At 58.3% G+C, this 56,797-nt stretch carries 51 protein-coding genes, 2 rRNA genes and 1 pseudogene (1 of these 54 cut by a window edge); 16 read left to right on the top strand and 38 right to left on the bottom strand.

All coding sequences use genetic code 11. The features are described from left to right. Both Q0Z94_RS01080 and leuB read left to right on the top strand, forming a co-directional pair. A protein-coding gene (locus tag Q0Z94_RS01080) for a 3-isopropylmalate dehydratase small subunit (protein ID WP_298066236.1) crosses the window boundary here: on the top strand, positions 1 to 283 show its 3' portion. Its footprint begins 215 nt before the window's first position; the window shows 283 of its 498 coding nt (coding positions 216-498); the start codon falls outside the window, past its left edge; it ends in the stop codon at positions 281 to 283. Between the two features lie 56 nt (positions 284 to 339). Continuing rightward, the gene (leuB, locus tag Q0Z94_RS01075; protein WP_298066228.1) at positions 340 to 1,476 is read left to right on the top strand and encodes a 3-isopropylmalate dehydrogenase; all 1,137 of its coding nucleotides are present in this window, start codon (positions 340 to 342) and stop codon (positions 1,474 to 1,476) included. Positions 1,477 to 1,634: 158 nt separating this feature from the next. Here the strand turns inward: leuB and Q0Z94_RS01070 are convergent, their stop codons facing one another. Then, entirely contained in the window at positions 1,635 to 2,756 is a 1,122-nt protein-coding gene (locus Q0Z94_RS01070) for a glycosyltransferase family 8 protein (protein WP_298066221.1), read from the bottom strand. A gap of 85 nt (positions 2,757 to 2,841) precedes the next feature. On the opposite strand from Q0Z94_RS01070, the gene Q0Z94_RS01065 reads away from it, so the two are divergent. The 6 genes from Q0Z94_RS01065 to Q0Z94_RS01040 all read left to right on the top strand — a co-directional run bounded on the left by Q0Z94_RS01065 (position 2,842) and on the right by Q0Z94_RS01040 (position 8,889). Next, a complete protein-coding gene (locus Q0Z94_RS01065; RefSeq protein WP_298066212.1) occupies positions 2,842 to 3,261 on the top strand; it encodes a hypothetical protein in 420 nt (139 codons plus the stop codon). Positions 3,262 to 3,286: 25 nt separating this feature from the next. Beyond that, positions 3,287 to 4,210, top strand: a complete 924-nt coding sequence (cysK, locus tag Q0Z94_RS01060) for a cysteine synthase A (RefSeq protein ID WP_298066205.1) — start codon at positions 3,287 to 3,289, stop codon at positions 4,208 to 4,210. Positions 4,211 to 4,212: 2 nt separating this feature from the next. After that, positions 4,213 to 5,187, top strand: a complete 975-nt coding sequence (gene epsC, locus Q0Z94_RS01055) for a serine O-acetyltransferase EpsC (RefSeq protein WP_298066195.1) — start codon at positions 4,213 to 4,215, stop codon at positions 5,185 to 5,187. Between the two features lie 35 nt (positions 5,188 to 5,222). Beyond that, entirely contained in the window at positions 5,223 to 6,722 is a 1,500-nt protein-coding gene (locus Q0Z94_RS01050; RefSeq protein ID WP_298066175.1) for a helicase HerA-like domain-containing protein, read from the top strand. Positions 6,723 to 6,746: 24 nt separating this feature from the next. After that, positions 6,747 to 7,826, top strand: a complete 1,080-nt coding sequence (locus Q0Z94_RS01045) for a Xaa-Pro peptidase family protein (RefSeq protein WP_298066167.1) — start codon at positions 6,747 to 6,749, stop codon at positions 7,824 to 7,826. A 148-nt stretch (positions 7,827 to 7,974) separates the two neighbouring features. After that, complete coding sequence (locus Q0Z94_RS01040) at positions 7,975 to 8,889, top strand: DUF2333 family protein (protein WP_298066161.1); 915 nt, start codon at positions 7,975 to 7,977, stop codon at positions 8,887 to 8,889. A gap of 103 nt (positions 8,890 to 8,992) precedes the next feature. On the opposite strand, the gene Q0Z94_RS01035 is transcribed toward Q0Z94_RS01040, so the two are convergent. The 4 genes from Q0Z94_RS01035 to Q0Z94_RS01020 all read right to left on the bottom strand — a co-directional run bounded on the left by Q0Z94_RS01035 (position 8,993) and on the right by Q0Z94_RS01020 (position 12,137). Next, on the bottom strand, positions 8,993 to 9,916 hold the full coding sequence (locus Q0Z94_RS01035; RefSeq protein ID WP_298066155.1) for a glycosyltransferase family 8 protein: 924 nt from the start codon (positions 9,914 to 9,916) through the stop codon (positions 8,993 to 8,995). Between the two features lie 10 nt (positions 9,917 to 9,926). After that, on the bottom strand, positions 9,927 to 10,790 hold the full coding sequence (locus Q0Z94_RS01030; RefSeq protein ID WP_298066147.1) for a glycosyltransferase family A protein: 864 nt from the start codon (positions 10,788 to 10,790) through the stop codon (positions 9,927 to 9,929). Between the two features lie 148 nt (positions 10,791 to 10,938). Continuing rightward, positions 10,939 to 11,601 (bottom strand): hypothetical protein, encoded by a 663-nt coding sequence (locus Q0Z94_RS01025; RefSeq protein WP_298066128.1) that lies wholly within the window; start codon positions 11,599 to 11,601, stop codon positions 10,939 to 10,941. Then, positions 11,586 to 12,137, bottom strand: a complete 552-nt coding sequence (locus tag Q0Z94_RS01020; protein WP_298066120.1) for a hypothetical protein — start codon at positions 12,135 to 12,137, stop codon at positions 11,586 to 11,588. Before Q0Z94_RS01020 ends, Q0Z94_RS01025 begins: the two co-directional genes overlap by 16 nt. A gap of 532 nt (positions 12,138 to 12,669) precedes the next feature. Between Q0Z94_RS01020 and tatB the strand changes: the two genes are divergently transcribed. From tatB to hisA, 5 genes are read left to right on the top strand one after another with little or no spacing between them, the layout of a single operon-like run. Then, a complete protein-coding gene (gene tatB, locus Q0Z94_RS01015; RefSeq protein WP_366517552.1) occupies positions 12,670 to 13,023 on the top strand; it encodes a Sec-independent protein translocase protein TatB in 354 nt (117 codons plus the stop codon). Between the two features lie 5 nt (positions 13,024 to 13,028). Then, positions 13,029 to 14,237 (top strand): twin-arginine translocase subunit TatC, encoded by a 1,209-nt coding sequence (gene tatC, locus Q0Z94_RS01010; RefSeq protein ID WP_298066109.1) that lies wholly within the window; start codon positions 13,029 to 13,031, stop codon positions 14,235 to 14,237. Continuing rightward, the gene (gene hisB / locus Q0Z94_RS01005) at positions 14,234 to 14,827 is read left to right on the top strand and encodes an imidazoleglycerol-phosphate dehydratase HisB (RefSeq protein WP_298066087.1); all 594 of its coding nucleotides are present in this window, start codon (positions 14,234 to 14,236) and stop codon (positions 14,825 to 14,827) included. The genes tatC and hisB overlap by 4 nt, the downstream gene beginning before the upstream one ends. Further along, positions 14,827 to 15,462, top strand: a complete 636-nt coding sequence (locus Q0Z94_RS01000; RefSeq protein WP_298066079.1) for a nucleoid-structuring protein H-NS — start codon at positions 14,827 to 14,829, stop codon at positions 15,460 to 15,462. Before hisB ends, Q0Z94_RS01000 begins: the two co-directional genes overlap by 1 nt. Beyond that, positions 15,459 to 16,193 (top strand): 1-(5-phosphoribosyl)-5-[(5-phosphoribosylamino)methylideneamino]imidazole-4-carboxamide isomerase, encoded by a 735-nt coding sequence (hisA, locus tag Q0Z94_RS00995; RefSeq protein ID WP_298066070.1) that lies wholly within the window; start codon positions 15,459 to 15,461, stop codon positions 16,191 to 16,193. Before Q0Z94_RS01000 ends, hisA begins: the two co-directional genes overlap by 4 nt. Before the next feature lie 61 nt (positions 16,194 to 16,254). On the opposite strand, the gene Q0Z94_RS00990 is transcribed toward hisA, so the two are convergent. The 3 genes from Q0Z94_RS00990 to der all read right to left on the bottom strand — a co-directional run bounded on the left by Q0Z94_RS00990 (position 16,255) and on the right by der (position 19,329). After that, positions 16,255 to 17,127: an EamA family transporter gene (locus Q0Z94_RS00990; RefSeq protein ID WP_298066061.1), complete on the bottom strand. Its 873-nt coding sequence runs from the start codon at positions 17,125 to 17,127 to the stop codon at positions 16,255 to 16,257. Continuing rightward, positions 17,124 to 17,792, bottom strand: coding sequence for a phenylalanine--tRNA ligase beta subunit-related protein (locus Q0Z94_RS00985; RefSeq protein WP_298066053.1), 669 nt, complete (start codon positions 17,790 to 17,792; stop codon positions 17,124 to 17,126). Before Q0Z94_RS00985 ends, Q0Z94_RS00990 begins: the two co-directional genes overlap by 4 nt. A gap of 115 nt (positions 17,793 to 17,907) precedes the next feature. Then, positions 17,908 to 19,329 (bottom strand): ribosome biogenesis GTPase Der, encoded by a 1,422-nt coding sequence (gene der, locus Q0Z94_RS00980; RefSeq protein ID WP_298066297.1) that lies wholly within the window; start codon positions 19,327 to 19,329, stop codon positions 17,908 to 17,910. A gap of 283 nt (positions 19,330 to 19,612) precedes the next feature. On the opposite strand from der, the gene Q0Z94_RS00975 reads away from it, so the two are divergent. Beyond that, positions 19,613 to 20,878: an AMP-binding protein gene (locus Q0Z94_RS00975; RefSeq protein ID WP_298066050.1), complete on the top strand. Its 1,266-nt coding sequence runs from the start codon at positions 19,613 to 19,615 to the stop codon at positions 20,876 to 20,878. Positions 20,879 to 20,958: 80 nt separating this feature from the next. Here the strand turns inward: Q0Z94_RS00975 and coaE are convergent, their stop codons facing one another. Together coaE and Q0Z94_RS00965 are read right to left on the bottom strand one after the other, a co-directional pair. Further along, positions 20,959 to 22,581, bottom strand: a complete 1,623-nt coding sequence (gene coaE, locus Q0Z94_RS00970) for a dephospho-CoA kinase (RefSeq protein ID WP_298066047.1) — start codon at positions 22,579 to 22,581, stop codon at positions 20,959 to 20,961. Beyond that, entirely contained in the window at positions 22,574 to 22,978 is a 405-nt protein-coding gene (locus Q0Z94_RS00965) for a PaaI family thioesterase (RefSeq protein ID WP_298066046.1), read from the bottom strand. The genes coaE and Q0Z94_RS00965 overlap by 8 nt, the downstream gene beginning before the upstream one ends. Positions 22,979 to 23,422: 444 nt before the next feature. On the opposite strand from Q0Z94_RS00965, the gene purB reads away from it, so the two are divergent. Next, the gene (gene purB, locus Q0Z94_RS00960) at positions 23,423 to 24,721 is read left to right on the top strand and encodes an adenylosuccinate lyase (protein WP_298066045.1); all 1,299 of its coding nucleotides are present in this window, start codon (positions 23,423 to 23,425) and stop codon (positions 24,719 to 24,721) included. Between the two features lie 78 nt (positions 24,722 to 24,799). Here the strand turns inward: purB and Q0Z94_RS00955 are convergent, their stop codons facing one another. From Q0Z94_RS00955 to Q0Z94_RS00945, 3 genes are all read right to left on the bottom strand, one after another. Next, positions 24,800 to 28,177 carry a DEAD/DEAH box helicase family protein gene (locus Q0Z94_RS00955; protein ID WP_298066043.1) on the bottom strand — a complete coding sequence of 1,126 codons (3,378 nt, stop codon included), beginning with the start codon at positions 28,175 to 28,177 and terminating at the stop codon, positions 24,800 to 24,802. A 1-nt stretch (position 28,178) separates the two neighbouring features. Then, the gene (locus Q0Z94_RS00950; RefSeq protein WP_298066041.1) at positions 28,179 to 30,110 is read right to left on the bottom strand and encodes an Eco57I restriction-modification methylase domain-containing protein; all 1,932 of its coding nucleotides are present in this window, start codon (positions 30,108 to 30,110) and stop codon (positions 28,179 to 28,181) included. Between the two features lie 479 nt (positions 30,111 to 30,589). Next, positions 30,590 to 31,318, bottom strand: a complete 729-nt coding sequence (locus Q0Z94_RS00945) for a sulfite exporter TauE/SafE family protein (protein WP_298066040.1) — start codon at positions 31,316 to 31,318, stop codon at positions 30,590 to 30,592. A 367-nt stretch (positions 31,319 to 31,685) separates the two neighbouring features. Here Q0Z94_RS00945 and Q0Z94_RS00940 point away from each other — a divergent pair, with 367 nt between their 5' ends. Next, on the top strand, positions 31,686 to 32,567 hold the full coding sequence (locus Q0Z94_RS00940; protein WP_298066039.1) for a DMT family transporter: 882 nt from the start codon (positions 31,686 to 31,688) through the stop codon (positions 32,565 to 32,567). Between the two features lie 6 nt (positions 32,568 to 32,573). On the opposite strand, the gene Q0Z94_RS00935 is transcribed toward Q0Z94_RS00940, so the two are convergent. From Q0Z94_RS00935 to Q0Z94_RS00815, 25 genes and pseudogenes are all read right to left on the bottom strand, one after another. Beyond that, on the bottom strand, positions 32,574 to 33,974 hold the full coding sequence (locus tag Q0Z94_RS00935) for a sigma 54-interacting transcriptional regulator (RefSeq protein WP_298066038.1): 1,401 nt from the start codon (positions 33,972 to 33,974) through the stop codon (positions 32,574 to 32,576). A gap of 1 nt (position 33,975) precedes the next feature. Continuing rightward, positions 33,976 to 34,677, bottom strand: a complete 702-nt coding sequence (locus Q0Z94_RS00930; RefSeq protein ID WP_298066037.1) for a hypothetical protein — start codon at positions 34,675 to 34,677, stop codon at positions 33,976 to 33,978. A gap of 64 nt (positions 34,678 to 34,741) precedes the next feature. Further along, positions 34,742 to 36,058, bottom strand: a complete 1,317-nt coding sequence (locus Q0Z94_RS00925; RefSeq protein WP_298066035.1) for a TRAP transporter large permease subunit — start codon at positions 36,056 to 36,058, stop codon at positions 34,742 to 34,744. A 10-nt stretch (positions 36,059 to 36,068) separates the two neighbouring features. Further along, positions 36,069 to 36,686, bottom strand: coding sequence for a TRAP transporter small permease subunit (locus tag Q0Z94_RS00920; protein WP_298066033.1), 618 nt, complete (start codon positions 36,684 to 36,686; stop codon positions 36,069 to 36,071). A 63-nt stretch (positions 36,687 to 36,749) separates the two neighbouring features. Further along, entirely contained in the window at positions 36,750 to 37,874 is a 1,125-nt protein-coding gene (locus Q0Z94_RS00915) for a TRAP transporter substrate-binding protein (RefSeq protein WP_298066031.1), read from the bottom strand. Continuing rightward, a complete protein-coding gene (locus Q0Z94_RS00910) occupies positions 37,871 to 38,206 on the bottom strand; it encodes a hypothetical protein (RefSeq protein WP_298066029.1) in 336 nt (111 codons plus the stop codon). The genes Q0Z94_RS00915 and Q0Z94_RS00910 overlap by 4 nt, the downstream gene beginning before the upstream one ends. Before the next feature lie 165 nt (positions 38,207 to 38,371). Further along, positions 38,372 to 38,719, bottom strand: a complete 348-nt coding sequence (locus Q0Z94_RS00905; protein ID WP_298066290.1) for a BMC domain-containing protein — start codon at positions 38,717 to 38,719, stop codon at positions 38,372 to 38,374. Positions 38,720 to 38,836: 117 nt separating this feature from the next. Then, on the bottom strand, positions 38,837 to 39,397 hold the full coding sequence (locus Q0Z94_RS00900; RefSeq protein WP_298066028.1) for a BMC domain-containing protein: 561 nt from the start codon (positions 39,395 to 39,397) through the stop codon (positions 38,837 to 38,839). Between the two features lie 51 nt (positions 39,398 to 39,448). Beyond that, entirely contained in the window at positions 39,449 to 40,774 is a 1,326-nt protein-coding gene (locus tag Q0Z94_RS00895; protein WP_298066023.1) for a 4Fe-4S dicluster domain-containing protein, read from the bottom strand. Between the two features lie 69 nt (positions 40,775 to 40,843). Then, positions 40,844 to 41,128: a BMC domain-containing protein gene (locus tag Q0Z94_RS00890; protein ID WP_298066019.1), complete on the bottom strand. Its 285-nt coding sequence runs from the start codon at positions 41,126 to 41,128 to the stop codon at positions 40,844 to 40,846. Between the two features lie 141 nt (positions 41,129 to 41,269). Continuing rightward, the gene (locus Q0Z94_RS00885; protein ID WP_298066016.1) at positions 41,270 to 41,596 is read right to left on the bottom strand and encodes a hypothetical protein; all 327 of its coding nucleotides are present in this window, start codon (positions 41,594 to 41,596) and stop codon (positions 41,270 to 41,272) included. 75 nt (positions 41,597 to 41,671) lie between these two features. Then, on the bottom strand, positions 41,672 to 41,950 hold the full coding sequence (locus Q0Z94_RS00880; RefSeq protein ID WP_298066013.1) for a EutN/CcmL family microcompartment protein: 279 nt from the start codon (positions 41,948 to 41,950) through the stop codon (positions 41,672 to 41,674). Between the two features lie 3 nt (positions 41,951 to 41,953). Beyond that, on the bottom strand, positions 41,954 to 42,583 hold the full coding sequence (locus Q0Z94_RS00875; protein ID WP_298066011.1) for a hypothetical protein: 630 nt from the start codon (positions 42,581 to 42,583) through the stop codon (positions 41,954 to 41,956). Next, positions 42,580 to 43,404 (bottom strand): ethanolamine utilization protein EutJ, encoded by an 825-nt coding sequence (eutJ, locus tag Q0Z94_RS00870; RefSeq protein ID WP_298066009.1) that lies wholly within the window; start codon positions 43,402 to 43,404, stop codon positions 42,580 to 42,582. The genes Q0Z94_RS00875 and eutJ overlap by 4 nt, the downstream gene beginning before the upstream one ends. Before the next feature lies 1 nt (position 43,405). Continuing rightward, positions 43,406 to 44,059, bottom strand: coding sequence for a phosphate propanoyltransferase (locus tag Q0Z94_RS00865; RefSeq protein ID WP_298066007.1), 654 nt, complete (start codon positions 44,057 to 44,059; stop codon positions 43,406 to 43,408). Positions 44,060 to 44,077: 18 nt separating this feature from the next. Next, positions 44,078 to 44,365 (bottom strand): ethanolamine utilization microcompartment protein EutM, encoded by a 288-nt coding sequence (gene eutM, locus Q0Z94_RS00860; protein WP_298066005.1) that lies wholly within the window; start codon positions 44,363 to 44,365, stop codon positions 44,078 to 44,080. A gap of 81 nt (positions 44,366 to 44,446) precedes the next feature. Further along, positions 44,447 to 45,871, bottom strand: a complete 1,425-nt coding sequence (locus Q0Z94_RS00855; protein WP_298066003.1) for an acetaldehyde dehydrogenase (acetylating) — start codon at positions 45,869 to 45,871, stop codon at positions 44,447 to 44,449. Between the two features lie 15 nt (positions 45,872 to 45,886). Next, positions 45,887 to 46,516: a BMC domain-containing protein gene (locus Q0Z94_RS00850; protein WP_298066002.1), complete on the bottom strand. Its 630-nt coding sequence runs from the start codon at positions 46,514 to 46,516 to the stop codon at positions 45,887 to 45,889. A gap of 157 nt (positions 46,517 to 46,673) precedes the next feature. Then, on the bottom strand, positions 46,674 to 46,955 hold the full coding sequence (locus Q0Z94_RS00845; RefSeq protein WP_298066000.1) for a BMC domain-containing protein: 282 nt from the start codon (positions 46,953 to 46,955) through the stop codon (positions 46,674 to 46,676). Between the two features lie 241 nt (positions 46,956 to 47,196). Next, a pseudogene (locus Q0Z94_RS00840) lies at positions 47,197 to 48,024 on the bottom strand (amidohydrolase family protein); the annotation flags it as partial. A 161-nt stretch (positions 48,025 to 48,185) separates the two neighbouring features. Beyond that, a complete protein-coding gene (locus Q0Z94_RS00835) occupies positions 48,186 to 49,118 on the bottom strand; it encodes a glycyl-radical enzyme activating protein (RefSeq protein ID WP_298065999.1) in 933 nt (310 codons plus the stop codon). Between the two features lie 127 nt (positions 49,119 to 49,245). Then, on the bottom strand, positions 49,246 to 51,759 hold the full coding sequence (locus tag Q0Z94_RS00830) for a glycyl radical protein (RefSeq protein ID WP_298065998.1): 2,514 nt from the start codon (positions 51,757 to 51,759) through the stop codon (positions 49,246 to 49,248). Positions 51,760 to 52,376: 617 nt separating this feature from the next. Further along, the gene (locus Q0Z94_RS00825) at positions 52,377 to 52,517 is read right to left on the bottom strand and encodes a hypothetical protein (RefSeq protein WP_298065996.1); all 141 of its coding nucleotides are present in this window, start codon (positions 52,515 to 52,517) and stop codon (positions 52,377 to 52,379) included. Between the two features lie 1,001 nt (positions 52,518 to 53,518). After that, a 5S ribosomal RNA gene (rrf, locus tag Q0Z94_RS00820) occupies positions 53,519 to 53,633 on the bottom strand. Positions 53,634 to 53,683: 50 nt separating this feature from the next. Continuing rightward, positions 53,684 to 56,590: ribosomal RNA gene (locus tag Q0Z94_RS00815) — 23S ribosomal RNA — on the bottom strand. Positions 56,591 to 56,797: the final 207 nt, after the last annotated feature.

Raw genomic sequence — 56,797 nt, 5'->3', positions numbered from 1 at the left:
CCTGTCCATCAAGTATCTGGGCATATCCTGCGTCATCGCGTCCACCTTCGCCCGCATCTTTTTCCGCAACGCCCTGAATATCGGCCTGCCCATTCTGGAATGCGACGAGGCAGCCCGCGGCATACGTCCGGGCGATGAAGTGGAGGTGGACTTCGATTCCGGGCGCATCACCAACGTGACCTTGGGGCAGACCTTTCAGGCCGCGCCCCTTCCTCCCTTCATGCAGAACCTCATCGCCAGCGGCGGACTGGTCAGCTACGCCAGAAAGAACATGGGCAAATAGCCGCAGTTCCGCAAAAACGGCGTTTTCCAACCAACAGCTTTTCAGGAGTAAAAAACATGGGTACCTATCGCATCGCCGTCATTCCGGGCGATGGCATCGGCTCGGAAATCGTGGCGGAAGCGCTCAAGGTCCTGGACAAAGTGGGCCAGACCTTCGGCCACAGCTTTACCTATACGCAGCTTCTCATGGGCGGCGCGGCCTATGACGCCGTGGGAACCTGCTTCCCGGAAGACACCGTGCCCGTGTGCCGCGAACACGACGCCGTACTGCTGGGCGCTGTGGGCGGCCCCAGGTGGGATCATCTGTCCGGAGCCGAACGCCCGGAAAAGGCACTGCTGAAAATCCGTGAAGGCCTGGGACTGTATGCCAACCTGCGCCCGGCGCTCATGCACCGCGCCCTGAGCGCCGCCTGCCCCATCAAGCAGGAGCATGTGGGCGACAGCATGGATCTGCTCATCGTGCGCGAACTCACCGGCGGCATCTACTTCGGGGAACACGGGTGGCGCGAGGGCAGGTACGGACAGGAAGCCTACGACGTGGAACGCTACAGCGAAATGGAAATACGCCGCATCGCCAAAGTCGCCTTTGAAGCCGCCATGACCCGCCGTAAGAACCTGGTGAGCGTTGACAAGGCCAACGTCCTCGAAACCTCCCGCTTCTGGCGGCGCGTGGTCACGGAAATGAGTGCCGGCTACCCGGAAGTGACGCTTTCCCACATGTATGTGGATAACGCCGCCATGCAGCTCGTGCACCGGCCCAGTCAGTTCGACGTCATCCTGACCTCCAACATGTTCGGCGACATCCTCTCCGACGAAGCCAGCATGATCACCGGCTCGCTGGGCATGCTTCCCTCCGCCAGCCTCGCCGATGGCTCCTTCGGACTCTACGAGCCAAGTCACGGTTCCGCGCCCGACATCGCGGGCAAGGGCATTGCCAACCCGCTGGCCACCATCCTTTCCGCGTCCATGCTGCTGCGCTATTCCCTCGGCCTGAACGCCGAAGCGGACGCCGTGGATGCCGCTGTCACCGCCGTGCTCGATGCCGGAATCCGCACCTGCGACATTGCCGAACCCGGCAAGCCCTCCGTAGGTACTGCGGACATGGGCAAAGCCGTCTGCGAACGCATCTGCCCCCCCCCTTCTGACACAAAGTGCGCTTCCCTGCACGGGGAGGCGCGCTTTTGCTTGGCATGAGGGGGAATGATGGAGGGGAGAGGATGGAAGAAAAAGGGGAACATAGAGGAAGGAAAAAGCGGAGAAAACGTGCGTCAGCCTGCCCCAAAGCGCAGCGTTCGGTGCGCCGTCCGACCTGCGGGCCAGTTCAGCGCCCTGTGTCACAATGAAGGCAGGCTTCAGACTTCGTCCTTGTCCAAAAGATTCCGTATAACCGCGATCAGTTCTCTCATCGCCCCGGCCTTCTCCTGATAATGACGGCGCGTCCGGCCGAAGGTGACGGCGGCAAGTATCCGGCAGCGCAGATACTTCCTGCGGAGAGAGGAATATCCGGCCACAGCCCCGCGGCAGTCCTCGTCATGAAGGCGGTGTATCTCCGCCGCCAGGGGACAGCGTTCCGCATACTTCCAGAAAAAGTCCGCCGCCGTATGCCCGGAACCATAAAGTGTCCAGGGTTTTCCGCCGCCGGTATAGTGGATGACGGCGGGGTGTTCCAGTGCCTCGCGTCCACCCGGCATGGGCAGGTACAGCTCTTTATCAAGCCACATCATGTTATAACGCAGCGGTAGAAAGACGACACGACCGTAAAACAGGCTGTTCAAGACATCCTGATCACGATGCTTGGCGGACTTAAGGCGTGCCTGTTCCATGAGAACGGCGAGGGGAAAATCCCGGCGTATGGCGCTGAGGTTCAACAGCGTGACACCGGCGTTGAAATACCGGCTCTCGTCTTCCATTTCGAGCGTCTTGTGGACATAGCTCCGGAAAGACGCGCTCATGTCCCGAATGATATTGGCGTCCACGACGACCCCGGCATAGGCCTCGCCGAGCCGCGTATGAAAAAGCCCGTACAGGTCTTCCAGCACCACAGTATCCCCGTCCAGGTACAGGACGCGGGCATACTTCAGAAAGAGTTCAGGAATGAACAGCCTGTAATAGGTAGCCAGGGAAAGGCGGTGTCCCGTCTCCAGATCCTCTACCTTCCACTGATTTACAAGCGGCGACACGTCCAGCACTCGCAGGGAAACATGGGAGAAGGGGGCGGCCATGTCCGTCAGCATCTTCGTATATTGAGGAAGAAAATTCTGGGTGAGCACCACGATATCATAGCGATGTTCAGGGGACGCGTTGTCAAGGATGGACTGAAGGCAGGGCGTAAGCGGTACGATAAAGCCGTTGTCCGCTCCAAAGACCACGGTGACGGTGTCCGCTTCGGCAAAGGCCGGCTCCAGGGGGACGAGCGAGTTTTCCTGCTTCGCACGTTCTTTGCCGGGAGCAGGCAGTGCGTTCTCACCGTTCATGGTTCCTCCTGAAAACAATGTTCTCACCCCGAATATCCTGACAATCCGTCTATACGCTTCCCGCGCTGTCAAGGCAAGGCTGTACATGAAACGCCCGTCCGGCGCGGAACCTGCCCGCGGGAGTCTTGCCAACAAAAAAGAAAAGTTTACCATGACTTCCAGACGGCAGAGGCCGTCATCCTTCAACCATGCCGAGGCTCATATGTCCGAAAGCGTCCCCAGGCCCAACCTTCAGGTGGCCGCCCGTGTGGAAGAACTGCTGCGCGAACAGCTCGAAGAGCGCGGCATCAATCCCCGCGCCCTCGCGCCCGAGGACATCGCCGCGCACATGCACTGTCATCTTGCGCCCGACGGCAGCATGACCTATCTTTGGAAAGGGGAACCCATCCTCTACGTCACCCCGGAAAAAAAGCTGCGCAACGGCGAAACGTCCGTGCTCTGGCGCATGTTCACCAGGGACGACGAACCGGAACGCTCTGAACGCAACCCTCAACCCGGTTCCTGAACCGGCCAGCCCTGCGGAGGTCATCATGAATCTCCTCGAAACCATAGGCCGCACCCCTCTTCTTTTTCTGGACAGCGTTTCCGCCGAACTTCCGGCGCGGATCCATGTAAAGTATGAAGCACGCAACCCCGGCGGCTCCATCAAGGACAGGGCGGCACTCGGCTATATCAGGGCGGCCATGCAGTCCGGGATTCTGGCTCCCGGCGGAACCGTGGTGGAGGCCACCAGCGGCAATCTGGGCATTGGGCTGGCCGTGGTCTGCGGCAAGATGGGCCTGAAGCTCGTACTCACCATGCCGGAATCTGCCAGCAAGGAACGCCGGGCACTCCTGCGCGCCATGGGCGCACAGCTCGTCCTCACCCCCGGCGCGGAGGGTATGCAGGGCGCGCAGAAGGAAGCGGAGCGCATCCTGGCAGGCACACCCGGAGCCTTCCGCCCCAACCAGTTCAGCAACGAGGTAGGACCCAAGGTGCACTATGAGACCACAGGCGCGGAGCTTCTCGAAGACTGCCGCAAAGAGGGCTTCCAGCCCGCCGCCTTCCTTGCCGGCGTGGGGTCGGGTGCTACGCTGGCAGGCGTGAGCCGCCGCCTCAAGGAGCATTTTCCTGCCGTATTCTGCGTCGCCGTGGAGCCTGCGGAATCCCCCATGCTCTCCGAAGGCAAGGCCGGCCCGCACGGGATACAGGGCATTGGAGCCAACTTTGTGCCCGCCGTTTTTGACCGCTCCCTCGTGGACGGCATCATGATCGTGAGTACCGAAGACGCCATGCAGACCGCCCGTATGCTCATGGCCAGGGAATCCCTGAGCTGCGGCATCACCTCCGGCGCGAACGTGTGCGCAGCCATGCGTCTGGCCCGGCGCCCGGAATTCGCCGGAAAGGATATTGTCACCATCGCTCCCGACACCGGCGAGCGCTACCTGTCCACCGCTCTTTTCCCCAAGGACTGAACATGACCCCCTGCCGCTCCGCCCCAAAGGACGTCACCCTGTCCCGCATCCGTGAACTGGAAGACATCACCGACGCGCTCTGCCGCCCGGAAGCACTGGCGCAGGTGCTCTCCCCCAAGGACTGCACCACGCCCCTGCCCTCCCGCGATGTCCTAAGGGAAATGATGGAACGCCTGAAGGCCGTATTCTTCCCCGGCTACTTCGGCACCTCGCAGGTACACCGCGAATCCCTGCGCTACCATGTGGCCGCCAATCTCGATTCCATTCTCCGCCTGCTCTCCGAGCAGATACACCGCGGCGGCTGTTTCGCCTGCGCCGACTATGTGAACGACTGCCGCGGCTGCGATGTGGCCTCGCGTGAAATGGCCATGCGCTTCATGCAGCGCATACCAGAGATCCGCGACATGCTCATTGAGGACGCCCGTGCCGCCTACGAAGGAGACCCCGCGGCCACCAGCCCCGGCGAGACCGTGTTCTGCTATCCTTCCATGCTCACCATGATCCACCACCGCGTGGCGCATGTCCTCTACGAACTCAACGTGCCCATCATCCCCCGCATCATTGCGGAAATGGCGCATTCCCATACCGGCATCGACATCCACCCAGGCGCACAGATCGGCTCCAACTTCTTCATCGATCACGGCACCGGCGTGGTCATCGGAGAGACCTGCATCATCGGCACGGGCTGCCGCCTCTATCAGGGCGTGACGCTGGGGGCTCTGTCCTTCTCCAAGAACTCCGACGGCACCCTCGTCAAGGGCATTCCCCGCCATCCCATTCTGGAAGACAACGTCACAGTCTACGCCGGAGCCTCCATCCTCGGCCGCATCACCATCGGCGCCGGCTCGGTCATCGGCGGCAACGTCTGGCTCACCCACAGCGTGCCCCCGAACAGCCGCATCGTGCAGTCCGGCTCCAAAGCCAAACCCGGAGAGCATCTCCGCGGAAACGCCGAATCCGAACAGGCCGGGAAATAAACGTCCTTTTCCCCTCTGACCGCAAGGAGCTGCCCATGCTGACTTCCGACCGCCGACTCTTTCTCGCCGCCGCCGAAGATCCGTCCACGCTCCGGCCCGATGGACGCGAACTCTGCCTGGAGGCGCGCATGGCCAACCGCCACGGTCTCATCACCGGGGCCACGGGCACGGGCAAGACCTTTTCCCTGCAGAATCTGGCGGAAAGTTTCAGTGCCCTGGGCGTTCCCGTCCTGCTCACGGACGTGAAGGGCGACCTCGCCGGACTCTGCCGGCCCGGTGCGCCTTCCGGCGGCGTGGCTGCCCGCGTGGACGAACTCGGCCTGCGCGCAAAAGGCTACGAGAACCGCGCCTGGCCCGTCTGCTTCTGGGATGTCTTCGGCGAACAGGGGCACCCTCTGCGGGCCACGGTCAGCGACCTCGGACCCGCCCTGCTCTCCCGCCTGCTGGAACTGAACGAGGTGCAGAGCGGACTTCTGGACATCGCCTTCCGCATCGCCGATGAACGGGGACTGCTGCTCCTCGACCTCAAGGATCTGCGCAGCATGATCACCTGGATGACGGAAAACCGCGGCGAATTTCTCAGCTACGGAAATATCTCCGGCGCCAGTGCCGGAGCCGTGCTGCGCGCCCTGACCCGTCTGGAAGGCGCCGGGGCGGAAGCCTTTTTCGGCGAGCCCGCGCTGGCGCTGGAAGACCTCTTCCGCACCGACCTTTCCGGACGCGGCTATGTAAACATCCTGGCCTCGGATCGCCTCATGCTCCAGCCGCGCCTGTACGCCACCGTGCTGCTCTGGCTGCTTTCCGAGCTTTACGAACGCCTGCCCGAAGCGGGTGATACCGACAAGCCCCGCTTCGTCCTGCTCTTTGACGAAGCCCATCTTCTGTTCACGAACATGCCCGCCGTACTCCTTGAGAAAGTCGAACAGGTGGTGCGCCTCATCCGTTCCAAGGGCGTGGGCGTGTATTTCGTCACCCAGAACCCCGATGACATTCCCGACTCCGTGCTTTCACAGCTCGGCAACCGCATCCAGCACGCGCTGCGCGCCTTCACCCCGCGTGATCAGAAGGCCGTGCGTGCCGCGGCTCAGACCTTCCGCCCCAATCCGGCCATGAACACCGAGCGCGTCATTGCAGAACTGCGCACCGGCGAAGCATTGGTCTCCTTCCTCGATGCCAAGGGCGCGCCTGCCGTCGTTGAACGTGCGCTCATTCTGCCGCCGGAGGGCGGATCCGGCCCTCTGAGAGCCGAAGAACGCCGGGAAATTCTCGCCGCTTCGCCCATGCAGCGCCTCTACGGAACGAGCGTGGACCGGGAATCCGCCTACGAACTTCTGGCAAGAGAACAGGAACAGCGCCGGGAGCAGGCCGAGGCTCGCCCGGCACGGGGCAGGAAGGAAGAACGCAGCCTCTGGGAGGAAGTCGCCAGAGGCGCGGCGAAGCAGGCCACACGCTCCATGACCAGCGCCATTGGCAGAGAACTGGGCCGCACCATCCTGCGCGGTGTGCTGGGCGGCATTTTCGGCGGCAGGCGCTGAGCCTTCCCCTTGTCAGAGGTCAGTATGGAACAGCCTTCCTTCGCAGTCCGGCGGGAAAAACTGCGCCGCCTCATGTATGAAAGGGGCCTCACCGCCCTCCTGGTGAGCCAGCCCGCCAACCGCTTCTACCTCTCCGGCTTTGAACTGCACGACTGCCAGTGCAGTGAAAGCTCCGGCTGCCTCATCGTCATGGCTGACGGCAAGGACTGGCTGTGTACGGATTCCCGCTACGAGGAAGCCGCCGCCCTGCTCTGGGAGCGGGAACGCCTCTTCATCTATTACGGCAGTTCCTCAGAAGAAATCAACGGGCTGCTCAAAAAGCTGTGCGGGAGCACGGGCGCCATCGGCATCGAAGCCGGACACCTTTCCCACGCCTTCGTTGAACGTCTGGAACCAGGCCTGAAACTCGAAGCCGCCGACGGGCTGGTGGAAAAACTGCGCGCCGTCAAGGACGAGGACGAAATCCGCCTCATCGCCGCGTCTGTAGCGCTCAATCACCGTATGCTGGCCTGGCTGCCTTCCGTGCTTACGCCCGGACAGGACGAAGCCGGGATTGCCTGGGCCATTGAAAAATTCTACCGCGAACACGGGGCCTCGGAGCTGAGCTTCCCTTCCATCGTGGCCGTGGATGAACACGCCGCTCTGCCCCACTACGCTCCGGACAAGCCTGCCCTGCTGCGTGAAGGCTGCCACGTCCTCGTGGACGAAGGCTGCCGCCTCGACCGTTACTGCTCCGACCAGACGCGCACGTTCTGGATCGGCGGAACGCCCCCGCCGCGCTTCAGCGAAATGCTGCACCGCGTTCAGGAGGCGCAGCAGAAGGCCATCGCCGCGTTGCGCCCGGGCGTTTCCGGCAGAGAAATTCACAAGGTGGCTGTGGACAGTTTCGCCGCCTGCGGCATGGAGCGCTTCTTTACCCACGCGCTGGGTCACGGCGTGGGACTGGAGACGCACGAGGCGCCGCGCCTCAGCCCCCGCGCCACGGAGCCGCTTCAGCCCGGCATGATCGTCACCATAGAGCCGGGCCTGTACTTCCCCGGCTGGGGCGGTGCTCGCTGGGAACACATGGCCGTCATCACCGAGGACGGCTGCCGCGTCCTGTAAGGCCCGGGAGTTCCCCTCCCGTGCCGCCTCTGGACGAACGCGAAAAAATGTTTATATAGAAAAAAAACGCCGCGCCGGAACACTCATGCGCGGCTTCGGCCCTACCCCGCGAAGGACGCTCCTTCGGCAAACCGTTTCAGGAGAACCCATGCTGCATCCCGAAAAACGACACCTCGTCATCGTTGGCAAGACGCTTGCCATTCAGGTTCTGCTCTTCGTGGGCATACTCTTTGCGCTGTGGGGTTCACAGAAGCTCTACACGCTCGTTGATCCCGTAAAGTTCCCCGTGTATCAGGCCGAGGTCAAGGACAATATGACCGAACAGGAAAAGGGTGTGGCACTGCTCTCGTCCCTGACCAACCGACTGTCCGAAGAGCTGGATTCCACCCTCGGCTGGACGGCCAACGATATTCTGTTCAACCGCTGGCTCATCGACAACAGGGCCTACCGGCAGTTTGGTTCCTATGTGGCCACGAAGATGCTCTTCGACCACTATTCCACCGTCATTGCCAAACTTGGCAACAGCGACCGCGAAAACGACCAGCTCTACAACGCCCGCCTCAACTATCTGGCCATCAGTCCTCAGCGCTGGGGTATGCTCTTCATCCCCTCGGCAGAGGGATCCTACAAGAAGGCCCTTTCCCTCGCCGAAAAGTACAAGGCCGCACTGCTCGAAGGCAAGGCTGTGTACAACTGCCGCACTGACGACATCTATTCCGCGTTCAACGTCATCCTCGGCGAGACGGTGTTCGGCTACGCTCTAGGGCTGCTCAACAACAGCCAGGCTCTGCCCTTCTACACCCTGGACAACCGCGTTTATGAAGCACAGGGCGTCATCCTCGTGGTGCGCGACTACCTGAAGACCATGTATGAACTTTATCCCGAAATCCGCGACAAGAACAACGAGAAGAACATGGAAGCCGCCATGCACTACATGGATCTCATCTGCGACTACGATCCCCTGTACATCACTTCCTCGTTCAATTCCGGAGAGCTGATTATCTCCTACCTGCTCTTCGCCCGTAACCGCCTCGAAGACATTCGGGACAGCCTGCGCATCTGACCGCGCCCACAGAACACGGCTTCGTCAAGGCCGGAGCCTAAGCAAAAGCCTGCATGAGACAGAAAGCGAGCGCCCGCGGCAAAACCGTGGGCGCTCGCTTCTTTCAACGTTGCTGCATGTCTTTCTGCCAGACACGCACCCCAAGCGCGTACCAGCGTTTCCGGCCGTGGGAATACTTCGTGTGCCAGAAAAACCAGCGCAGGCAGGCGCGGCGGTACTGGCGGACAAAGCCACTGAACGGCGTCAGCTTCAGATAACGGAAATACTCTTTCCGATACGGATGGCGGCAGCCGGGATGCCACGGTTTGCGGCCGCCGATGAAATGAACGATGTTCGCTGTCCGCGCCAGATCGTTGAAGCCGGAATTCTTTCCCTGCCTCGTCTCGCAGGCCTGGGCGTTCCAGGTTCTGTCCAGATAGGAAAGATGCTCCTGACACACAACGTTGAGCACGTCCTGGTCGTGGAGAACGATGCGATCCGCATGGTCGCGCAGAAATTCCATACATTGCTCCTGGACGCCCTGTTCCCGCCAGGCACGGAGATTGACAAGAATGACCCCGGCGCAGACATAATGTTCAAGTCCCAGGCGCTGCGCATGGCTGCGCTCATCTATATCTACCACTCCGCGCACCCAGTCCTGTCCCATATCCTGCCCGTACAGTTCTGCCAGACTGGAACGGCAGACCAGATCCCCGTCCAGATAGATCACCTTATCAACATCGGGAAGGAGACTTGGAAGAAGCAGGCGGTAATAGGTAGCCAGCGTGACATGCGTCACGCCGCCGGCCTGTGTGTGCAGAGGCGCATCCCTAAAGGCGTCTTCTCCTATGGATAAAAATTGCAGTTCAGCCTCTCCAGCATCGGCCACAGCTTGCAGCCGGCGCTTATTTTCTTCGCCGATACCGCCGTCAAGGACGATAATGGTCAACTCATCTGCCGGCTTCCTGTGATGAAGGATGGAGGCCAGCGCCACCGCCAGGTGCTGGGCGTAGTTATCATCGGAAGAAAAACAGACATGGATCTTCATGCACTTCTCGTCAGAACAGATTCCGCAGTCCCGTGGGACGGTGTTTAATTTTTAAAAGGGGCAGCATACCGAAAAGTTTCCATTCGTCATACTGAAAAGTATGCTCCGCACGAAGCACGGTAATCCCAAAAATCTTGATACTATCCTTCTTTTTTATATGGTATTGCGCCATAGCCCAGATTTCAGGATTGTCACGGCGCAGGAACAGTCGAACGCCCTCGGCTGCTGACGCCATCCGATGAGATTGCTTCGCGGTGGTATTCCCATCCCATGAACGGTATTGAAGGAGTTCTTCCTGAAGAATGGCGAACTGCGTGACCGGCACAAGGCGGGCAAACAAGGCATAGTCCTCAGCCGGAGAATACAGAGCCTCATAGCGAATCCTGTGTTTTTCCAGGACAGAACGGCGAAGCATGCAGGACGGATGACGCAGCATACAGTCAACCATGAGCATTTTCTTGATTTCGACATCTTTTTCCGGACGGGAGTCAACCTTGCCGGTCGCTGAGTTCAAGGCCAGCGAACCAACAACTCCCACTTCAGGGTGAGCATCCAGAAAGGCGACTTCCTTTTCCAGACGTTCCGGCAGGGAGATGTCGTCATGATCCATGACGGCGAGGTATTCGCCCTGCGCCATATCCAGCAGGCGGTTGCGTGCGCCGGAAATACCGAGATTGCGCTCATTCACAGCATAGACGATGCGCGGATCCGTGTAGGACTTCACCACCTCTTCCACCTGCGGATCGGTGGAGGCATCGTTGAGGATGAGGAACTCAAAATCCGTGAACGTCTGCGCAAGCAAACTGTCTATGGCTTCACGCAGAAATTCCGGCCTGGTATTGTACACAGGCATAAGTATGGAAACTCTAGACATGGCGGGTATCTCTTCAATTTTTACAGCGGCTTCCCACTTAATGACGGAAAGAACTCCTATCACACCTGTCCATATAAAACAAGCAAGCGTTGAACGTGTTTCCTAAAAAGCGTAAAAACCTCAGGTTCGCAATTTAGATCATTAAAATTTAAAACCTTACTATCTTTTTAATTTTCTTTTTCAAATAAAGAAGAAAAAGCTCCATGATATCTTTAAAATGGAGAAACAACGCCAGTCTTTCCTTTACATAAACGTCATTCTTCCCCAATATCCATGCATAAAAAGCTTTACCATGAACTATGTCAAGTTTATAATTATATCGGATATCATCTATTTTTTCTTTTGAAAAATCTGGACTACGTTCAATAACTTCAAATAAAGTGTCAATTTGAGCAGATAACAAGAACCGTTTACATACAATTTCCTTCAGCTCAAAGGCATTACTGACGGCCTCATCATAGCCATCAATAATTTCATGGACGATATCCTGAGGAGATAAACGCCTGCATTTCGGGCGTCCAGTAAAATTATAATATGCTTCCTCATTAATATTATTTTTATTAATATAGCCATTTCCTCCAAAATAATCGTATTCATATACAGGAATACCCATACCTAACGCATACTGAACTGTTTTACCAATACTTATAATCAAATCATACTTTGATAATATCTGCGGAGTAATATCAACATATATATTTTGCCCATTCCCTATCAAATCCAGTGTTATATTATATTTTTTTAATATTTTTTTTGTTTTTATCAGTTCTTCAGGAATATGATTTGAAATAACGGCTATTCTGCATGGCATACAACGGCTGGTGTGATGGAGTGTATGTGTGTGTGTGTGTGGGGGGGGGGGGGGGTATGTTTGTATACCGGTGGATAGACTGAAAACTCATCAGGAATAGAATTTTCAACGACATACATACTTTCAAGAGGAATACCGTACTTTTTATGATGAGCTTGTTTACATTCTTCACTTATAACCGTGCGCATTGAAGCAGCAGGCCACCACAGAGGAAAAGTTTCTATGTCGACAAAACTTGAGAGACTTCCAAGGATAAGTTTTTTGCAGTTTAATCCTTTATGTAAAAGAGCTTCTATGACAGGAAAATGATAGGCAAAAACAATATCGTAGAAATTTTCAATATTTATTTCATCAATAGTGCAAACATTTATACCTCTATCCGTAAACTTTTTTCTTATTTTATCACTGAAAAAAATTGTAGCCACAAAAACTTCATTCTTTTCTGCTTTAGAAGCAAAAAAACTACTGTACTCGAGCACATGCTTTACAGACCCGTGCAGCCCGTCTAAAAAGGCAACGGTAAAAAGAATTTTCATATTTTTTCTATGCCTCGCAGTTTTATTTCAGTTAATGAACTTCTTCTTTTCACGCGGTGCAGCTTTTCACTTTTTCAAACCAAATTGACACTTGTCTCCGCCTGAAGTCCGGGAATTCCTGTCAGCAACGGCTTGAGCCGTACCCCCGACTGCCTCCTGCTTCACCGAGACTACCTGAAAAAACAAGGCCTGGTTTTCATCATAACCATTCCCTCGTGAAGAATGGTACGGGTACGAACCAGCTGTCTCTTCCTTCAGGCCCCAACCGCCTGACACAATATATCATACCGTTTTTCAAACTGCTATCAAACAAGGGCAGGAAAGTCAAAAGTCGTCAAGGCGTAGCGGCCGCAAGTTCCCCGGCTCTCTGCAAAGGCCTGACCGTCAGACTTGCCCTCTGCGGCACGATGGTCCTTTCTTGCAAGATGCGCCCATTCAAGGTATCGTTGTCCCGTGGGTGGCGGCGGTGTGCAGCAGCACCGCCGGCCCATCGTCAAGGATACTGGTAACATATCGGAATAAAAAATGATCCATGTCTCGCCTCCGCTTCGGCGGGCATGGATGCCCTGTCGGAGGGGCGGCCATGTTCGGCATAGGCAGCACGGAACTTCTTGTCATACTCATCGTCGCGCTTCTGGTGCTCGGCCCCAGGAATCTGCCCAAAATGGCGCAGAAGTTCGGCCGGCTCATGGGCGAATTCCGCCGTGTCTCCACGGAATTTCAGCGCACGCTCAACACCGAGATCGCCTTCGAGGAAGAGAAGGAAAAAGCGGCAAAGGCCAAAGCCGCTCAAGCCGCCCGTGCCGAAGAGCCATCCTCTCCCACTGCAGAAAAGCCGGCTTCGGATCAGGCAGCTCCCGCTCCGGAAGAAGAGAACAAGGCGTGAACGTCATGGAAAGCAAAGAACATTCCAGCGGCGAGAACAGCCCGAACAGCGCGGACATGGCCGCGTTCTATGGCAATGCGGCTTCCGCCGCGGCCACGGGTCACGTCTTCAAACCCGATGCAAAAGCACCCTCTCAGCAAAACACGCCCGGAGCGGAGGCCGTACCCGCCGAAGTAGCAGAACAGACGCCCCCGCAAGGCGGCGAAGAGTCCCTTTCCCCAGCCGCTGCCCTGCCCAATGCTCCTGATGCGCCGGAAGACAAAACTTCTCCTGCTGCGCCAGGCACGGCGGAAGACGGCAAAGCCCCTGTCCCGGACGCTCCCGCGCCCAAGGACGACGTCCCGGACTTCGCGGCCTTTCACCATCAGCCCGCGCTCTGGCCGGAGGACGGCACCGCGAAGGACCCCGCCCCCGCTGCACCGGACGTTGATGACAGTGAAGACGGGGACGAAGGCGCAGAGGACGACGTGCCCATGTCCCTCATGGGACACCTTAACGAACTGCGCCGACGCCTGTTCCGCATAGTCATCATCGTCATTCTGGGCTTTGTGGCCTTTTACGGCGTCTCGGAACAGCTCTACGCCTGGCTTTCCGAACCGCTGCGTGCCTGTCTGCCCGAAGGCAGCAAGCTGGTCTATACCTCGCCGCAGGGAGCCTTCTTCACCTACATGAAGGTCGCTCTGGTGGCCTCGCTGTTCGGAACCAGCCCGTTTTCCTTCTATCAGCTCTGGGCCTTCATCGCGCCCGGCCTGTACCGCGAAGAAAAGCGCGCCGTCCTGCCCCTGGCCTTCTTCTCCTCCCTGTTCTTCGTGGCCGGGGCTTCGTTCTGCTTCCTGCTGGTCTTCCCCATCGCCTTTCAGTTCTTCATGGGCTTTGCCACGGATGCCATTGTGCCCATGATCTCCGTTGAGGAATACCTGAGCTTCGCGCTCAAGCTCCTCATCGCCTTCGGCGTGGTCTTCGAGATGCCGCTCTTCGCCTATTTTCTGGCCCGCTTTGGACTGCTCGCACCCGACTTCATGCGCCGAACCAGAAAATACGCCATCCTTGCCATCTTCATTGTGGCGGCCATACTCACCCCGCCTGACGTGTTTTCTCAGGTATTCATGGCCCTGCCCATGATTCTGCTCTATGAAGTAAGCATTTATGTCGCCGCGGCCGCCTACCGCAAAAAAGAGTCCAAAGACGCTTCCGAAGAGAAGGAGTCCTCATGAACGAACCGCGTTTTGCCGGAGTCTCGCGCTCGACCGCCGAGACCTCCGTCAGGCTGGAACTGAATCTGGACGGCGAAGGCCGCACGTCTGTGAGCACGGGCTTCGGCATGTTCGACCACATGCTCACGCTCATCGCCTTCTGGGCGCGCTTTGATCTCACCCTTGTCTGCACCGGAGATCTGCACGTGGACGCACACCACACCGCCGAAGATGCGGGCCTCTGCCTGGGGCAGGCGCTGCGGCAGGCGCTGGGAGACCGGCAGGGCATAGCCCGCGCGGGCTGGGCACGCGTTCCCATGGATGAAGCCCTGGCCGACGTGACCGTTGATCTTTCCGGCCGCCCCTGGCTGGAGTACCGCGGGGACGAACTGCTGCCCGGCGTCATCGCCCGTGAGGAAAAGGACGTGTGGCGGGAATTTTACAAGGCCTTTGCGTCCACGGCTCAGTGCAATCTGCATATCACCTTCCACTACGGAAAGAACGGACACCATCTGCTGGAATCCGCGGCCAAGGGGCTGGGCCTTGCCCTGGCTCAGGCCGTGCACATAAGCGGCAGCCGCACGCCCAGCACCAAGGGGAGTTTAGACTGATGCGCTATCCTCGTTTTCTGCTTCTCCTTTTCTGTTTCTCCCTGCTCGCCGCCTGTCAGAAGGCGGAAGCTCCCCAGCGCCTCATCACGGACGATCTGTCCGTGGCCGTTGCGCCGTTCACCCAGCCCCGGCAGACGGCGGAACTGCTCTCCGGCTTCATCCCCGAAGATCAGGTCAAGGCCGATGCCGACACTCTCGCCGCACTGGATGAGGCGTTCCGGCAGAAGCTCGCCGCTTCAAAGCGCCCCTACATCTTCCTGAGCCATGCCGATGTGGACGGCGAACCGGCCCTCGATGCCCGCGGCCGCCGCAGTGCGCTGGCAACGTGGGCGGCACGGGCCAGAACCGCGGGCGCGGACATCATCGTGGTTCCGCAGCTCATCGACCTGCGCGAACGTGTGGGCAGCGGCGCCGGCGCCCTGAGTCCGGCTTCCGTGAACGAAGATTTCTACCTCATCGACGCCCGCGAACCCGTGACCCTGCTTCAGCGCTGCCATTTCGCGGCAGAGCAGAAGGCCCTGGCAAACGACGTGACCAGGATCCTTTCCTTCTTCAAACGCAAGGGCAAATGGCTCACCGCGCAGGAGCTGGCTGCGGAAGGCATGGCCAAGGCCGTAGAGGAACTCGGTCTATGATTATTTTTCCCGCAGTGGACCTCCAGGGCGGCAAGGCCGTGCGCCTCAAGCAGGGCAAGGCCGATCAGTCCACGGTGTTCAACGAGGATCCCGTTGCCGCGGCGCTGCACTGGCAGGAACAGGGTGCGGAATGGCTGCACCTCATCGACCTGGACGGGGCCTTTCAGGGCCGCAGCGTAAACGCCGCACTGGTGGCCGAAATCTGCAAGGCTCTCGACATTCCCGTGGAACTGGGCGGCGGTGTGCGCGATGAAAGCGCGGCCCGGCTGTGGTTCGACGCCGGGGTGGAACGGCTCATCATCGGCACGCTGGCCCTTGAAGCTCCCAAAGCCTACGCCCGCCTGTGCGCGCTCTTCCCCGGGCGCATCGGCGTCTCTCTGGACGCTGTGGACGGGCGGCTCAAGACACGCGGCTGGGTTGCGGACGCAGGGCTTACGGTGGATGAAGTCCTGCCGCGGCTGGTGGACGACGGCACGGCCTTCATCATCTATACCGACATCGCCCGCGACGGGATGCAAAGCGGCGTGAACCTGCCCATGCTGCAGCATCTGGCCGAAGTCAGCCCCGTGCCCGTGGTTGCCGCAGGGGGCGTTGCTACGCTGGACGACATCAAGGCACTGTATCCGCTCAGCGTCCATGCCCGCTTGCAGGGGGCCATTTCCGGCCGGGCCATCTACGAAGGAACGCTGAACCTGCCCGAGGCCATAGCCTGGATACGCGCGCAGGGCTGAAGCGTTAAAAACAGCAGGGCAAAGCCTTCGGAGCTGCTGCTTCGGAGGCTTTTTGCGTTTTTCAGCGCTTCACCGTGAGCAGAAGCACGGAGCCGATGACGAGGGCGCAGCCCACCCAGCCAATAAATGAAAAATTTTCGTCCCAGAGCCACCAGGAAAGCAGTGTGGCCGCCACAGGCTCAAGGTTGCCCAGAATCGCCGCCTGCACCTGAGAAATGAGCCGCAGGGACAGCCCGTAGAGAAAATAGGCAAGATAGGAAGACAGGATGCCAAGGATGAGGAGTGCGCTCATGCCCTTGACATTCTCCAGGGGCAGCGGTCCGGCAAAGCCGGACATGACTATGGCCGCCGCGCTGAAACTCAGGCCAAAGAGCGTGGCCGTGGAATACTTGTCCTTCCACCAGACGAAGAAGGGAAATTGCAGGCCGTAGAAGAAGCCGGAGGCCAGCCCGCAGAAGATGCCCAGCCAGGAGAACTCGCCCGTGCCCAGGCTGCTGCCGGCCGCGCAGACCAGTGCCGTGCCCAGCATGGCTATGGCCATGGCAAAAAGCCGTGAACCCGTGAGCTGCTCCTTGAAGAACAGGCGTGAGAACAGGGCCACCCATGCCGGAGCCGTGAACAGCAGAATGATGGCCATGGCGCCGCCGCTCTTCTGGATGGAAATCTGGATGGTGATCACGAAAAGGCTGACGGAAACGGCCCCGAAGAACATGATGACGGCGGCATCGCGGAGGCTGGGCTTGAATTCGCGGCGCACAACGGCGTGGATCAGAAAGCAGACACTGGCCATGGCTATGCGCCAGAAGCCCACGGAAGTGGGACTCATGCCCGCTTCAAAGCAGGCTCGGGACGCGGGGGCGATGGACGCCCAGACAAGCGCGGCAAGCAGGCAGTAAAGGGTGCCCTTCCAGAAGCGGGCGTCATTCACGTTCATGCCAGGATTCCCTTGTGCAGATCTTCCGCTCCGGCAAGTGCGGAAAAGCGTGCGGCGGCCAGTTCCACGGCCCGTTCCAGCTCTCTGAGCGGCGAAAAGCTGTACATAAGCGTAAGTATGCGGCGGCTCTCTCCCGTGATCATGGCGCGGGTGGAATCGCTGGTCGGGCTGCCCACAGGCCCGTGTTCGTCGGCGAGCAGGGGCAGGTGTTCGAGGTCAACGGCGCCCTTGCCGATGCCGTCGTAGCTCTCCCCGGCAAGACCGCGCCGCAGAACCAGCGCACGGCCCAGATGGTCCCTGTCGTAGGAGCCGAGGGAAAAGCCGGTTTCCAGAGAAACAAGGTTGTTCACGTCCACCACGGTATTGATGCGGTACAGCTCCCGTCCCTGACGCACGCGGCGGTACAGAGCCTCCGAAGAGACGCGCCAGCGGCCCGGGTCTTTGCCGCAGGCCTTGTACGCGCGGCGGGATTCCCCCAGATTCGGCATATCGGCAAGGGGTGTCTGCTCCAGCACGGCCTTGAGTTCTGGAAGCAGCAGGCCGAGGCAGGCGTCCATCTCCACGCCGGATTCACGGGGAACGGCGGAAAACGTCAGCCAGCCCAGACGGCATTCCGGGCAAAGCGTACGCAGGTCTTCAGCAATGGCAATAACGGGAGCTTCCATGAGGCTTCGGGTCCTTCACAGGATCATCGGTCACAGAGTCGGTCGCAGGGGGCGCGGTCAAACATTCGGTCGCAGCCAAGGCGCAGACGCGGGACGCCTGCAGGAAAACCGCCTCTCACTTCCTTTCCTTCTTTTCGTGGGAAGAACGCAGGTGCAGGCGCATGGGCGCGTACCTGATGCCAAAGATGCGGCGCAGGGATTTTTCCAGGTAGCGTACATAGGATTCGGCCACCCTGCCGGCATCGTTCACGAAGCAGACAAAGGTGGGCGGCTCGCTCTCCGCCTGGGTGAGGTAGAAGAACTTCGGGCGCACGCGGCGCACCACGGGAGCCTGATGCCGGGCCAGCGTCTCTTCCATGGCGCGGTTGAGCAGGCCCGTGGAAACGCGGGTTCCGCATTCGGCGTAGATGCGTTCCGCCAGCGGAATGAGCCTGTCCAGGCCCTCGCCGGTACGCGCCGACGCGGGCACCACGGGCACATGGGAACAGAAGCCGAGGGTCTCCTTGAAGTCGCGCATGAGAGCGGTGCGTGCCTTCAGCGGAATGAGGTCGATCTTGTTCACCACGATGAGAAAGGGCGTTTTGCGTTCGTCCAGAAGCTCGATGAGGCGCTTGTCCTGCGCGGTCAGCCCTTCCACGGCATCGATGAGCAGAAGGGTCACGTCCGCCTTGGTGGTGCTCTTCAGTGAGGAATTCACGGAAAAGCGCTCCACGGTGTCCGTAATGCGCGAACGCCTGCGCACGCCCGCGGTGTCCACAAAGGTATAGGTGCGGCCGCCCCTCTGCATGGAAACATCGACGCTGTCGCGGGTGGTTCCGGCCTGATCGCTCACGATCATGCGCTCCTCGCCAAGAAAGGCGTTGGTCATGGAAGACTTGCCCGCGTTGGGGCACCCCAGAAGGCAGAGGCGCATGTGATCCGTCACCCTGCGGCGGCGCACGCCGGGCGCATCCTGGGCGGCCTCCAGCTCTTCAGCCGGGCGCTCTTCCTCTTCCGCGGCATCGTCCGCTTCGGGAAGCATGTCCCGAATCTCTTCCTCCAGCGCACGGAGGTTATGGCCGTGTTCGGCGGAACAGGCGATGAGCGGGAAGCCCAGGCCGTGGAATTCGGCCAGCATCACGTCTTCCCTTTCCGCGCCGTCCACCTTGTTCACCACCAGGAGCACGGGCCTGCCGCAGCGGCGCAGGTAGGAAGCCAGATGTTCGTCAAAGGGCATAAGCCCGTCGCGCCCGTCCGCCACCATGCAGACGACGTCCGCTTCCTTGAGGGCGATCTCCGCCTGCCGTAGAATTTCGGCCTCAAAGCCGCGTATGCCCGCCGGCCCTTCGGCCACGGCGTGATGGCTGTCCAGCGTGATGCCGCCGGTGTCCACCAGGGCGAAATCCCGCCCGAAGCGGGAACGCACCACGCCTTCCATGCGGTCGCGGGTGACGCCCGGCCGGTCGTGGGTAATGGCGCGATTGCTGCGGATGAGACGGTTGAACAGGGTGGACTTGCCCACGTTGGGGCGCCCCAGAAGAACGACTTTCGGCATCATCGGCATCATTGGGCTTCAACCTCAAAAAAAACATCGCCGAAGCCGCGGTGAGGCCGGCGCAGGGAAAAGGGGCGAAAAGGAAAAACGACTGCGCCTCAGGCAAGCCGCAGCCCGTGCCTGCACCATACCCTTTCTGCGCGTGGGAAATCAAGCGGGAAAATATATCTTATAACTATTTGAAATAAATGAAAAAATAAAAAAATCCTTGCAATATTTTCACGGATTGGCTATAAGAACCCTTTCTTGCATCCAAACCACAGCATCCCCTTTCTGGAGCCTGTCCATGACCCGTAAAGACCGCACGGAAGGCATCTACAGCCGGCGCGAAGTACTCGACGAAAGCGAACGCCGCCAGTACAACCTCATCCAGCTGAAAGACCTGCTCTCCTACGCCTACCGCTATTCCGAAGACGTGAAGAAGCGTTTCGACCGCGCCCAGTTCAACGTCGAAAAATTCAAGACGCTGGCCGACCTCAAGCACATCCCCATTCTGAAGAAGAAGGAACTCATCTTTCTTCAGACCATGGGTCCGCGTCTGGGCGGGCTGCTCACCAAGGATATTGGCGAACTGCACCGCGTCTTCCTGTCCCCCGGCCCCATCTTCGACCCTGAAGACCGCAGTGACGACTACTGGGGCTACACGGAAGCCTTCTATTCCGTGGGCTTCCGCCCCGGCGACACCGTGCAGGTAACGCTGCCCTACCACCTTTCGCCCGCCGGCCTGATCTTTGAAGAGCCTCTGCGCAACCTGGGCTGCGCCTCCATCCCCGCCGGCCCTACCGACGCCGCCACCCAGCTTGACATCATGCAGAAGCTGCGCGTCTCCGGCTATGTGGGCACGCCGAGCTTCCTCATGCACCTTGCCCAGAGAGCCGAGGAAAAGGGGCTTAACCTGCGCAAGGATCTCTTCCTGGAAGTTGCCTTCGTCACCGGCGAACGCCTCTCCGAAAAGATACGCAATCAGCTTGAAAAGAAGTACGACATTGTCATGCGCCAGGGCTACGGCACGGCCGACGTTGGCTGTATCGGCTACGAGTGCTTCCAGAAGAGCGGCCTGCACATCTCCAACCGCTGCTATGTGGAAATCTGCCATCCCGACACCGGCATCCCGCTGAAGGACGGCGAAGTGGGCGAAGTGGTGGTCACGGCCTTCAACAAGACCTATCCGCTCATCCGTCTGGCCACGGGCGATCTCTCCTACATCGACCGGACGCCCTGCGCCTGCGGCCGCACCAGCCCGCGGCTGGGCAACATCGTGGGCCGCGTGGACACCACGGCGCGCATCAAGGGTCTGTTCGTCTACCCCCATCAGGTGGAACAGGTCATGGCCCGCTTTGAGGAAATCAAGCGCTGGCAGATCGAAGTCACCAACCCTGGCGGCGTGGACGAAATGGTGCTCTACATCGAGGCCAGCAGCTTCAAGCGCAAGGAAGAACTTCAGCACATGTTCCGCGAACGCATCAAGCTGCGCCCGGAACTGCGCATCCTCACGCCCGGCAGCCTGCCTCCGCAGATCAAGCCCATCGAGGACAAGCGCGTCTGGGATTGATCTTCCGGCATGGATGTTCCGGCACGGATTCTTTCTGAGGGCGGCTCTTCGGGGCCGCCCCTTTTCGTCTGCGCAAAATTTCAGCGCCGGTCCCACAGCCCGCGCCACAGGGTCAGCCGCTCCTGTTCACGGGCCTTGCCCCGCTCCTTCAGCGTGCAAAAAAGAGCTTCCACTCCGCGGTCCAGGTCTTCCAGCGAACCCGCGTTGGACAGGGTCAGCTCCGCAGCGGCGGCTTTTTCTTCCTGAGACCACTGCCAGCTTTCCACCGCGGCGATCTTCTCCACGTTCCAGCCCCGCGTCCGGCAAAGGCGGGCATGGCGCACGGCGTCCGGGCAGGTGATCACCACGATGTTTGCGCCTTCCGGCCGCGGCCAGCCCGTCTCGAACCAGAGCGGGACTTCCGCAGCGGCCACGGGGCGGCGGGCTTTGGTCTCCTGCTCAAAAAAACGCTCCATGGAAGCCCGCACCAGGGGATGGATGAGGCGCTCCAGCTCGCGCCGCATCCCGGGCGTTTCGGCAAGCAATGTTGTGAGCCTCGCACGATCCACGCTGCCGTCCTCGCGGAAAAAGGCGTCGCCCCAGCGCTGGCGCATGAGGTACCAGCCGTCGGACTTCGGGCTGTAGAGTTCCGCAACCACGGCGTCTGCGCTCCACACGGACACACCCCGCGCCCTGAAGCGCTCCAGCACCGCGGATTTCCCGCAGCCGGGCGTCCCCGTGAGGATAAGGCGCTGCGTCTCCCGTTCCAGCGCCAGCATGGCCCTGGGCATGTCCTCCGGCGGCGGGCACTGAAAGGCCAGAGCCTTCCCCGTGACCGGGTGCAGAAATTCCAGCTTCCAGGCGTGAAGCATCTGCCGCGGGGCGGGGTCTTCCGCATCACGCGGCCCGTACACGGCATCCCCCCAGAGCGGATGGCCAAGGTTCGCCATGTGGACGCGGATCTGGTGCGTGCGCCCCGTGAAGATCTGCACTGCCAAAAGCGCAAACCGGCCTGAGGGCGCGGCGTAAAGCGTCTTCCAGGCCGTGCGCGCCTCCCGCCCGCCGCGCTCCACAGGGACTACGGCCATGCGCGTCTTCAGCGCGGGGTGGCGGCCTATGGGCTGTTCGCTCCCGCCTTCCTGCGGGGGAATGCCCCGCGTCAGCGCCAGATAGGTCTTGTGCACCTCCCGTGCGGCAAAGGCTTCGGCAAGGCGCAGGCGCGCCCGTTCAGACAGGGCAATGACCACCAGACCGGACGTGTCCTTGTCCAGGCGGTGGACTATGCCCGGGCGCGGGCCTTCCTGCTGCATGAGGACAGGAAAGCGCGCCAGGAGACGGTGCACCAGCGTGCCGGAAGGACAGCTCGGGCAGGGGTGCATGGTCAGGCCCGCGGGCTTGTTGACAACGGCAATATCCGCATCGCTGTACACGATGTCCAGCGGCCCTTCTTCCGGCGTGACCACATCGGACGGCCCGGGCAGGGCAAATTCCAGCGTCTGCCCCGTCCGCAGACGAGCGTCCGGGCTGAGGCAGGGCCGTCCGTCCACAAGGCAGCCGCCCTGTTCCACCGTTTTCTTGACACGGCTGCGGGACAGCCCTGTCACGGAGCGCAGAAAGGCGTCCAGCCGCTCCCCGTGCGCCTTGTCCGGGATGGAAAAGCAGCGCCGCTCCTCGCCGGCAAGCGGGCCTTCGTCATCGAAAGCAAAAAATTCCTGTTCAGACATGTTCGCCCGTGTCAAAACGTTCCTGGACATGGCCCGTCACGGCGGCCCTGGCAATGAGCGCTCCCCCGCCGTCAAAAACCTGCACATCGTACACGGCAAGGCTGCGGCCGAGTTTCACGGGCCGGGCCTCGGCGCGAAGCGGCCCCGCAAGCCCGGGCCGCAGATAGGAAATGGACGCCTGCGCCGTGACGCAGAGCAGCCCCGCGGCGCGGCAGCCCCGGCCAAAGGCGTTGTCCGCAAGGGTGAAGATACTCCCGCCGTGGGCCGCGCCCATGAGGTTCCTGTGCCGTCCGTCCAGAGGCATGGACAGCACGCAGTGCCCGTCCGGACCGATGTCTTCGCACACTATCCCCAGAAGTGCGTCCAGCGTGCCAGTCTCTGTTTCAAAAGCGTCCATGCGTCTCCTCTCCCCGCTTTGCCGTCATGCCCAGGAGAATACGCGCCCGCCCCCCTTCTGACAAGGCGGTGCGCAGCCCGGAAAAACGCCCGTTTTCCGCCCCTCCGCCACTGGACAGAGCGGACGGGAAAGTTTATAGACATCCAGTAATCTTTACGAAGGAGCAATCTCATGGCCCATAAGAAGATCGAACGTGCCAAGGAACTGCAGCGCCGCCGCCATCGCCGTGCCCAGCGCATCAAGGAACGCATCCACGAAGCTCAGGCGGCCGCCAGGAAGTAAGTCCGGCGTCCGCGCCGTTTCCTGACGCGGTTATTTTCCGGCGTGCCGGCTTCTGGCGGGCACGCCTTTTCCTGTTTGCAAAAACCGCTTTCCGCGGTATGCGCACTCCCCCGCAATACACAGCGAAGCCGCAGGCTTCGGCAACGATACAGAGAGGTATCTGTGATCGATCGCTATTCCCGGCCGGAAATGGCCGCTATCTGGACTCTGGAAAACCGCTACCGCTGCTGGTTCAAGGTCGAGCAGGCCGTCTGCCGCGCCTGGAACGAAGCAGGCGTCATCCCTGACGCGAATCTGAAGAACATTCTTGCGGACGTGGACTTCGATGTGGACAGAATACTGGACATCGAGCAGGTCACCCGCCACGACATCATCGCCTTCCTGACCTTCCTTGAAGAAAAGATCGGCCCTTCGGCCCGCTTCATCCACCTGGGCTGCACCTCCTCCGACATCGTGGACACAGCCATGGCCCTGCAGATGGTACAGGCCGGGCGTATGCTCCTTGAAGACTTCGACCTCGTGCTCGCCGCCCTGGAAAAGATTGTCCGCGAACATCAGGGGCTGGTCTGCATCGGCCGTTCCCACGGCATCCATGCCGAACCCACCACCTACGGCTACAAATTCGCCGGATTCTACGCCGAATTTCTGCGCGGCAGGAAGCGCCTTGCCGACGCCATTGAAGATATACGCACCGGCAAGATCTCCGGAGCCGTGGGCACATACACCGTTGTCACCCCGGCCATCGAAGCCCGCGCCTGTGAGCTGCTCGGGCTCAAGCCGGACATCATCTCCACGCAGATCGTCCAGCGCGACCGCTACGCCCACTTCTTCACGTCTCTGGCCATTGCCGCCGGAACCGTGGACCGCCTCTGCATCGAGCTGCGCCACCTCCAGCGCACGGAAGTGCATGAAGTGGAAGAAGGCTTTGCCAAGGGGCAGAAAGGCTCTTCCGCCATGCCGCACAAGCGCAACCCCATTTCCGCGGAAAACATGTGCGGCCTTGCCCGCGTGATCCGCGCCAACGCCCTGGCCTCTCTCGAAGATCAGGCGCTGTGGCACGAACGCGACATCAGCCATTCGTCTGTGGAACGCATCATCACGCCGGATTCCACCATACTCATGGACTACGTTCTGCACCGCCTCACCCGCCTGCTGAACGGCCTGCGCTTCCTGCCCGAAAACATCGAACGCAACCTCTGGGGCAGCTACGGCCTGTTCTTCTCCCAGCGCGTCCTCACCGCGCTCATCGAAAAGAACATGCCCCGCCAGCAGGCCTATGTGGTCGTCCAGAAGCGCGCCATGGAAAGCTGGGAAACCCGCAAGCCCTTCCCCGAACTCATCCGCGCCGACGAAGAGATTCAGGCGCACCTCTCCCCCGCCGAACTCGACGCCCTCTTCGACCTCAAGCACTACACGCGCTTTGAAAGCGACATTATTGCGCGTGTGCTGGCGGAAAAGTAATCCCGTCCTCCCGCGTACGCCAAAGCCCCCGCAGCTTCCGCTGCGGGGGCTTTGGCGTATGGGAAGCCTTCCGGCGGTTCAGCCTGCAAAATGCCGGTTCACCAGGTCCTGAAGTGTCCCGTTCTTTGCAGCCTCCGCCGCATCGGCCTCGACAAAATTCCTGGTCTCGGCCTTCAGCTCCTCATCAAAGCCCAGAATGTAGTTTGTGGCGATAAGGTAAATAATCCGCGTAGGAGCCATGCCGTACACCTGTTTGCGCAGAATATGGAGAATACGCTCCCTGTCGTCAGGGAAGGCTGCCTTCAGCCCCTGGCTGTTATAGAGCCGCTTCACAATCTCCGTAATGTACAGGCCGGACTTCATGTACAGGTCGGCAAAGGTGTGGTTCGGGTTATCGAAGCACCCCGGATTCTCCTGTTCCAGCGCATCCACCATCTTTTTCACGACCCGGCGCGGCGTGAAAATCTGGTTGGTTTTCTGCGGCGGGATATAGTCGAAAATGTCCTCGGTGTGGCTCTCGTCGAAGTAATCCGCCAACTCAGCCCTTTTCCGCAGGAACTCCTGGACAGAATCGTCGAACACGGTCTCATCAAAGAGGTGGCCGTAGTAGTGCTTCGTCTCCCCTGTCTCCTTGTCGATGTAGTCTCCACCGTCACGCAGCATACGGAACTGGTCCAGGGAAATACCGGTAACCTCACGGAACACCTTATCGGGGATCAGCTGGTCAAAGTTTGCCAGTGTCACCTTCTCCGTCCCGTAGGCCATCAGGAACGATGGAATTGTCCGGCTGAACCCGCGCAGGTGGTCACGAATGTCATCCTCGATACTTTCTTTCAGCCGTGTCTTTACATTGGTCTCCATGGTCTTGACCGCAGTTTCCGTCGTACTCTTGACAAGACCGTGCATCGTATCGATCAGCTCCGTTTCAAGGCTCTCTCTGGCTTTCTTCTGCTTTTCGTCATGGGCAGCATTAAGCCGTTCGATCTGCCTGGGCGTCGCCCCTTCCTCCTTGGCTTTCCTCAGAGCACGCTCCCGTTCCAGCTCAATGGTACGATGCTCGATATTGTAATTCCCGAACACCTTATTGACGGCACGGTCGGTGTCTACTTTCAAGACCCGTTCAAGCTGGCGTTCATCGGATTTTCGCATATCGCTACCGTAATGTTCCTTTGCCTTTTGGACAACAGGAGCAACAATGTTCTTCCGCAGCTTTTCTTTAATGGCTTCAATTTCGCTTGGCCTCTTCTCCCCGATCCCCACAGACACTGCCTGGATAGTTTCAGAAACGTCAGCTTCAATTTCACGGTAAATTTTTTCGCCGAAAACGTCAGGTGTCAAACCAACAACATGTTCATCGCTCAGGACCACGTCGCCGTTGTCGTCCAGCGGCACATCCTCCATGGGGCTGGTGTCAATGCTGCCTCTGTTGAACGACTCTGACACCGGCTTAAACTGGTCGATAATCTCACGCACTTCCTGCGGGGCCTGAAACACGCCGCTGATGTTCTGGAACAGGAAATTGCACATAAATCCGCTCCGGACCACTTCCACGGATTTTATCTTGCGCGGAATGGACAGAACCTTCTCGGCGTCCAGCTCAACCATTTCGCCGTCATCGTCTTCGCCTACCACAGGGAAGAAATTCAGCAATTCACGGATATGTCGTTTCCTGGCATCCACATCTCCGCGCCCAGCCGCAGTATCACGGGAAAGGTCATTCGCGAACTGTTCAAAAATGACCAGCGTCCTTGCCGGATCAAAGTCGAACACATAGGCGTTCTCCTTACGATACCAGCTATCCCCGGTTCGGAAAAGACACGGGTTCTGTGCCCGGAAAGCAGCCTGCATATAGAGCGCCGGTGACCGGACATTGGAGAGCATCAGGACCGCCGTCCATTCAGGAATCGTGACGCCCGTTGTCAGCTGCCCCACAGAAAGCGTAATGGTCTTGTCAGACTTTGCTATGGCCTCGACCACCCTGTCGTAAGACTCCTTGGTCGCGTCAGCGTCGTCCAGTCTTCCATCGCCGGCAGCAAGCACGATTGTATACTCCGAAAAGACGGGATGCTTTTCCAGTTTTCTTGCAAGCAGACGGGCGGATTCAACACGATTGAGCAACCAGAAGGTATGCCGCAGCTCATTGCGCAGCTCCGGCGTACTGAAGGGAAACTTCTCCTGCGTGGTGAGGGCGTCAAGAAACTTATCGACTGCTTCATCATGAATAAAACGCCCATTGTTGACGGCAAAGAACTCGTTCAGGTCAAACGCGTATTCTTCCGTGTTACCCTCTATCTCTATCCCCTGCTTCAGCTCATCCATGATGATCTGACTCATCTGGTAGGTGAACAGGTTCAGCTTCGGCAGCGGGGCATACGGATTCTCGCCGGATCCGGACCATTCAGCCTTTTTCCTTTGCTCGTCGGCATAGGTCCAGTTGTAAATAGCGTCCTCTGGGAACGTGGCATTGGCCAGCGCTTTAAACGGTGTCCCGGACAAGTGCAGCGTAAAGCTGCGGTGGATACGGTCGAAAGCGAAGTCCGTCTTTTCTGTATCGACTCCCTCATGGGCCTCGTCAATGACCAGGAGATCCCAATCAATGTCCTCAATCTCCTGCAGCTTGTCATATTTGCCGCCAAAACGTAAGGCGCCTTTCAAGTCCTGCAGGGACACGAATTCGATAAGCCCCATGGGCTGAGCATTGGAAAAGCGTTCTGCCCGGTCTTCCTCCGTGGACAAATACTCCTCATAGCTGATGGTCAGAGGCTCTCTTTTGACATCAAAAATCGGTCTCACGAAAAAATAGCGGTTCTTACGCCCGATGAAACGCTCATAATCACTATACCAGGAATGGGCGATGGCCGGCCTGTTGGTCACCACAAGAACCCGCTGAGCTTTGGTTCGCAGGATGAAATCATAAACGGACAGTGTTTTCCCAAATCTTGGCTTTGCATTCCAAAGGAACTCGCCGCCCTCATGGGTCTTGTAATACTGCACCGTTTGCAGGACAGCCTCTTCTTGTTCCTCACGCAGCAGATAGGATGAGATAGCATGAAGATCATCCCGCAGGACGCCATGATTGGAACAGAACCTGATGAAATGACCCTTTGATTCATCAGGCCCGATATGGAACCATTCATTTCGGTCCGCCGGGGGAAAATCCTCGTTCCCCTCGTCCTGAGGCTGCTTAACGCCCACACGCCTGAGATAGACATGAAAATCAGTATCCCGGAAGGGTTCCTTGGAGCCGTCGGTATAGACGGCACGGCCATCCCATTCTAACTTGTACTTTATGCCTGCAGTGCGGGTCTGTTGGTCGATCCGGCTCTTAACATCCTGCTCTGTGTACCCGATCTTGATATAGCCGTCATGGTAGGCAACGCCCGGCGTCGTGTACGCATAGATCTTTGGCTCAACTTTGGACGAGGTTTTGATCCAATCCTTCGTTTTCATGGCCATATCAGTTCATCTCCTTGACATGGGTTTCGATGAACTCGATTTCCTTTTCGTCCAGACCGTATTTTTTATAGAGCTGCCGGTCGATTTCCGGGACAGACTTCGACCAGTCGATATCGGAGGCAGAGGTGAAATCTTGCGTTGGAATAAATCTATATGTTTTTGAAGACGCATCTTGACTGGCTTTTGCAATAGAATGGAGAAATCTTGCAAATCGTGTCTGCAAATACTTTTCAAGAGCTTTTGCAGACTGTTTATCCAAGTTCAAATCCATTCCTACCACAATGTAAGCCTCTGTACAGATGACGCCCGGTTCTTCCGCAAACGAGTTAAGATTATCATCGTTCAGCTCTGTTCCTATGTTATTAGCTCTTGGAACGAATACTTTCCAAACATTTATCCATTCTCTATGAGCAACCACATTATCATATTCGACATATCCAACTTGACGCCGTTTTCCAACACATGCAACTGGTTGTTTCATATCTGTGCTCTCCTTGTGAAAAGCATCGCTTTTTGAAAAATCTGACCCGATGCCAAACGGTCTACGCGGAGAAACATGCTGCGCCATATTATCTTGTTCGCTGTCTGTTTTCGTCTTCTCCAAAACGGCAATGGACTGAAAATTTCGGATAAAGATGTCAATATCTTTATACTTCAACTGACGCATCGACACGTGCTCATTTTTCCCTTCATGGACGACAATCTTCGTACCATTAAGGCTGTTATCATAGCGACTATCCCACTGAATAATACAAACGCCACCGCGAATATTTACATTCGGAAACATGTCATTTGTATTTGGAAAATCGTGGAGGGCTTTTACGTGAATGTCCTCCAACATTTTATTTCTAAACTCATCTAATCCTTTGCCTCCTGCATACCATCTCGAAGGCATAATTAGGCAATAGGATTCACTTACCCTCGACGCGCCATCTACAAAATACTGATAAACCGGTTTTGCACTCGCTGATGCTCCACCATCTTCCTCCTGATACGGCGGATTCCCGATGATAAAATCAAATTTCATACCCCTGATCCCCCCATGAACTTTTCTGTATTCCACACTACAATTTGCCCGCCAGTCAAAAATCCGGCAGGGCGGCTTCTCCGGGCCTTTTGGCTCATCATCGTTCTTCACAGGAAAAAAAGTGAGCTGCACAGCTTTTTGAGGCTCCCTGGAGTAGGGAATCAGCCCGGAAAGACCGTCCATCTGCCAGATGTTCCAGGCAGCAATCCGCAGCAGCTTCCGATACTCCTCTTCGACCGGCTCCCGCTTCAGCCTGGTCTGCATGTACTCGCAGAACGTCAGCAGCAGGTTCAGCCGTGCCAGAAGCACGTTGTCTCCCTGGAATTCGTACCCGTAGGTTGCCTGAAGCGCCCTGAAGGCCCATTTCAGCCATTCATCATCGTCAGCCGTGTTCTCGGTCACCACCCGCAGCTTGCGGTCCAGAATGCCCACCCTTGACGCCATTGGCACGTCTTCACCCGTCGCGACATCATAGCGGCTCACCAGATAGGGAGCTTCCCCGCAGGTGATTTCCAGACGGCGGGAATCAACGTAGCGCTGCCACCTTTTCCTTTTGGGGAAAACGACTCTCTCCGCGTCAAAAACACCCTCGCGGCCGAACCATTCCGCATCCAGATAGTCGTTCATCATTTTCACGACCCAACGCGGCGTGAACACTTCGGCATGGGCTTTGGTGCGCTCCGCCTGGGCGTCACGGGCCTTTTCGGCGCGGCTCATCAGACGGAACGGTTCCCGGACAAGCAGTTCAGGCGTGATTTCCCTTTCGCGCCGGTACTCCTCGCCAAGGCTGCTGTACACGTCTGTCGCCCAGATGATATTTCCTCTTGATGTCTTATCCGTGAGCAGCCGAGGCAGAAGCCCCATGCCATGCAATCTGACTATTTCCTTCTGCGCTTCCCTGCACACAACGCCCTTCCTCTGCGCCCTTTACCGGCAGCCCGTCCCGCCACATGAAACACGTATTCTGTTTCAGGCTGTACCCTCTTTTTCCCAGGCCCGTCAACCGCAAACCTAGCGCAGACATGGCCGCAGACCAGGCAGCACAAGCACACCGCAGGTGCTTGACATACCCCGGAAAAATGACCAGAAAAGAGGGGCAGGGAGTGCGTGAACACCCTCTGCCCCAGTAAATGGGCACATCCTCCGGGTTCTCAGCTTCGCCGAGAAGCTCAAAGTAAATGCCCCGATGAGAGCTGCGAACTCTCACCGGGGCGAACTCATTTAATCAAACAGACACCTGATCAAATCAGCTAGCAGTCGGCCAATAGTGTTGGCCACAACTGCCCTGCGATTGTGCAGCATAGGCTTTACCTCCTTTCGGAGGACATGCCCACGTCTGCAGGTTATACCCGCGGCAGACAGAAAGGCAAGGTGCCTTCCCCCAGTCAGCGCAGGAGCATGATCACGCCGGTGACCACGCACAGGCCGGCTATGCACTTCTTGAGCATGGCCGTGTTCATATGGCTGGCAGCCCGTATGCCCGCCCAGACGCCGAGGCTTTGCAGCACCACGGAAAAGAGCGCCACGGGCCAGTTGATCTGGTCAATGATGATATTGCCCACGCTCCCGGAAAAACAGGCGAACATCTGAAAGGGCTGCGCTGCCGCCACGGTGGCGAAGGGCGCAAAGCCCATGACGATCATCATGGGTACGGAAAGCACCGGTCCGCCCATGCCCGTAAGCCCGGCCATGAAGCCGACAAAGGAGCCAACAAAGAAGAGATAGCGGAAGCGCCCGCGCTCCGTCTTCATGCTGCTCACGGGGTGCGGCTGGCGCAGGGCCGCTATGCCGGAAACGATGATGAGCACGGCAAGAATGACGTTGAGCGCCACATCCCCCACCACATACTTGGCCAGGGCGCCGAAGCAGCCAAAGACCAGCGCGCCAAGGCACTGGGGAACAACCAGTTCCTTCTTCAGACTGCCGCGCCGCCAATGCAGAAACGTGCCCACGGTCGCGGTAAAGAAAAAGCTGCACAGCGCCGTGCCCGAGGACAGGGAAAGCGGCATACCCGTGCCGTACTGTATGGCCGGAATAAGCAGAATGCCGCCAATGCTGGTAGCGCCGCAAAGAAAGCCTACGATGAGAAAACTCGCAATAAGAAAAGCCGTCATACTCAATCTTTCCTGATACCACCTGGGCAGCCGAACCTTAACAGTCCGGGCATCCTTCCCGCCGTGCAGTTTTGCCTATGCACAGCCGCATATTGCTGCGGAACGGCACGCCGCGCTCTCGCCGACTCACCTGTTCCGCAGGCTTGTCTCTTCAATAACAAGGCGATTTCCTTGCCAAAAAAATTTCTTCGGCAATGTGGTGGCGCTGGCATGAATTATGCAGTATTCATAAAACACTTCATCAAAAATTCTCGTAACCTCTCCCCTCAGGGAGGGGTAATCCGCACGACCCCTATCCGCCGGCTGCGGAGTCAGCCGGCGGATGGGGCGACTGTGGATTGAAACATTCGGAACAGAGAGAAAAACCATGCAGCTTTTTCTTGCCACGGCCCTGTGCCTGTCACTCTTTGCGTTCAACTCCATTCTCTGCCGCGCGGCGCTTGCCTTCTTTGGCATGGAGCCGCTCCAGTACACCGCCATCCGCAGCATTTCCGCCGCCGTCATGCTGGCTGTCCTGTGCGCCGTGCATGCGGTGCGCGCCCTTCCTGACCGCGGCTCTGTATGGAAGCAGGCGTGGAAGGAAAGCTCGTGGAGCGGTTCGCTGTTTCTGTTCCTGTACATGATTTCCTTTTCTCTCGCCTATGTAAACATCGGTTCCGCGGCGGGCACGCTGTTCATCAATACCGCCATACAGTTTGGCATGGTGGGCTGGGGGCTGGTTCACGGTGTACGGCTTACCCGTATGCAGGGCCTTGGCCTCGCCCTGGCCTTTGCCGGTCTTCTCGCCCTGCTCTCCCCCGGTCTGACCGCGCCGCCGTTCTTCAGCTCCATGCTCATGATCATCTCCGGTCTTGCCTGGGCCGGCTACACCATTTGCGGCCGCGGCGCTTCCTCTGCTTCTCTGGCTGCGGCGGGCAACTTCTTCCGCTGTTCCGTTGCCGGCGTTCTCACGGCCATCCTCGCCCTGATGCTGGAAGGGGCTGCTTCACCCGCGGCCTGGGGCTGCGCCCTGGTCTCCGGCGCCATCATCTCCGGCCCCGCCTACCTCCTCTGGTACGTTGTCGTTCCGCGCTACAGTCTGACCAGCGCTTCCGTCATTCAGCTCAGCGTGCCGCTCATCACCGCGGTGCAGGCGATGCTGATTCTCGATGAGCCTGTCACGCTGCGCCTGGCCCTGTGCTCTGTACCCATCCTCGGCGGTATCTGCCTGGCCCTTGTTTCGCGCAAGCCCCAGCAGGAAAAGCGTTAAACCCCACTAGAGAACTTTCAGCCCGTGTTTCTCAAGATCCTTGATCTTGCGGAACATGGTGCTTCTGTCCATGCGAAGCATTTTGGAAGCCGCCGTCATGTTGCCGGAAAAGCGGGCTATGGCCGCGCGCAGCATCCGGCATTCCAGCTCCCGCATAATGTCGTGGTAATCCTTGCCCTCAAACTGAAATTCCACAGGCGCGGAAGCAAGTTCTCCCGTGGGCACGGCCGGACTGATGGGCAGATGCCGGGCGCGCAGCACGCCCTCCGGACAGGTAACGACAGCTTCCTGCATCATGCTCTTCAGTTCCCGCACGTTGCCCGGCCAGTCGTAGTTCAGCAGGAGAGGCTCCACATCCTCCCCCATGCTCACATCGCGGTTGTAGCGTTTGGCAAAGGACTGAAGAAAGACGTTGGCCAACGGCATGATGTCTTCCTTCCTTCTGCGCAGGGGAGGAATGTTCAGCACCGCTATTTTCAGCCGGTAGTAGAGATCACTCCTGAATTCCCCGCGGGCCACGGCCTTTTCCAGATCCTTGTTGGTGGCGGCGGTCACGCGCACGTCCACCTTTCTCGGCGTGTTGGAGCCGACCCGGACGATGACGCCGTCCTGAAGAAAACGCAGGAGCCTTGTCTGAAGCGGCAGCGGCAATTCGCCTATTTCGTCAAAGAAGACCGTGCCGCCCGCCGCGGCCTCGATCAGCCCGATGCGCCCGCTCCGGCTTGCGCCGGAAAAGGCTCCGCCGATATAGCCGAACAGCTCGGACTCGATGAGGTTTGGAGAAATGCTGCCGCAGTCCACCTTGATGAAGGGCTTGTCGGTTCTGCGGCTCATGGCGTGGATGCGCTGGGCCATCACGTCCTTGCCCACGCCCGTCTCTCCAAGGATGAGAACGGAAATATCCGTCTGCGCCATGATGCGGGCCTTGGACATGACCGCTTCCATGGCCGGGCTGAAAACAAGGGCGTCTCCGTCGTCCAGGCTCTGAAGGCTGGAATTGTTGACGCGCACCATGGTGCTCAGAAGGTCGCGCTGGGCGGCCAGCTTGTTCTCCATGTTCACGATGGTGCTGATGTCGCGGATAAAGGTGATGCACATGACCACCGCGCCGCTTTCGTCCGTGATGGGGAAACCGTCCAGCGAAAGATGCCGCCCGTTGGAAAGCACCTGCACCTTGGACACGGGCCGCCCCGTGGCAATGACCTCGGGATTGACGGCAACGTCGAAGAAACCTTCCTTGACAATGCTCGTGGCTTTGCGGCCCACCATCCATTCGCGGGAAAAACCGCTCAGTTCCTCGTACTGCTTGTTGACGAACAGGCAGGTTGAACTGGCGTCGCTCAGCCAGATACCATCGGGAAAAAGGTCGAGTATTTTTTCAAGGTAGGCATTAAAAGGAGCGTTCATGCTACCTGGCGTTCTCCGGAGCGGGCTGCGGGAGTCTGCCGCGCAGTTCCTCGGGCGGATTGCGGAAGACGTCAAGCACGGGATAGGTGAAGGAAACGATAATATACCTTGGCATGGGGTCCTCACCGTCGCCAATGAGCGCCATTTCCGTTTCCTTGATGGTGCTCTCCACCATGCCGAGGAGCTGGTTGATATTCGTGGCGCGCTGCAGCACTTCAGGCGAGATCTCCCTGGTGCTTAAGTACTGGCGGCTGTACAGGGAATGCGCCTTTTTAGCATTCCAAAGCTCATTGAAGCGGGCATTGAATCCTTCCATCCCGCCGGCGCTGATGAGTGAGAACAGGTCAAAGGCCTTGTCGTCCAGCACAATGCCCACCAGCTGATTCTGTTCCCGCTTCATCTGGTCACGGACAGCCTTGACGGCTTCCGGACTGAATCTGTCAATGAGAGAAATTTCGATGAGCTGATCCTTGTCGAAGATAAACTTGGCGTTCCACAGGCGATCCAGCCATTTCACGCCCTCAAGGATAAGCTCGCCCGCCATTTCGCCTTCGCCCCGTTTGATGCCGGGTATCTTTTCCGCCTCACTTCTGGCCATGCCGTAGGCGTAGTTCTCAAACAGCATGGATGGTTCTTCCGCGTGCGCAGGCGCTGGCAGGAGAAGCGCCGCAAGCAGAACAAGGGGAAGCAGAAGGCGGGTCATGGTCAGGCTCCATAAAACTTCCGCCCTCCCGAGGGGGAAGGCGGAAGGTCAATGTTGGTTCAGGCTACTTCGCTACCTGGGGCAGCCAGGTAACAATGATGGGGAAGGCGATGATCAGTGCCACGCCGATGAGCTGGCAGGCGATGTACTGGAACATGCCCTTGTAGATGTCGATGAGCTTCCAGTGCGGCACGGCGCCCTTGATGAAGTAGGCGGACAGAGCCACAGGCGGGGACAGCCACGAGGTCTGAAGGGTCACGGCCACCAGCATACAGAACCACAGGCGGTCATACTGCATGGCTTCCACCACGGGCAGGACGAGGGGCACGAGGATAAGCACGATGGGTATCCATTCCATGGCCCAGCCCATGAAGAAGATGATGGTGAGCAGGAGAAGCAGCATGGCCATCGGCGAAATGTGCATGTTCAGGAGCAGGTTGGACAGATAGGTCGCGCCGCCAAGACGGGAGAACACCGCGCCGAAGAAGTTGCAGGAGGCCAGCAGGATAAGGATCATGGCCGACATCTTGGCCGTACCGTACATGGCCTGGGCAAAGCCCTTCCAGGTGAAGCGCTTGTACAGCATGACCAGAATGATGGAAGCGAACGCGCCGCAGGCGGAAGCCTCGGTGGGCGTGGCCCAGCCAACCATGATGCTGCCCAGCACGGAGAAGATGAGGATGAGCAGCGGGATGGCACCGGTAAACACTTCCTTCCACACTTCCAGCAGGGAAGCAGAGCGCAGTTCGGGAGGCAGCGGCGGACCGTACTTGGGCCAGATGGCGCACTTGACGAGCGAATAGGTGATGTACAGACCGGCAAGGAGCAGTCCGGGGATAACGGCGGCCAGGAAGAGATCCGTCACCGGCACGCCCACGATAGGCCCAAGCACCACCAGCATGACGCTGGGCGGAATGAGGATGCCCAGCGTACCGGCTGCGGCGATGGAGCCTGCGCCCATGGGAACGTCGTAGCCGCTCTTGCGCATGGTCGGTTCAGCCATAACGCAGAGCAGGTTCACGGACGAACCCACGATGCCCGTGGCTGCGGCAAAAATGGTGCCGGTAGAAATGACCGCCATGTACAGCGAGCCGGGAAGACGGGCGAACAGCTTCTGGAAGGCGTTGAACAGTCGCTCCATAAGCCCTGCCCCTTCCAGAATATAGCCCATGACCAGGAAGAACGGGATGGCGACCATGACATCGTCGCACATGACCTGATAAAACTGCACGGTGAGCAGGTAGAAGACCAGCTTGCCTATGCCGAGGAAGCCGAACACGATACCTGCAAACACCATGGTGTAGGCAATGGGAAAGCCAAAGCAGAACAGGCCGAACATACCGGCCAGGGAAAGCATGGCAAGCAATTCATTGTGTGACATGGATTCCCCCCTACGCCTTGGTCTCTTCTGCGGCGGCCCCGGCGTCTTCAACGGCGATGACTTCGGGTTCCGTGCTCCACAGGTTGTAATTGGTCTTGAAGCGGTAGACGCACTTGAGGATCTCGGAGAGGCCCTGCGTCATCGTGACAAACACATACACGGGAATGGCGAACTTGACGGGCCAGACGATGGGCGTCCAGGCGCTCCACACGGAGGTTTCGTTCTGGAGATAGGACTTCCAGAAGAAGTTCCATGCCAGAGAGAGGAACAGAATGTGGATGGGGAAGAAAAGGAACACATAGTGGATGAGATCCACTACGGCTTTGGTGCGTACCGACCAGTTGTGATAGAAGAAGTCGGTGCGCACATGGCCGCCGTCACGCAGGCACCACGGCGAAGCAAGCATATAGAACACGCCGTACATCATCACGGCGAGAGTGGAAGCCCACACCGTAGGCATGGTAAAACAGGAGCGCATGACGACTTCGATAATCAGACTGAGAATCATGGGTATGCACAGCCATGAGAACGTCTTACCCAGCCAGATACTTATATTGTCCAGAAAGTTGATGGCTTTCAGGGCCCCTGCCGGAACCTGCGCCATAGCTTTTTCGTACTCAGACTGCATACTTTGCCCTCACAGGGAATCCCGGAGGGATTGCTCCCCCCGGGATGTTGAGTAGTTTAAGTCTTACTTAGCCTTGATGTAGTCGCTCACGAGACCTTCGTCCATGGCGGCCTTGCCGAGGCTGTAATACAGACCGTTGGCACGCATCTGGAAGGGCACGGTCAGCTTGGCCCAGGCCACTTCGTTGTCATACACCTTCTTGAAGAAGGCGTCCTTCTTGGCATAGCCGTCGAAGATGGTACGGGCCGCCTTCATGAAGGCAGGATAGTAGTCGGCGGGGGTTTCTTCGATCACGATGCCGCGCTTGGTCACGAGTTCCTGCAGAGCTTCGGAGTTCACCTTGATGTTGCTCATCAGCTGATCGAAGCAGCAGGTCTTCATGCTGATTTCGATAACCTGCTGGAGGTTCTTGGGCAGGCTGTCGTACCAGGTCTTGTTCACAAAGATGTCGCCGATGGAGATGCCCTGGTGCAGTCCCTGCAGATACAGGTGCTTCCAGATCTGGTCGAAGCCCATGGCGATGTCTTCAGCGGGGTTGATCCATTCAGCGGCGTCGATGGCGCCACGCTGAGCGGCGGGAATGATGTCAGGAGCGGCGAGAGCCACAACGGGCATGCCCATTTCCTTGAAGATTTCAGCGGGCACTCCTGGAGGAGCACGGAAGGTCAGCTTGTTCAGCTCGATGAGGGAGTTGTAACGCTTGTGGAACCAGCCAAAGGCTTCGGGGCCATGGGGCTGAGCCATCCAGGCCACAACATTGGCTTTGCAGGCCTGCTGATAGTATTCATTCAGCAGCTTGGCGCCATCGCCTTCCCAGCCCCAGGAGAGCACGCTCATCTGGTCGAGGCCATAGCCCAGACCGCCGCAGGGAGCGGAGAACAGGCAGCCGGCAGGGTTCTTGCCGGAGGCATAGTGGGTCCACCACATGCCGCCGTTGATGAGGTTTTCGTGCACGGCGTCAAGGATTTCGTTGGGCTTGACGATAGCACCGGCAGCAAGAAGTTCAACAGAGATTTCGCCGTTGGACAGCGCTTCAATGTTGGCCTTCATGCGTTCCATGGTTTTGAAGAAGACGGAGGAGCTGGCCAGAGCGGTCTGGATCTTCAGCTCGTACTTCGCCGCCTGAGCCTGCGAGACCAGTCCGAAGGACAGGCACACAGCGAGCATCAACGCACCGAGTTTTTTCATAAAAACTCCCGAAGTTGAGGTGTGAATGAAAAAAAGGCCTGTGACGCCAAGTATTTATTCTCTTGTTCCTTTTGGAACAAAAGGCATAAATCACCCTGTTCTTTCACCGTTGGAAGAGCCTGTATAAACTCTTCCGTCAGGCTTCTCCTGAAAAAGGCGCTCTCTGCGCGCCGATTCGGAGAAAAACTTGTTTCGCGAGTCATCACGAAACGCAGTCCTTCGAAATAAATACTCCGTTTGCTAAATTTTTCAAGCCTTCCGAAGGACAAAGAAAACTGCATGGAAAATTTCGCCTGTGCGCCGCCTGTTCCTGTTTGCCCTTTTTGGAACAAGGTCTGCGTCTTCAGCTCATTGCATCCAACCGCTGCCCCTTGCTCCTCGTTAAAAAAGTAACATTATCCGCCAAACATACCTTCTTGTGTCGGAGCTGTCCCGATGTGCGGCCTGGCTCCGGCCTTTGACCGTCTTGTTAAAAACGTCCTTTCCACGGCCTCTTTTCAGGTGCGGGTCATTTCCACACAGGCATAATGCAGGACGTCGCCAAAATAGGCGATGACCGCGCGAAGCGCCGCTTCCACGCTGGCCACGTCACCCGTGATGAGCAGCGAACCGCCGAAGCGGTCCAGGAAGCCTATCTCCACAAGCCCGGATTTGGTGGCGATGTCGGCCGCGATGATCACGCTTTCGGAAGGAGTGATGGTCAGAACGCCCATGGCATCGCCGCCGTTCTCGTCCAGTCCCAGCTTGAAGCTGATGCCGCGGTTAGGGCTGGCGATGACGTGCGCCAGGGTTATCTGCTTGCCCGGAACGTATTCCTGAATGACACGCTGCGTGGGCTGTTCCATCGTACTCATCTGTGGCTTCCCTCAAGACCTGTCGGATGTCCCGCCGCAAAGGAAGCGGGACGCCGGAACAACGGCGGAAAGGCACGGCGTTTTGCGCCCTTCCGCCCGTTTCCTTCCTTATCCCAGAAGGTGCGCCTTGAAGTCTTCGCTGGGCGAAGGAATGACAATATGGCTGAGAACAGGCCCGGCGGCATTGCCGGCCACAGCCGCTATACCGGCGTCCACGGACGCCTGCACCGAGCTGACTTCGCCCGTCATGGTCACAAAGGCCTTGCCGCCCAGACCGGCGGCAAAGCGCAGTTCCATCAGCTCCACCTGACCGGCCTTGGCCGCGGCATCGGCCGCAAGGATGCAGCCCGCCGTGGTGCAGACCTCGATGCAGCCGAGCGCGTTCACCCGGGGGCTGAGGATCGTGCCGTTCATGGCGGGAATGACACTCTCGTGGACGTTGGGAATGACAAACCAGTCCACCACCATGTCGGTGCCGATGGCGCGGCCGTGTTCCACAGAGCTTTTTACCGCGCCGGTGTCGCCGGTGACGATGACCAGATAGCGGCCCGGACAGGTCGGACGGGCAAGAACGAGCTGGACTTCTGCAGCCTTGCTCATTTCATCCGCGACGTGCATGCCCGTACTGATGCTGTTCAGTTCCACGCAGCCGATAGTACGCAATTTCATGGTATTCACCTTAAAAAATCATTGTTAAGGCAGAATTTGCCTCGGGACGCATCAGCCCCGTATGGTCACCACACCGTCGGCAACGGACTCCACCACGCCGTCAATGCTGGCATGGATGCGAGCGCTCATCGCCTTTTCGGGAATCTCTCCGATAAGATCGCCGCAGGAGACATGCTGGCCTTCGGAAACAACGCAGACCGCAGGAGCACCGAGGTGCATACGCAGCGGGATGCGTACCAGCGAAGGCTTGATCTCGCCGGCGTAGCCGGGATGAGTGTCGTACTGCTCCAGGTTGAGACGCTGGATAAGACGGGAAGTGGGGACACGGCGTTCTTCGCGGAACGGATTGGACTCCGTCTCCTGGCCCGAACTGGGCCACTTGACGCCGTTCTTCATGAGTATCTGCTTGATCTGCGCGTTCACTTCACGCGGAGAGACCAGCATGGGGCAGGCATATTTTTCGCAGATGCCGCATTCCGAGCAGAGCAGCGCTTCCCTGGCAATCTCGCTTTCCAGTTCCTGATGGGCGAAGACGCGCATGATCTTGTGCGGATGCAGGCTATGGCCCAGGAGATGGCGGGGGCAGAGATCAGTGCAGCGGGAGCACTGGCAGCAGATGGTGTTGGTGATGCGGCGAACCGTGGCCGGATCCATCACCTTGCGCAGCACCACGTTGTGATCGGGAGGCAGTACCAGAAGCCCGCTGGTGGTTTTCGTAACCACGGCGCGCGAAGCGTCGGGCAGCACCTTGCCCATCATGGGTCCGCCGTCCACAACACGGTATTCGGAAATGGCGGCGCCGCCGGCAAAGGCCAGCACCTCGGGCACGGGCGTGCCCACGGGCGCCTTGACCACCATGGGCCGGCCCACTTCGCCCGCCACGGTGAGGTAGCGGTGCGTCACGGGCTTGCCGTCCAGGGCGTGCGCCACGTTGCACAGCGTCTCCACGTTGCTGACCACCGCGCCCACCTGAAGCGGCAGGCCGCGTTCGGGTACGGTACGGCCAAGCACTTCATGCACCAGCACCTGTTCGTCGCCCGCAGGATAGAAATCCATGAGCTCGCGGGCTTCGATTTTGCCGCCCGAGCGTTCGGCTGCGGCGCGGACGGACTGCATAGCGCGGACGTGCTTGCCTTTCAGACAGATGATACCCTTCTTCGCGCCGGTACATTCCATGACGGCTTCAAGACCGCGCACAAGAGTATCAACCTCGTTTTCCATGAGATACGGGTCGCTCGAGAGCAGCGGCTCACAGGAAGCGCCGTTGACCAGCACGGTCTCCACATGGGCGTCAGCCTTCACATGGGTCGGAAGTCCGGCGCCGCCGGCGCCAACGACACCGGCTTCGCGTATTTTATCGACAATCGGATGTCCCATCGCTCATTCCTCGGGAATTCTTCGGCCCGAACAGACCGGACCAGACTCTGATAAGGGGTACGCCTCGCCTTATTCGGCGTCGCGATGAGGCAGAATGAGTTCCACTTCGGAATGGGGGCGGGGAATGACGTGGACACTGATGAGTTCGCCCACCTTCTGAGCGGCGGCGGAACCGGCGTCCGTAGCGGCCTTCACCGCACCCACATCGCCGCGCACCATCACGGTGACGAGACCGCCGCCAACCTGCACGCGGCCGATAAGAGTGACGTTGGCAGCCTTGACCATAGCATCGGCCGCTTCCACAGCGCCGACAAGGCCCTTGGTTTCGATCATGCCGAGAGCGTCCATTGTCATGTTAATCTCCTTTTCGCGGTATGTCGCGTGGGCGCGCACTGCGCCCGACTGGAAGTTCCCCTGAGCCTCATGCGGGAAGAGTCCCGCCTTCGGCGTTCACGCACTGCGCCCTGTGCCTCAACAGGCATAAGGCGGCAGACGTTAAATGCTGTCCTTGACGGCCTTCAGAATCTTGACGGCAACAGCCTGAATCTGGCTCTCGTCCGTCATGCCGTACTGTTCACGGAGTATGGCGACAACGATGGCGGCGGCACGCTTGAGCTTGTCCGCTCCGTCCGCCTGAGGCGCCGAGCAGCAGGCGGGCTGCACGGGCGCGGGTTCCGGCCCGTAGACCAGCTGCACGCCGCGGCGCCTGAGTTCGTCCTTGACTCCGGCAGTCACCAGCCTGTCCGGCGTGACAAAGAGCTTGCCAAGGTCCTTGCGGATGTAGGTGTCAAGATTCGCTGTGGTGATGAGTTGTTTTGCCATGATTCCCTCACTCCGTCCGTCTTGCCATCGCGGTTCGCCTGCTTTTTGGCAGGTCCGCCTGTTTCCTCACGCGGTCTAAAGACCCTTCGTGAGTTCTATTTCATCCAGAATGCCGACGATCGCGGCATCCATGGGAATATCGTCATCCAGGGAAAGCGCTTTGCGGGCCGTGCTACCGGTGACGACAAGCACCTGTTCACCAATGCCCGCCCCCACGCGGTCGGCCGCCACAAGGCTTTCATGCCTGGCGCCGTCGGCCGGGTCGATGCGCTGCACCACCATGAGCTTGAGGCCCTGAAGTTTGTCCTCTTTCTTGGTGGCCCACACGTTGCCTATCACTACGCCTATGATCATGCCTTATCCCTGTCTGCGGATGCTGACATGCAGCGTTTCCGCCCTTTCTGCCGCAAGGGGCGTGAGCACGGCCCGTTCCGGTATCTCAAGACTGCGCGTACCATCAGCCGCGGCCTCCTCCACCATGGCGGCGGTCACAAGCCTGTCCCGAAGCCGCCTGTTTTCCGGCTTTTTCGCCTTGAACTCCTTCAACCCGAATCCCGCCAGCGTTTTTTCATAGCCGGCGTACAGGTCGTAAAGCGGCCCGGGGGCGCTTTGCGCATAGTCCCGGTAGGCGAAGCGAACCACCCCGACGCCCGTACCCTTTAAAAGCAGGGAAAGCACGTCACGCATAACGGGCGACGCGGCCCGCCCTGCCGCAAGATCGGCCATGTCGGAACAGGAAAGCTCGGGCAGGAGAAAAGCCGCGGGAACTGCCCCGCATCCGCTCTCCCCGCGAAACATGAGTTTTGTGCCTGATCCAAAATGGGAAGCCACAAGCGGCGTGAGTGCCTGGACAAGGGCTTCATCCCGCTCGGCAAGGACACACACGCAGGCCGCACCTTGCACGGGGGCAAGCTGTTCCAGCACCTGTTCCACGATGCGGCGTATGAGTTCGGCGTCCTGCATGGCGTTACCCGGATGCGCGTTCATTCCCTGCCGCAGTTGAGCGCAATGCCCAGCGGGGTGACAAGGAAGGGGTTGGAAGGCTTGAACACGGCCTTGCCCGTCTCGCGGGCGATGGTCTGTTCCATGTCTTTCAGGCAGCAGGTTCCGCCCACGAGGTAAATGGCCGAAACGTCGCGCCCCCTGATATGCCGGTTGATGATGGAGGCTATCTTTTCAAGCACGGGTTTGACCACAGGCAGGATCTCGCTCTGCCGGGCGGGATCCTTCTTGATCTCTTCGGCTTCTTCAAAGCTGATGCCGTAGCCGCCGGCCAGAACCAGCGAAAGGTGTGTGCCGCCGGTGGGTTCGTCCGCCACATAGACAACCTTCCCGTCCTCAAGGATGGAAAGGCCGGTGGTGCCGCCGCCCACGTCCACGATGACGCCGTTCCGAACGCCCAGCACCGCGTTGGCCGCGGTGGGTTCGTCAAGAATGGTGGTCACGGTAAGACCGGCGCCCTCAACCACATGGCGGTGCGTGGCGCATTCGCGTTCGCCCGTACCAGGGGGCACGGCGATGGCCGCATACTCAAGGTCGCGGCCCAGCTTTTCCCGAAGCTGATCCACCAGCTTGCGCACGATGCGTGATGCGCCGGTATAGTCCACCACCAGCCCGTCCCGCACGACCTGCGCAAATTCCAGAGCGCAGGCCACGGGCCGGTGCTGGCCGTCCACCACGACCACCACAATGTACGCCGTGCCGAGATCCACGCCCACAAAAAGCTCTTCCCCCGGCGCAACGTGCGCCGGATTCTGGATGCGGCTCTCAAGCTCGGCTATCTGGCGGTCAATGGCTGCAAAGTCCATGTCAGCTCCTCGCGGTAATGACACCGTCGATGCCCTTCTTCCAGCCGGCGCTGTTGCCTTCGTCGGCATCGATGTGCATGGCCAGACTGAACTTGTCGCTCACACGAACCAGCACGTCTTCAAGCACCAGCGGACGTTCGGAAGCAAGGCGTACGCTCACCTTGTCGCCGTCCTTCACACCAAAGCGGGCGGCGTCCTGCGGAGTCATATGGATATGACGCGCCGCCACGATGACGCCCTCGCTCAGCCCGATGATACCGTTCTGCGAAGCCAGCACCATGCCGGGTGTGCCCGCAATGTCGCCGGACAGACGCACCGGGGCGTCCACGCCCAGGGCGCGGGCATCGGTACGGGAGATCTCGACCTGTGACTTGCCGCGGGAAGGCCCGAGTACGGCCACGTTGTCCATGACGCCCTTGGGACCGATGAGGCGCACCCGCTCCTTGCAGAGAAACTGCCCGGGCTGCGAAAGATCGCGGGCATGGGTCAGCGGTGCACCGAAAAGCGCAATGGCGTCCTTTTCGCTCAGATGCACATGACGGGCGGAAAGCTCAACGGGGATGGGGCCGTTCTCATGCGCACCGCCTGCGGACGCATTGTTCAGCACCAGCGTGATGAGTTCCGTCACAGCCTTTTTAAGGGCTTGTTCGTTCATGGTCTCTCCGCCGCTCGCTTAGGCTTCCTTCTGGGGAAGGATGAGTTCCACTTCAGAATGGGGACGGGGGATAACGTGGACGCTGATGAGCTCACCCACCTTCTGTGTAGCGGCAGCGCCGGCATCGGTAGCGGCCTTGACCGCGGCCACATCGCCGCGAACCATCACGGTGACAAGACCGCCGCCCACCTGCACGCGGCCAATGAGGGTGACATTGGCGGCCTTGACCATGGCATCGGCCGCTTCAACGGAACCAACGAGACCCTTGGTCTCGATCATGCCCAGAGCGTTGGTGGAAGTCGTCATAGGACTCTCCTTCTCTAAGTATTGTTTGCGTAGGTGCGGATACCCCGCGCCGCATCAGCGGCGCGGGTCCGTATGACAGAATTACAGAGCTTTCTTCAGTTCGGCGACGATCATGGAGGCAAGGGCGTCGATGTCAACGGCCTTGGCCGGAGCTGCAGGAGCGGCACTGTTCGTCTCATACGCCACACGGCGGATGTTGAGCAGATTCATGGGCGTCACGTTATCAGACGTAGCACTGCCGCCAATGGCACCGCAGCCCAGGGTCAGGGACGGGAACAGGCCCGTGGTCAGGCCCACAGCGCCGTGGGTGGAAGGCGTGTTCACCAGAATGCGGGACACGGGCTTCTTCAGGCCAAATTCGCGCACCACTTCGGGGTTATTGGAGTGGATGGACAGCGAATGACCGATGCCGCAGTTGTGCAGCAGCGCCTGGCAGAGTTCGCAGGCTTCGTGCCAGTCTTCCACCACATAGAAGGCGATGAGCGACGTGAGCTTTTCCTTGGAGAAGGGGAACTTGGGTCCAACACCCTTTTCGTCGGACACCAGGAGACGGGTACCGGCAGGAATGTTGATGCCTGCCAGGCGGGCGATGGTCTGAGCGTCGCGGCCCACGATGGCGGGGTTCATGGAACCGTTGCCGCGTTCCATGACGGCCTTGACCTTGACCAGATCCTCACCTTCGAGGAAGAAGCCGCCCTGGGCGATAAGCTCACGCTTGACCGCATCGGCGTTGACCTTCTCGGCGATGATGGACTGCTCGGAAGCGCAGATGGTGCCGTTGTCGAAGGTCTTGCTGGTCATGATCTTGGTCACGGCGTCCTTCACGTCGGCGCTGCGCTCGATGTAGGCAGGCACGTTGCCGGCGCCCACGCCCAGAGCGGGCGTGCCGGAGCTGTACGCAGCCTTCACCATGCCGGGGCCGCCCGTTGCGAGGATGAGGTCGGAAATCTTCATCAGCTCGGTGCTGCCTTCAAGGGTGGGCACGGTGATGCAGCTCACGAGATCCGTGCTCACGCCGCAGCGCTGCAGGGTCTCCTTGATGATCTCCACCGCACGGGCGATGCACTTCTTGGCCGCCGGATGGGGCGTGAACACGATGGCGTTGCCCGCCTTGAGCGAAATAAGCGTCTTGTAGATGACCGTGGCGGTGGGGTTGGTAGAAGGCACAACGCCGGCGATGACACCCACGGGCACGGCGATTTCCGTGATCTTGTTCACGGGATCTTCGTGGATGACACCGATGGTCTTCATGTCCTTGATGCAGGCGTAAACCTTTTCGGAGGCAAGCAGGTTCTTCACCTTCTTGTCCTGCGTCTTGCCGTAGCCGGTCTCCTCATGGGCCAGAGCAGCCAGAGCTTCGGCCTGGGCAGCGGTTGCCTCTGCAATGGCCTTGACTACCGCGTCGATGCGTTCCTGGCCCATCTGACAGAATTCGGCCTGCGCAACACGTGCGGCGCGCACCAGCGAACGGGCTTCCTGAATGGATAAGAGATCCTTATCAACCATTGCGATACTCCTCTATTATTTCCCAAACGCCTGCAGGAGAACGGCGATCAGGGCTTTTCTATCGGCCGAAGCCAATGTTTCCTCGTCCACGGGCAGACCCTCGTTACGGGCCAGCTGGCGCAGGCGCTTCAGGCTCATTCGGCGCAGCTTTGCTTCATCGGGAATCGCCCTGGCAGGCGCTGCCTCATTCTTCACCTCTTCGGCCTGGGCCGGAGCGGAGGACTGAGGTGCTGCGGGGGCAGGGGCCGCCGGTTCGGGAACCGGCATGACGGGAAGCGGCGCGGCCTGGGCGGCAGCTTCGTCTTTCCGCTCTTCATCAGGAGCCTGCGGTTTTGCGGGCGGAGCCGGTTCGGCCGGTTCTGAAGCATCGGGGTCGAGCTTGAGTATGCGCTCGAGTTCGCTGTCCGGGCGCGGAATGACGTGTACAGACACGAGCTGCGCCCCGACGATGCGCCTGATGCGTTCTTCGGCAGCTTCCACCGATGATTTGACGGCAGACACTTCTCCCGCGATAGTGATGGTCACCAGGCCGCCGCCGGCAAGATTCTTTTCAAGCAGGCGAACGTCCGCGGTCTTGAGCATGGCGTCTGCCCCCTCGACGGCGGGAAGAAACCCCTTGGTTTCCACAAGTCCGAGTGCCAGCATGACGATTCCTCTTTGAAGCAAGGTTCGGTAGAGCTTTCCGGCTGGAGAAAATCTTTGCTCTCCGGCGGAAGGCCCGCCTTCTCATGCACGATTCCCCGGAGATAGGACCAGGGGATCTTCACGCTGAAGCACCCGGCCTTCTCCGGAACCGATATGCTTAGTCCCGATGAGGAATGATAAGTTCCACTTCAGAATGAGGACGAGGGATGACGTGGACGCTGATGAGTTCACCTACCTTCTGAGCAGCGGCAGAACCGGCGTCCGTGGCGGCCTTCACCGCGCCCACATCGCCGCGCACCAGCACGGTGACGAGTCCGCCGCCCACTTCGACACGGCCGACGAGGGTGACGTTGGCAGCCTTGACCATGGCATCGGCCGCTTCAACGGCGCCGACGAGGCCCTTGGTTTCAATCATGCCCAAAGCGTTGGTAGAAGTCATGAATCTCTCCTGAAAGTATTAGGGGTGATGCAGAGCACCGCCGATTTGACGATGCCGGACGGTGTTACATAACCTTTTTCAGTTCGGCGACAATGCGGTAGGCAATAGCCTCAAGGTCGGCAGAGGGAGCAGCAGCCTTGGCGGGAGCATGGGAACCGCAGCCGCCCTTGGAGCAGTAGCAGTCCTTGCCCTTATTGCAGCAGGTGCAGTTGGAGCAGGCGGGTTCTTCCTCACCGCCGGGCAGACCGAGCACGCGGCAGGCGTTCTTGTACATGACCTTTTCGCGCACCTTTTCGGGCAGATCCATGGCCGCATAGTTGGCCAGGCATTCGCGCTGATCCACGAACGGATGGGCGCTGGCAAAGAGCACCTTGTCAGAGATCATGTTCTTGATGGCATCGACATAGGTGTCCTTCATGGGAGCGGCTTCGTATTCCGAAATGTCCATGTACACGTTCTTGTTGCGATAGCAGGCGTAAATGGCCTCGTGCACGAAGGGATACCCGCCGTGGCTCATGATGATCTTCAGTTCGGGGAAGTCGCGGGCCACGATGTCCACGTCGCGCGGATCGGTGTAGGAAATGACCGTGCCCGGCACCTGGGGCGGCGGAGCCATGGTGATGAACACCGGAATGTTCAGCTCGCAGCACTTGGTATAGATGGGATAGTAGCGGGCTTCGGCGGGAGAGATGTGCGCCAGATACGGGTCAGTGGCAACGCCCTTCATGCCGTATTCCTTGACCACCTTTTCCACTTCGCGCACGGCGTCCATACCCTTGAGCGGATCGATGCCCCAGAAACCGATGAACATGTCGGGATAGGCGCGGCAGAATTCCAGGACGCTGCCGTTGTTATCCGGGAACCCGTAGGTCGTGCGGCAGTCACGGCCGGTGATGACGCAGCGTTCCACGCCGCGTGCCTTCATGTCCGCCACGATCTTGTCCAGAGGCTCGGGCTTCCACTTGTCAAAACCGCTGGCTTCGCAGCTGGCCTTGAACATGGTGCTGTTCTTGATGCCGTTCAGAATGGCCTCGGTATGGGGGCGAAAGCGAAAATCAATGATCTTCATGGGATCTCCGTTAATATGCCGGGCGTGCCCCGTCCGGCGTTTACCCCCGCTGTCGCGGGGTTTCCGAGCATGTTCGGCGTCCCGGGCGGCAACGCGCCGGGAAGTTGCGGCCTCAATCAGGATATAACCCGACTGAAGACGTTTTTGCAAGATGGCAATGGCTACTTTGCGCCGCGTTCCTCGTCAACAATGGCCTGCACGCGTTCGGCAGTGCCGGCAGGCAGCGTAACATCGCCCAGCGGATACTCGCGGGCAAGAAACATATACTTCTGCGTCCCCAGCCGATGATACGGCAGCGCCTCATAGGAAACATTGGAGTGGCCCTTGAGCAGGCGGCCAATGGCGCGGGCCGTTTCATCATCGTCATTGAATCCGGGGATGACGGGCGTTCTGACCAGAACGGGCAGTTCGGGGAAGGCCGCCAGCAGCCTGTTCAGATTGGAAAGAATACGCTCGTTGCCCACACCCGTGTTCTGCTTGTGCTTTTCGGTATCGGGATGCTTCACGTCGAACAGCACATTGTTGAGCAGGGGGGCGGCTTCTTCAAAGGTTTCCCACGGAATGCAGCCGCAGGTCTCGACAGCGGTCTTGATGCGGCGTCTCTGGGCCTCGCGCAGCAGTGCCAGCGCGAAATTCTTCTGAAGCAGAGGTTCACCGCCGGAAATGGTCATGCCGCCGCCGGAACGGGAATAAAACATGGCGTCCTGAGCTACCACGCTGAGCACGTCCTGCACACTGCGTTCCTGTCCGTACACGATCATGCTCTTGGCAGGGCAGGCTTTGGCGCAGTCCAGGGTTTTACAGGTGGCACAGGGGGTGCAGTCCACGCTGAGCGCACCGCCTTCGGCCTTGATGGCGTCGTACGGGCAGGCGGGAATGCAGTACCCGCACTTTTCAGGGGAAATGCAGCGGCCGGGGTTAAACGCCATCTGAGGGCGGGGTTCCTGTGATTCCGGGTTGCTGCACCAGCGGCAGCGCAGGGGGCAGCCCTTGGTGAACACGACCGTGCGGATGCCGGGGCCGTCATGGACGGAGTACTTCTGGATATTGAAGACCAGACCGGTGACTTTTCTATCTTCAAACGTGTTGCTCATGGGGCTTCCTGATGGGCAAAAGGGAGAGCGGCTGGATACATATGCCAAAGCCCCGTGTCCCGGAAAAGCCTTCCGGGAGCACGAGACTGCGGCAAAGGCCGGGGCCGGAAGGCCCCGGTCCATAGTGTTAGATGGTGTCGTGATCGGTACGGGCGATCAGGTCGTTCTGCAGGTCAGGCGACAGATCCACGAAGTAGGCGCTGTAGCCGGCCACGCGAACGATGAGGCTGCGATACTTCTGCGGATCCTTCTGAGCGGCGATCAGGGTTTCCTGATTGAGCACGTTGAACTGCAGATGCCACAGCTTGAGGGCGCACCAGGTACGGATGAAGTCCACCAGCTTCTGGGTGCCGGCGTCGCCTTCCACGCTCTTGGGAGTGAACTTGATGTTCAAGAGGCGGGCGGCACGGCTGCGCAGGCCGTAGTTCTTGGTCTTGAAGTTGGACATGAGGATGGCGGTGGGTCCATTGATGTCCGCGCCATGGGAAGCGGAAGAACCATCGGACAGCGGGAACCAGTCCACACGGCCGTTCGGGGTGGCAGCAACCACCTTGCCGAAGGGAACGTGAGAGGTGAAGGGCACATAGCGCACGTCGTTGTGGATGCCCATTTCCTTGGAGTACTTGCCGCCGAATTCCACGCAGATCTTGTCGATGGCCTTGCCGATTTCGTCAGCATAGGGATCGTCGTTGCCGTAGCAGTGGCAGTTCTTCACCATCTGCTGGATGGCTTCGTAGCCCTTCCAGTTGTGATCCATGGCTTCAAGCAGCTGATCCATGGTGATGCGCTTTTCTTCAAACACGAGCTGCTTGATGGCGGCCAGGGAGTCAATAACCGTACCGAAGCCCATGAATTCGAAGTAGCCGAAGTTGGCACCTTCGGGGATGAGGCGGGTATGCAGATCCATGCAGTGCTTCATGCACAGGTCGTGCATGGCGGAACCCATGGGCTGCGCGAAGTGCTTTTCGCGGACCTTGGTCACGATGTACTGCTGGGTGAACGTGGCGCGCAGGAAGAGTTCCTGCTGAGCCTTGTAGGCGTTCCACATATCGTCCCAGGTCTTGAAGGTGCGGGGATCGGGAGTCTTCACGCCCAGCTGATCGTCGCCGTACTTCTTCATCTTGCCCTGATGCAGAGCCATTTCGAGAGCAGCGGCAAAGTTGGTGTAGGCACCGCCGGAAGTGTAGGTGTCGCGGTTGGGCATACGGGTCTCGGTGCAGCCGGACACGGCGTAGTCGAGAGCCTCTTCCATGGTGCCGCCCTTGGAGGAATACAGCGGAACGACTTCTTCATCGTTGCACAGCTTGGGGAAGCCGGAGCCGTACTTGATGGTTTCGGCAACGTCCCACAGGTATTCATCGGGAGACATGGCGTGCACACGGGCCGCGAGGTCGGGATAGTGCAGGGGGAATTCACGCTTGGAGCGCAGGAACAGGTGGGTCAGTTCGTTGGTGGCGTCAAGGCCGTCCTTGGTCTGGCCTCCGATGGTCACGGCTTCCCAGTGGGAATAGCCTTCGTTGAAGGCGCCGCCCGCGGGAGAGATGTACATGTCGATGAATTCGGCCATGCCCACCCACATGCATTCCAGAAGTTCCATGGCGCTCTCTTCGGTGATCACGCCGGCTTCCATATCCTGCTTGTAGTAGGGATAGAAGTACTGATCCATGCGGCCGTTGGAAATGGTGGTACCGGTCTTCTGCTCGATGCGGGAGAACATCTGCGTGAACCACTGGGACTGCACGGCTTCCTGGAAGGTGGTGGCGGGCTCGCCGGGCACCTTGTCGGCAATCTCGGCCATCTTCAGCAGTTCGGCCTTGCGGACAGGATCGGTGGTGGCGGCGGCAACCTTGCGGGCCTCTTCGGCATGGCGATGAGCCCAGAGCACGATGGCGTCGCACACGATGACAACGGCTTCGAGGAAGGGACGCTTGTCAGCGTTGTCCACGGGGCTGCAGGGATCGAGAGCTTCGAGCTTGGCCTGAGCTTCGGCCTTGATGCCGTTGAAGCCGCGCTTCAGGATCTTTTCGTAGTCGTGCACCCACTGGATGGAGGAGCGGAAAGAAGAAGTTTCGTTGACCACAAAGCGGGAGATGAGACCGGCTTCGTCCACATAGGTGAGCTTGTGCACCCATTCGGGCAGAGCCTTGTTCAGGGCTTCGTGATAGGTCTTGCCCTTCCAGTAGGGAGCGATCTGCTCCATGACGATCTTGGCGTCTTCGGGCGTGATCTTGGCAGGGGACTGCTCACGGGTGGGCAGGTCGCGCACGGCGATGTCGAGGAAGTCACCGTCGAGTTCAGGATACAGGATGCCGTAACGACCAGCGCGGCCACCGGCGCGGCCGAGCAGAAGCTGGCCATCCTCAACCACGATGGAGATGTTCTGGGCGATGTGCATCAGAGCCTTGGCCCAGCGCAGCACCAGGGGCTGACCTTCGGTGGTGGCCATGGACTGCGTGAAGTACAGAGCGCGTTCCACATCGATGAAGGGGGTCTGACCTTCGAATTTGGCAATCAGGTCAAACACACGCTTGTGGGTATCATAGTATTTGTCCTTCTTGCCCTTGTTCCTGTCGAAGATGCGCTGTTCCTGCGGGGAATGGCATTCGCACGCTTCGGGATTGAGCATCTCAATGGCACTCATAACAAACTCCTTGTTTGCTTTATACTGTTAGAGCGTTAACTCCTGAACGCAACACTCAAAAGGGACTTGGGGACGCCTTCCAGAAAACCTGGAGAGCCGTGCTACCGTTCCATCTTGACCGATATCAGGCTCAGACAGAGGCCCGCTTTCAAGTTCCTCATTTTCGATAAAGCAAAAATTATGCCAATTTTTATTTTTCCGCAAAAATTTAATTTATCCTTATATTAAAGCTGGATTACGCCTGCCTCCCTTTTCTCCCAAACCGCCCCTCCAAAATCCCTTTTCGAAGTTTTTTTGAAATTCTAAAAAATTCAACCAATTACCTGCAATTGTGATTTTTGTCCCTTTGTCTCTTTAATATGCAAATATGCAAAATGTGCAAAATGGCATATGTTTTGTTGGACATTTTCCTATAACTATTTATATTTTTTATATATTTTAATATATTTTCGTATTTTTAGACTTTTTTGTTATGCAAAATTGCATATTCAACCTTGGAATACAGGCAAGTGTCCTGGATGGACGCCGTCTCCTTGTCCGACTTTCCCGTCCAGCGGACAAAATTTTTACAAAAACACCTGGTTATGACTCACAACCCCGTGAGCGCGATGCCTCTTCTATGCAAATATATTGTTAAATAAATAACAAATATTAAAAAATGTCCATGACTGGGCAAAACTTTCGCATTTTCCTTGGTATTTTGCTAAGATTTCTGTGATACTGGCCAATCCAGATGTCGCTTCCGGCGTTTTTTCCATGTGAAGTCCCTCTGTCGCTTTTTTGAGGAAATTTTCTGTAATATAGTGTTATTTTTTATTTTTTTAATAAAAACTTATAAAAAAATAAAACTAGTTTGTGAAAAATTATTTTAATCGTTTCTCAACTTCCTGAAAAGAGCTTTTTCGTAGCCAAGCTGTCCGGTAAACGGACCTCCGCCTTTACCTTTTCCTTCCAGCTTCATCTCCACCAATATTCCAAACACCGTTCACGGAAAAGACTGCCAATCTGCGTCTCACAACCTTAAACGAACAAAGGAAATCTTACTCCACCCACAAAAAGCTAAATTTGCCGGAGATGTTCTGCTGGATACCGCTTTTTGACTGCGAGACTTCACAGAAAAATTTGCAACAGCAAGGGCATTGAGAGCCACGGGGGATTTTCTGCATCCACACACGCTACTCCCGGGTCAGGCCGTAAATGAGCCGATGGGCTTCAGGGAGGCGATGCCCAGGGCCAGCTGTGCAGGTTCTGAAGAAGGGAAAAATGCACCCCTGAGAGGAAGCGTTTTGCCGGCGCAAAAAGTCATCAGGCCAACGGAGAACAATGGCAAGGTAGTGGGAATAGGAGAGTTTCCGTCAGACTGGTCCCACATCTGCACGCAGGAGACACGCGTCATGAGGGAATGTATCCAGTTCGTCTGTGAGGGCTGCTTTGGCCGCTCGTCCGTATTTTCTTGCCTTTCTTGCCCGAAAAAACGCAGTCCCCATCCCGGCCCGGGCCGGGCCGTACGGAAAGCGGCCTTCTCCACCAGTTCCGCCCTTATCCGGCGCTTGGACGGTTCAACGATGTTTCATCTGGAGTCTAAACCTCTAACGTCCTCTCTTCCGCAAAGTTTTCCCTTGCTTCCTTCACCTAGGGAAGACGTGCTGCAGTCACGCTCCATGTCCGCTGTTTCCGCCTTGCCCTTCTGCCCTTTCTCGTTTCCTTTTTTGCGCTTAAACACGAAAAGGCTCCCCGGAGGGGAGCCTTTCTGATAAAACCTTGGCATCGGCCTACTTTCCCACGTAAGGATGCGCAGTATCATGGGCGATGAAGCGCTTAACTGCCGAGTTCGGAATGGGATCGGGTGTACCCGCTTCTCTATGGACACCAAGGAAATGTCCGAAATGTATAATTGACAGGGAAGAGGAGAGGTTCTTTCTGGAAAAGCAAGCCGCACGGGCTATTAGTATCGGTCAGCTCAACGTCTCACGGCGCTTTCACCTCCGACCTATCGACCGGATCGTCTCTCCGGGCCCTTCAGGTCTTGCGACTGGGAGTACTTATCTTAAGGCAGGCTTCCCGCTTAGATGCTTTCAGCGGTTATCCCTTCCACACATAGCTACCCTGCTATGCTCTTGGCAGAACAACAGGTCCACCAGGGGTGTGTCCATCCCGGTCCTCTCGTACTAGGGACAGGCCCTTGCAATACTCCTTCGCCCACAGAAGATAGGGACCAAACTGTCTCACGACGTTTTAAACCCAGCTCGCGTACCACTTTAAACGGCGAACAGCCGTACCCTTGGGACCTGCTTCAGCCCCAGGATGTGATGAGCCGACATCGAGGTGCCAAACCGCATCGTCGATATGAACTCTTGGATGCGATCAGCCTGTTATCCCCGGCGTACCTTTTATCCAATGAGCGATGGCCCTTCCATGCGGGACCACCGGATCACTAGCGCCTACTTTCGTACCTGCTCGAGATGTCTCTCTTGCAGTCAAGCTCCCTTTTGCGTTTGCACTCGACGGCTGGTTTCCAATCAGCCTGAGGGAACCTTTGCATGCCTCCGTTACTTTTTAGGAGGCGACCGCCCCAGTCAAACTACCCGCCAGACACTGTCCTCATACCGGCTTACGGTACAGGTTAGGGTCTTGAACAAACAAGGGTGGTATTTCAACGCTGACTCCCTCCATACTGGCGTACAGAGTTCTCTGTCTCCCACCTATCCTGCACATGCAGGTTCAAAACCCAATGTCAAGCTATAGTAAAGGTGCACAGGGTCTTTCCGTCTTTCTGCGGGTACACGGCATTTTCACCGCGACTTCAATTTCACCGAGTTTCTGGCCGAGACAGTGTGGAGATCGTTACGCCATTCGTGCAGGTCGGAACTTACCCGACAAGGAATTTCGCTACCTTAGGACCGTTATAGTTACGGCCGCCGTTTACCGGGGCTTCAATTCAAGGCTTCGCTTGCGCTGACCTCTCCTTTTAACCTTCCGGCACCGGGCAGGCGTCAGTCCGTATACGTCGTCTTGCGACTTCGCACAGACCTATGTTTTTAGTAAACAGTCGCCACCACCATTTCTCTGCGGCTCCTGCGGGCTTACAAAGTAAATTCTTCACCCACCGGAGCACCCCTTTTCCCGAAGTTACGGGGTTATTTTGCCGAGTTCCTTAGCCAGAATTCTCTCGAGCGCCTCGGATTATTCATCCCACCCACCTGAGTTGGTTTGCAGTACGGTTCTCATGGAATATACTTAGAAGCTTTTCTTGGCAGTGTAGACTTGACGACTTCCGCCTTGCGGCTCGGTCTCGCGTCTCAGATTCAGAAAGCGGATTTCCCTGCTTCCCACTCCTACTCGCTTGCACCGGGATATCCAACACCCGGATCGCCCATCTTCCTGCGTCCCTCCATCGCGCTTCCATGAAAGTACGGGAATATTAACCCGTTTTCCATCAGATACGGCTTTCGCCCTCTCCTTAGGGACCGACTAACCCTGGGAAGATTAACTTTACCCAGGAAACCTTGGGTTTTCGGCGAACAGGTTTTTCACCTGTTTTATCGTTACTCATGTCAGCATAATCACTTCTCAACAGTCCACCTCGCCTCGCGGCGCAGCTTCTGCCCATTGAGAACGCTCCCCTACCACTCATCAAATGACGAGTCCGAAGCTTCGGCTCCATACTTAGCCCCGTTACATTTTCGGCGCAGGATCATTAGACCAGTGAGCTATTACGCTTTCTTTAAACGATGGCTGCTTCTAAGCCAACGTCCTGGCTGTCTGAACAACCCCACCACCTTCACCACTGAGTATGGAATTGGAGGCCTTAGCTGTCGATCCGGGCTCTTACCCTTTCGACGACGGACCTTAGCACCCGCCGTCTGACTCCCGAGGTACATCTTGCCGGCATTCAGAGTTTGATAAGGTTTGGTAATCTGGTAGGACCCCTAGCCTTGTCAGTGCTTTACCTCCGGCAGACAATCCCCGAGGCTATACCTCAATATATTTCGGGGAGAACCAGCTATCACCGGGTTTGATTGGCCTTTCACCCCTATCCACAAGTCATCCAAATCGTTTTCAGCCGATACTGGTTCGGTCCTCCACAAGGCTTTACCCTTGCTTCAACCTGCTCATGGATAGATCACCCGGTTTCGGGTCTAATCCGCTGTACTATACGCCCTCTTCAGACTCGCTTTCGCTTCGGCTCCGCTTCCGCTTAACCTCGCACAACAGATTAACTCGCTGACTCATTATGCAAAAGGCACATGGTCACCATCGTATTATGGCTCCCACAGCTTGTAAGCAACAGGTTTCAGATTCTCTTTCACTCCCCTGACAGGGGTTCTTTTCACCTTTCCCTCACGGTACTGGTTCACTATCGGTCGCTGTGTCGTACTTAGGCTTGGAAGATGGTCCTCCCAGATTCCCACGAGGTTCCACGTGCCTCGCAGTACTCAGGTGCCGCCCGTGCTTCTTTCGGTTTCGGATACGGGACTTTCACCCCCTGTGGTGCGGCTTTCCAGCCGACTTCTCCTGCCTAGTCAAAGATCACTTCCGGCGGTCCTACAACCCCGGACAGTCGAAACTGTCCGGTTTAGCCTCTTCCCATTTCGCTCGCCGCTACTCTGGGAGTCTCGTTTGATTTCCTTTCCGCTGGGTACTGAGATGTTTCACTTCCCCAGGTTAGCCCCTCCGAAGAGGTACTGGAACTGCTTCCAGTGGGTTCCCCCATTCAGACATCCCCGGATCTCAGGATATTTAGCTCCTCCCCGAGGCTTATCGCAGCTTATCACGTCTTTCGTCGCCTGCAGCGCCAAGGCATCCGCCCGTTGCTCTTATTATCTTGTTTTTCTCTCGAAAAAACCTCTCATCTCTTCCCTGTTCAATTGTCAATGAACGTGCCGCTCGCCGCGGCCGCCGGTTGGATACCGGTTCGAAAACCCCAATCCCTTGAAGCCTTCTCTCACTATCCAACTTCGCATGTCTGGTGGAGACGGACAGAATCGAACTGACGACCCTCTGCGTGCAAAGCAGATGCTCTCCCAGCTGAGCTACG

The organism is uncultured Mailhella sp. (assembly GCF_947631555.1).
In the GTDB taxonomy this organism is placed as follows: Bacteria; Desulfobacterota; Desulfovibrionia; order Desulfovibrionales; family Desulfovibrionaceae; genus Mailhella.
The sequence above is the reverse complement of the archived record's forward strand: the minus strand, read 5'-3'. Positions and strand labels throughout refer to the sequence as shown.

Excerpts from the sequence above, each read along its gene's own strand:
- Q0Z94_RS01065 (WP_298066212.1), top strand. The coding sequence starts at position 2,842 with ATGAAACGCCCGTCCGGCGCGGAACCTGCCCGCGGGAGTCTTGCCAAC.
- Q0Z94_RS00930 (WP_298066037.1), bottom strand. The coding sequence starts at position 34,677 with ATGACCCGCCTTCTGCTTCCCCTTGTTCTGCTTGCGGCGCTTCTCCTG.
- Q0Z94_RS00920 (WP_298066033.1), bottom strand. The coding sequence starts at position 36,686 with ATGCAGTCTGAGTACGAAAAAGCTATGGCGCAGGTTCCGGCAGGGGCC.
- Q0Z94_RS00880 (WP_298066013.1), bottom strand. The coding sequence starts at position 41,950 with ATGATCATAGGCGTAGTGATAGGCAACGTGTGGGCCACCAAGAAAGAG.
- Q0Z94_RS00900 (WP_298066028.1), bottom strand. The coding sequence starts at position 39,397 with ATGAAATTGCGTACTATCGGCTGCGTGGAACTGAACAGCATCAGTACG.
- Q0Z94_RS00825 (WP_298065996.1), bottom strand. The coding sequence starts at position 52,517 with ATGGAAAAAACGCCGGAAGCGACATCTGGATTGGCCAGTATCACAGAA.
- tatB (WP_366517552.1), top strand. The coding sequence starts at position 12,670 with ATGTCTCGCCTCCGCTTCGGCGGGCATGGATGCCCTGTCGGAGGGGCG.
- Q0Z94_RS00940 (WP_298066039.1), top strand. The coding sequence starts at position 31,686 with ATGCAGCTTTTTCTTGCCACGGCCCTGTGCCTGTCACTCTTTGCGTTC.
- Q0Z94_RS01000 (WP_298066079.1), top strand. The coding sequence starts at position 14,827 with ATGCGCTATCCTCGTTTTCTGCTTCTCCTTTTCTGTTTCTCCCTGCTC.
- Q0Z94_RS00845 (WP_298066000.1), bottom strand. The coding sequence starts at position 46,955 with ATGACTTCTACCAACGCTTTGGGCATGATTGAAACCAAGGGCCTCGTC.
- Q0Z94_RS00895 (WP_298066023.1), bottom strand. The coding sequence starts at position 40,774 with ATGGGACATCCGATTGTCGATAAAATACGCGAAGCCGGTGTCGTTGGC.
- Q0Z94_RS01050 (WP_298066175.1), top strand. The coding sequence starts at position 5,223 with ATGCTGACTTCCGACCGCCGACTCTTTCTCGCCGCCGCCGAAGATCCG.
- Q0Z94_RS01025 (WP_298066128.1), bottom strand. The coding sequence starts at position 11,601 with ATGCCATGCAGAATAGCCGTTATTTCAAATCATATTCCTGAAGAACTG.
- Q0Z94_RS01070 (WP_298066221.1), bottom strand. The coding sequence starts at position 2,756 with ATGAACGGTGAGAACGCACTGCCTGCTCCCGGCAAAGAACGTGCGAAG.
- Q0Z94_RS01020 (WP_298066120.1), bottom strand. The coding sequence starts at position 12,137 with ATGAAAATTCTTTTTACCGTTGCCTTTTTAGACGGGCTGCACGGGTCT.
- Q0Z94_RS00855 (WP_298066003.1), bottom strand. The coding sequence starts at position 45,871 with ATGGTTGATAAGGATCTCTTATCCATTCAGGAAGCCCGTTCGCTGGTG.
- tatC (WP_298066109.1), top strand. The coding sequence starts at position 13,029 with ATGGAAAGCAAAGAACATTCCAGCGGCGAGAACAGCCCGAACAGCGCG.
- Q0Z94_RS00925 (WP_298066035.1), bottom strand. The coding sequence starts at position 36,058 with ATGTCACACAATGAATTGCTTGCCATGCTTTCCCTGGCCGGTATGTTC.
- leuB (WP_298066228.1), top strand. The coding sequence starts at position 340 with ATGGGTACCTATCGCATCGCCGTCATTCCGGGCGATGGCATCGGCTCG.
- hisB (WP_298066087.1), top strand. The coding sequence starts at position 14,234 with ATGAACGAACCGCGTTTTGCCGGAGTCTCGCGCTCGACCGCCGAGACC.
- Q0Z94_RS00890 (WP_298066019.1), bottom strand. The coding sequence starts at position 41,128 with ATGACAATGGACGCTCTCGGCATGATCGAAACCAAGGGCCTTGTCGGC.
- der (WP_298066297.1), bottom strand. The coding sequence starts at position 19,329 with ATGATGCCGAAAGTCGTTCTTCTGGGGCGCCCCAACGTGGGCAAGTCC.
- eutM (WP_298066005.1), bottom strand. The coding sequence starts at position 44,365 with ATGACGACTTCCACCAACGCTCTGGGCATGATCGAGACCAAGGGTCTC.
- coaE (WP_298066047.1), bottom strand. The coding sequence starts at position 22,581 with ATGTCTGAACAGGAATTTTTTGCTTTCGATGACGAAGGCCCGCTTGCC.
- Q0Z94_RS00935 (WP_298066038.1), bottom strand. The coding sequence starts at position 33,974 with ATGAACGCTCCTTTTAATGCCTACCTTGAAAAAATACTCGACCTTTTT.
- Q0Z94_RS00885 (WP_298066016.1), bottom strand. The coding sequence starts at position 41,596 with ATGGCAAAACAACTCATCACCACAGCGAATCTTGACACCTACATCCGC.
- eutJ (WP_298066009.1), bottom strand. The coding sequence starts at position 43,404 with ATGGACTTTGCAGCCATTGACCGCCAGATAGCCGAGCTTGAGAGCCGC.
- Q0Z94_RS00915 (WP_298066031.1), bottom strand. The coding sequence starts at position 37,874 with ATGAAAAAACTCGGTGCGTTGATGCTCGCTGTGTGCCTGTCCTTCGGA.
- Q0Z94_RS00955 (WP_298066043.1), bottom strand. The coding sequence starts at position 28,177 with ATGGCCATGAAAACGAAGGATTGGATCAAAACCTCGTCCAAAGTTGAG.
- Q0Z94_RS00990 (WP_298066061.1), bottom strand. The coding sequence starts at position 17,127 with ATGAACGTGAATGACGCCCGCTTCTGGAAGGGCACCCTTTACTGCCTG.
- Q0Z94_RS01045 (WP_298066167.1), top strand. The coding sequence starts at position 6,747 with ATGGAACAGCCTTCCTTCGCAGTCCGGCGGGAAAAACTGCGCCGCCTC.
- Q0Z94_RS00835 (WP_298065999.1), bottom strand. The coding sequence starts at position 49,118 with ATGAGCAACACGTTTGAAGATAGAAAAGTCACCGGTCTGGTCTTCAAT.
- Q0Z94_RS00830 (WP_298065998.1), bottom strand. The coding sequence starts at position 51,759 with ATGAGTGCCATTGAGATGCTCAATCCCGAAGCGTGCGAATGCCATTCC.
- Q0Z94_RS00905 (WP_298066290.1), bottom strand. The coding sequence starts at position 38,719 with ATGGAACAGCCCACGCAGCGTGTCATTCAGGAATACGTTCCGGGCAAG.
- Q0Z94_RS00865 (WP_298066007.1), bottom strand. The coding sequence starts at position 44,059 with ATGAACGAACAAGCCCTTAAAAAGGCTGTGACGGAACTCATCACGCTG.
- Q0Z94_RS00985 (WP_298066053.1), bottom strand. The coding sequence starts at position 17,792 with ATGGAAGCTCCCGTTATTGCCATTGCTGAAGACCTGCGTACGCTTTGC.
- Q0Z94_RS01040 (WP_298066161.1), top strand. The coding sequence starts at position 7,975 with ATGCTGCATCCCGAAAAACGACACCTCGTCATCGTTGGCAAGACGCTT.
- Q0Z94_RS00975 (WP_298066050.1), top strand. The coding sequence starts at position 19,613 with ATGACCCGTAAAGACCGCACGGAAGGCATCTACAGCCGGCGCGAAGTA.
- Q0Z94_RS01035 (WP_298066155.1), bottom strand. The coding sequence starts at position 9,916 with ATGAAGATCCATGTCTGTTTTTCTTCCGATGATAACTACGCCCAGCAC.
- Q0Z94_RS00875 (WP_298066011.1), bottom strand. The coding sequence starts at position 42,583 with ATGAACGCGCATCCGGGTAACGCCATGCAGGACGCCGAACTCATACGC.
- Q0Z94_RS00945 (WP_298066040.1), bottom strand. The coding sequence starts at position 31,318 with ATGACGGCTTTTCTTATTGCGAGTTTTCTCATCGTAGGCTTTCTTTGC.
- Q0Z94_RS00850 (WP_298066002.1), bottom strand. The coding sequence starts at position 46,516 with ATGCTGGCACTCGGACTTGTGGAAACCAAGGGGTTTCTTCCCGCCGTC.
- Q0Z94_RS00965 (WP_298066046.1), bottom strand. The coding sequence starts at position 22,978 with ATGGACGCTTTTGAAACAGAGACTGGCACGCTGGACGCACTTCTGGGG.
- hisA (WP_298066070.1), top strand. The coding sequence starts at position 15,459 with ATGATTATTTTTCCCGCAGTGGACCTCCAGGGCGGCAAGGCCGTGCGC.
- epsC (WP_298066195.1), top strand. The coding sequence starts at position 4,213 with ATGACCCCCTGCCGCTCCGCCCCAAAGGACGTCACCCTGTCCCGCATC.
- Q0Z94_RS01030 (WP_298066147.1), bottom strand. The coding sequence starts at position 10,790 with ATGTCTAGAGTTTCCATACTTATGCCTGTGTACAATACCAGGCCGGAA.
- cysK (WP_298066205.1), top strand. The coding sequence starts at position 3,287 with ATGAATCTCCTCGAAACCATAGGCCGCACCCCTCTTCTTTTTCTGGAC.